This window comes from Mycobacterium sp. UM_11 (assembly GCF_001414075.1).
Lineage (GTDB): Bacteria > Actinomycetota > Actinomycetes > Mycobacteriales > Mycobacteriaceae > Mycobacterium.
Genome location: NZ_LATC01000034.1, coordinates 1 through 46,614, shown reverse-complemented (window position 1 = coordinate 46,614; position 46,614 = coordinate 1). Strand labels below are relative to the sequence as shown.

Annotated in this window: 42 protein-coding genes and 1 tRNA gene; 26 read left to right on the top strand and 17 right to left on the bottom strand. The window is 69.2% G+C overall.

Going from position 1 to position 46,614, the window contains the following annotated elements; translation table 11 throughout:
- The first annotated feature begins 88 nt into the window (after nucleotides 1-88).
- The 6 genes from WU80_RS11300 (at nucleotide 89) to WU80_RS11275 (ending at nucleotide 5,598) form a co-directional block, all read left to right on the top strand.
- On the top strand, nucleotides 89-997 hold the full coding sequence (locus WU80_RS11300) for a UTP--glucose-1-phosphate uridylyltransferase (RefSeq protein ID WP_055402608.1): 909 nt from the start codon (nucleotides 89-91) through the stop codon (nucleotides 995-997).
- Between the two features lie 51 nt (nucleotides 998-1,048).
- Complete coding sequence (gene glp, locus WU80_RS11295; protein ID WP_055402609.1) at nucleotides 1,049-2,338, top strand: gephyrin-like molybdotransferase Glp; 1,290 nt, start codon at nucleotides 1,049-1,051, stop codon at nucleotides 2,336-2,338.
- 21 nt (nucleotides 2,339-2,359) lie between these two features.
- Entirely contained in the window at nucleotides 2,360-3,013 is a 654-nt protein-coding gene (locus tag WU80_RS11290) for a GNAT family N-acetyltransferase (RefSeq protein WP_197281203.1), read from the top strand.
- A 162-nt stretch (nucleotides 3,014-3,175) separates the two neighbouring features.
- The gene (gene glpR, locus WU80_RS11285; protein ID WP_055402611.1) at nucleotides 3,176-4,198 is read left to right on the top strand and encodes a gephyrin-like molybdotransferase receptor GlpR; all 1,023 of its coding nucleotides are present in this window, start codon (nucleotides 3,176-3,178) and stop codon (nucleotides 4,196-4,198) included.
- 51 nt (nucleotides 4,199-4,249) lie between these two features.
- Nucleotides 4,250-4,322: transfer RNA gene (locus WU80_RS11280), tRNA-Ala, on the top strand.
- Between the two features lie 691 nt (nucleotides 4,323-5,013).
- The gene (locus WU80_RS11275) at nucleotides 5,014-5,598 is read left to right on the top strand and encodes a hypothetical protein (RefSeq protein ID WP_055402613.1); all 585 of its coding nucleotides are present in this window, start codon (nucleotides 5,014-5,016) and stop codon (nucleotides 5,596-5,598) included.
- On the opposite strand, the gene usfY is transcribed toward WU80_RS11275, so the two are convergent.
- The 3 genes from usfY to WU80_RS11260 form a co-directional block, all read right to left on the bottom strand.
- Nucleotides 5,599-5,958, bottom strand: a complete 360-nt coding sequence (gene usfY / locus WU80_RS11270) for a protein UsfY (protein ID WP_231633803.1) — start codon at nucleotides 5,956-5,958, stop codon at nucleotides 5,599-5,601. It abuts the gene before it with no gap.
- A 300-nt stretch (nucleotides 5,959-6,258) separates the two neighbouring features.
- Nucleotides 6,259-7,083, bottom strand: a complete 825-nt coding sequence (locus tag WU80_RS11265) for a hypothetical protein (protein ID WP_055402614.1) — start codon at nucleotides 7,081-7,083, stop codon at nucleotides 6,259-6,261.
- Nucleotides 7,080-7,667: a TetR/AcrR family transcriptional regulator gene (locus WU80_RS11260; RefSeq protein WP_055402616.1), complete on the bottom strand. Its 588-nt coding sequence runs from the start codon at nucleotides 7,665-7,667 to the stop codon at nucleotides 7,080-7,082. The genes WU80_RS11265 and WU80_RS11260 overlap by 4 nt, the downstream gene beginning before the upstream one ends.
- Before the next feature lie 171 nt (nucleotides 7,668-7,838).
- Between WU80_RS11260 and WU80_RS11255 the strand changes: the two genes are divergently transcribed.
- A complete protein-coding gene (locus tag WU80_RS11255) occupies nucleotides 7,839-8,984 on the top strand; it encodes a peptidase M42 (protein WP_055402618.1) in 1,146 nt (381 codons plus the stop codon).
- Nucleotides 8,985-9,069: 85 nt separating this feature from the next.
- Entirely contained in the window at nucleotides 9,070-9,321 is a 252-nt protein-coding gene (locus WU80_RS11250; RefSeq protein ID WP_055402620.1) for a hypothetical protein, read from the top strand.
- Between the two features lie 5 nt (nucleotides 9,322-9,326).
- Here WU80_RS11250 and WU80_RS11245 read toward each other — a convergent pair whose 3' ends face one another.
- Nucleotides 9,327-10,067, bottom strand: a complete 741-nt coding sequence (locus WU80_RS11245) for a class I SAM-dependent methyltransferase (protein WP_055402622.1) — start codon at nucleotides 10,065-10,067, stop codon at nucleotides 9,327-9,329.
- Nucleotides 10,068-10,236: 169 nt separating this feature from the next.
- On the opposite strand from WU80_RS11245, the gene WU80_RS11240 reads away from it, so the two are divergent.
- From WU80_RS11240 to WU80_RS11230, 3 genes are read left to right on the top strand one after another with little or no spacing between them, the layout of a single operon-like run.
- Nucleotides 10,237-11,268: a GHMP kinase gene (locus WU80_RS11240; RefSeq protein WP_055402624.1), complete on the top strand. Its 1,032-nt coding sequence runs from the start codon at nucleotides 10,237-10,239 to the stop codon at nucleotides 11,266-11,268.
- On the top strand, nucleotides 11,256-11,873 hold the full coding sequence (locus tag WU80_RS11235; RefSeq protein WP_197281201.1) for an SIS domain-containing protein: 618 nt from the start codon (nucleotides 11,256-11,258) through the stop codon (nucleotides 11,871-11,873). Before WU80_RS11240 ends, WU80_RS11235 begins: the two co-directional genes overlap by 13 nt.
- A gap of 14 nt (nucleotides 11,874-11,887) precedes the next feature.
- Complete coding sequence (locus WU80_RS11230) at nucleotides 11,888-12,442, top strand: HAD-IIIA family hydrolase (protein WP_055402628.1); 555 nt, start codon at nucleotides 11,888-11,890, stop codon at nucleotides 12,440-12,442.
- Here the strand turns inward: WU80_RS11230 and WU80_RS11225 are convergent.
- The gene (locus tag WU80_RS11225; protein WP_231633802.1) at nucleotides 12,429-13,223 is read right to left on the bottom strand and encodes a WecB/TagA/CpsF family glycosyltransferase; all 795 of its coding nucleotides are present in this window, start codon (nucleotides 13,221-13,223) and stop codon (nucleotides 12,429-12,431) included. The genes WU80_RS11230 and WU80_RS11225 overlap by 14 nt on opposite strands.
- 261 nt (nucleotides 13,224-13,484) lie before the next feature.
- Between WU80_RS11225 and WU80_RS11220 the strand changes: the two genes are divergently transcribed.
- From WU80_RS11220 to WU80_RS11210, 3 genes are read left to right on the top strand one after another with little or no spacing between them, the layout of a single operon-like run.
- Nucleotides 13,485-14,435, top strand: a complete 951-nt coding sequence (locus WU80_RS11220; RefSeq protein ID WP_055402677.1) for a GNAT family N-acetyltransferase — start codon at nucleotides 13,485-13,487, stop codon at nucleotides 14,433-14,435.
- Nucleotides 14,432-15,124 (top strand): DUF5642 family protein, encoded by a 693-nt coding sequence (locus WU80_RS11215; protein ID WP_055402629.1) that lies wholly within the window; start codon nucleotides 14,432-14,434, stop codon nucleotides 15,122-15,124. Before WU80_RS11220 ends, WU80_RS11215 begins: the two co-directional genes overlap by 4 nt.
- Before the next feature lie 28 nt (nucleotides 15,125-15,152).
- Nucleotides 15,153-15,806 (top strand): DUF5642 family protein, encoded by a 654-nt coding sequence (locus WU80_RS11210; protein ID WP_055402632.1) that lies wholly within the window; start codon nucleotides 15,153-15,155, stop codon nucleotides 15,804-15,806.
- A gap of 4 nt (nucleotides 15,807-15,810) precedes the next feature.
- Here WU80_RS11210 and WU80_RS11205 read toward each other — a convergent pair whose 3' ends face one another.
- On the bottom strand, nucleotides 15,811-16,407 hold the full coding sequence (locus WU80_RS11205) for an alpha-ketoglutarate-dependent dioxygenase AlkB (protein ID WP_197281202.1): 597 nt from the start codon (nucleotides 16,405-16,407) through the stop codon (nucleotides 15,811-15,813).
- Between the two features lie 88 nt (nucleotides 16,408-16,495).
- Here WU80_RS11205 and arcA point away from each other — a divergent pair, with 88 nt between their 5' ends.
- Entirely contained in the window at nucleotides 16,496-17,710 is a 1,215-nt protein-coding gene (gene arcA / locus WU80_RS11200) for an arginine deiminase (RefSeq protein WP_055402635.1), read from the top strand.
- Nucleotides 17,711-17,728: 18 nt separating this feature from the next.
- Here arcA and WU80_RS11195 read toward each other — a convergent pair whose 3' ends face one another.
- Nucleotides 17,729-19,300, bottom strand: coding sequence for a dolichyl-phosphate-mannose--protein mannosyltransferase (locus tag WU80_RS11195; RefSeq protein ID WP_055402636.1), 1,572 nt, complete (start codon nucleotides 19,298-19,300; stop codon nucleotides 17,729-17,731).
- A 25-nt stretch (nucleotides 19,301-19,325) separates the two neighbouring features.
- Between WU80_RS11195 and rsmI the strand changes: the two genes are divergently transcribed.
- Nucleotides 19,326-20,162, top strand: a complete 837-nt coding sequence (gene rsmI, locus WU80_RS11190) for a 16S rRNA (cytidine(1402)-2'-O)-methyltransferase (protein ID WP_055402638.1) — start codon at nucleotides 19,326-19,328, stop codon at nucleotides 20,160-20,162.
- Nucleotides 20,163-20,165: 3 nt separating this feature from the next.
- Here the strand turns inward: rsmI and WU80_RS11185 are convergent, their stop codons facing one another.
- The 3 genes from WU80_RS11185 to WU80_RS11175 are packed head-to-tail and all read right to left on the bottom strand — an operon-like array spanning nucleotide 20,166 to nucleotide 23,549.
- Nucleotides 20,166-21,419 carry an aminodeoxychorismate synthase component I gene (locus WU80_RS11185; RefSeq protein WP_055402641.1) on the bottom strand — a complete coding sequence of 418 codons (1,254 nt, stop codon included), beginning with the start codon at nucleotides 21,417-21,419 and terminating at the stop codon, nucleotides 20,166-20,168.
- 40 nt (nucleotides 21,420-21,459) lie between these two features.
- Nucleotides 21,460-22,371, bottom strand: a complete 912-nt coding sequence (locus tag WU80_RS11180; protein WP_055402643.1) for an RNA polymerase sigma-70 factor — start codon at nucleotides 22,369-22,371, stop codon at nucleotides 21,460-21,462.
- The gene (locus tag WU80_RS11175) at nucleotides 22,368-23,549 is read right to left on the bottom strand and encodes an NAD(P)/FAD-dependent oxidoreductase (RefSeq protein ID WP_055402644.1); all 1,182 of its coding nucleotides are present in this window, start codon (nucleotides 23,547-23,549) and stop codon (nucleotides 22,368-22,370) included. Before WU80_RS11175 ends, WU80_RS11180 begins: the two co-directional genes overlap by 4 nt.
- A 291-nt stretch (nucleotides 23,550-23,840) precedes the next feature.
- Here WU80_RS11175 and WU80_RS11170 point away from each other — a divergent pair, with 291 nt between their 5' ends.
- From WU80_RS11170 to WU80_RS11135, 8 genes are all read left to right on the top strand, one after another.
- Nucleotides 23,841-25,454 carry a hypothetical protein gene (locus WU80_RS11170; protein ID WP_055402679.1) on the top strand — a complete coding sequence of 538 codons (1,614 nt, stop codon included), beginning with the start codon at nucleotides 23,841-23,843 and terminating at the stop codon, nucleotides 25,452-25,454.
- A 245-nt stretch (nucleotides 25,455-25,699) separates the two neighbouring features.
- On the top strand, nucleotides 25,700-27,559 hold the full coding sequence (locus WU80_RS11165) for a bifunctional diguanylate cyclase/phosphodiesterase (RefSeq protein WP_055402646.1): 1,860 nt from the start codon (nucleotides 25,700-25,702) through the stop codon (nucleotides 27,557-27,559).
- A gap of 10 nt (nucleotides 27,560-27,569) precedes the next feature.
- Nucleotides 27,570-29,246: a hypothetical protein gene (locus WU80_RS11160; protein WP_055402648.1), complete on the top strand. Its 1,677-nt coding sequence runs from the start codon at nucleotides 27,570-27,572 to the stop codon at nucleotides 29,244-29,246.
- A 162-nt stretch (nucleotides 29,247-29,408) separates the two neighbouring features.
- The gene (locus tag WU80_RS11155) at nucleotides 29,409-30,866 is read left to right on the top strand and encodes a polysaccharide biosynthesis tyrosine autokinase (RefSeq protein WP_055402650.1); all 1,458 of its coding nucleotides are present in this window, start codon (nucleotides 29,409-29,411) and stop codon (nucleotides 30,864-30,866) included.
- A complete protein-coding gene (locus WU80_RS11150; protein WP_055402652.1) occupies nucleotides 30,863-32,341 on the top strand; it encodes an O-antigen ligase family protein in 1,479 nt (492 codons plus the stop codon). The genes WU80_RS11155 and WU80_RS11150 overlap by 4 nt, the downstream gene beginning before the upstream one ends.
- Nucleotides 32,338-33,351 carry a glycosyltransferase family 4 protein gene (locus tag WU80_RS11145; protein WP_055402654.1) on the top strand — a complete coding sequence of 338 codons (1,014 nt, stop codon included), beginning with the start codon at nucleotides 32,338-32,340 and terminating at the stop codon, nucleotides 33,349-33,351. Before WU80_RS11150 ends, WU80_RS11145 begins: the two co-directional genes overlap by 4 nt.
- Nucleotides 33,352-33,367: 16 nt before the next feature.
- On the top strand, nucleotides 33,368-34,294 hold the full coding sequence (locus WU80_RS11140) for an aldo/keto reductase family protein (protein WP_055402681.1): 927 nt from the start codon (nucleotides 33,368-33,370) through the stop codon (nucleotides 34,292-34,294).
- The gene (locus WU80_RS11135) at nucleotides 34,291-35,994 is read left to right on the top strand and encodes an FAD-dependent oxidoreductase (RefSeq protein WP_055402656.1); all 1,704 of its coding nucleotides are present in this window, start codon (nucleotides 34,291-34,293) and stop codon (nucleotides 35,992-35,994) included. Before WU80_RS11140 ends, WU80_RS11135 begins: the two co-directional genes overlap by 4 nt.
- Before the next feature lie 6 nt (nucleotides 35,995-36,000).
- Here WU80_RS11135 and WU80_RS11130 read toward each other — a convergent pair whose 3' ends face one another.
- Entirely contained in the window at nucleotides 36,001-37,044 is a 1,044-nt protein-coding gene (locus WU80_RS11130) for a glycosyltransferase family 4 protein (protein WP_197281204.1), read from the bottom strand.
- Between the two features lie 22 nt (nucleotides 37,045-37,066).
- Nucleotides 37,067-37,885, bottom strand: a complete 819-nt coding sequence (locus WU80_RS11125; RefSeq protein WP_055402660.1) for a class I SAM-dependent methyltransferase — start codon at nucleotides 37,883-37,885, stop codon at nucleotides 37,067-37,069.
- Nucleotides 37,886-38,062: 177 nt separating this feature from the next.
- On the opposite strand from WU80_RS11125, the gene WU80_RS11120 reads away from it, so the two are divergent.
- On the top strand, nucleotides 38,063-38,932 hold the full coding sequence (locus tag WU80_RS11120) for a hypothetical protein (protein WP_055402663.1): 870 nt from the start codon (nucleotides 38,063-38,065) through the stop codon (nucleotides 38,930-38,932).
- A gap of 41 nt (nucleotides 38,933-38,973) precedes the next feature.
- On the opposite strand, the gene WU80_RS11115 is transcribed toward WU80_RS11120, so the two are convergent.
- The 5 genes from WU80_RS11115 to WU80_RS11095 all read right to left on the bottom strand — a co-directional run bounded on the left by WU80_RS11115 (nucleotide 38,974) and on the right by WU80_RS11095 (nucleotide 45,722).
- Nucleotides 38,974-40,890 (bottom strand): glycosyltransferase, encoded by a 1,917-nt coding sequence (locus WU80_RS11115; protein WP_055402665.1) that lies wholly within the window; start codon nucleotides 40,888-40,890, stop codon nucleotides 38,974-38,976.
- On the bottom strand, nucleotides 40,887-42,350 hold the full coding sequence (locus tag WU80_RS11110) for an oligosaccharide flippase family protein (RefSeq protein WP_055402667.1): 1,464 nt from the start codon (nucleotides 42,348-42,350) through the stop codon (nucleotides 40,887-40,889). The genes WU80_RS11115 and WU80_RS11110 overlap by 4 nt, the downstream gene beginning before the upstream one ends.
- A gap of 6 nt (nucleotides 42,351-42,356) precedes the next feature.
- Complete coding sequence (locus WU80_RS11105; RefSeq protein ID WP_231633804.1) at nucleotides 42,357-43,859, bottom strand: sugar transferase; 1,503 nt, start codon at nucleotides 43,857-43,859, stop codon at nucleotides 42,357-42,359.
- A gap of 65 nt (nucleotides 43,860-43,924) precedes the next feature.
- A complete protein-coding gene (locus WU80_RS11100; RefSeq protein ID WP_055402669.1) occupies nucleotides 43,925-44,494 on the bottom strand; it encodes a dTDP-4-dehydrorhamnose 3,5-epimerase family protein in 570 nt (189 codons plus the stop codon).
- Between the two features lie 37 nt (nucleotides 44,495-44,531).
- Entirely contained in the window at nucleotides 44,532-45,722 is a 1,191-nt protein-coding gene (locus WU80_RS11095; RefSeq protein WP_055402671.1) for a PPE family protein, read from the bottom strand.
- Between the two features lie 648 nt (nucleotides 45,723-46,370).
- Between WU80_RS11095 and WU80_RS11090 the strand changes: the two genes are divergently transcribed.
- Nucleotides 46,371-46,614: helix-turn-helix domain-containing protein (locus WU80_RS11090; protein WP_156371788.1), on the top strand; the 244-nt coding region annotated here is incomplete at its 3' end.

Here is a 46,614-nt window from a genome sequence, read left to right as displayed (position 1 = left end):
GGAGATGTGTATAAGAGACAGATTGCAGCCCCGTCTTTGCCCGCGCCACATCGACTCGGCAAACGGCGTTCGGGTTATCGTGTGAACAATGTCAAGCCCAAACGTGGTGGTCCCACACACGGCGATTGTGCCCGCTGCCGGTCTTGGTACCCGCTTCCTGCCCGCGACGAAAACGGTGCCCAAGGAGCTGCTGCCGGTCGTGGACACGCCCGGCATCGAGCTGGTCGCCGCCGAGGCGGCCGAGGCGGGCGCCGACCGGCTGGTGATCATCACCTCCGAGGGCAAGGACGGCGTGGTCGCGCACTTCGTCGAGGACCTGGTGCTCGAGGGCACGCTGGAGGCCCGCGGCAAGAAGGCGATGCTCGACAAGGTGCGCCGGGCGCCGCAGCTGATCAAGGTCGAGTCCGTGGTTCAGGCCGAGCCGCTCGGGCTGGGGCACGCCATCAGTTGCGTCGAGCCCACGTTGACGCTCGACGACGACGCCGTGATGGTCCTGCTGCCCGACGACCTGGTGCTGCCGACCGGCGTCCTGGAGACGATGTCAAAGGTGCGCGCGGACTACGGCGGCTCGGTGCTGTGCGCCATCGAGGTGGCGCCCGAAGAGATCAGCGCCTACGGCGTTTTCGATGTCGAGCCGGTGCCCGGCGCCGACCCCGACGTGCTGAAGGTCAACGGTATGGTCGAGAAGCCCAAGCGCGAGGACGCCCCGTCGTTGTTCGCCGCGGCGGGCCGCTACGTGCTCGACCGGGCGATCTTCGACGCGCTGCGCCGCGTCGAGCATGGGGTGGGCGGCGAAGTGCAGCTCACCGACGCGATCGCGTTGCTGATTTCCGAGGGCCACCCGGTGCATGTCGTCGTGCATCGCGGATCTCGACACGACTTGGGAAATCCCGGCGGCTACCTCAAGGCTGCGGTTGACTTTGCATTGGATCGTGACGACTACGGCCCGGATTTGCGGCGATGGTTGGTGGCGCGGTTGGGCCTGGCCGAGAAGTAGCCGGCCGATACCCGGCCAAGCGGGCGCCCGTAGACGGCAGAGAGGCGCGCTGTGCGTTCTGTTGAGGAGCAGCAGGCCCGGATAACGGCCGCCGCGGTGGCTCCGCGGCCCATCAAGGTGGCCATCGCCGAGGCGCAGGGCCTGATGTGCGCCGAGGAAGTCGTCACCGAGCGCCCGATGCCCGGCTTCGATCAGGCCGCCATCGACGGGTACGCGGTGCGCAGCGTCGACGTGCTCGGCGTTGGGGAAGTGGGTGCCGAGAGCCTCGGCGAGCCGCCCGGCACCGAAATCGACGAAGACCGGCGTGAGGGCCTGGTGCTGCCGGTGATGGGCACCATCGAGGCCGGGGCGCGCACGCCCAGCCGGCTGCAGCCCCGCCAGGCCGCCCGCGTGCACACGGGCGCCCCGCTGCCGACGCTGGCCGACGCCGTGATCCCGTTGCGCTGGACCGACGGCGGCAGCACCCGGGTGCGGATCCTGCGGGGGGCGCCGTCGGGGGCGTACGTGCGCCGCACCGGCGACGACGTGCAGCCGGGCGACGTCGCGGTGCGCGCGGGCACGGTCATCGGGGCCGCCCAGGTCGGCCTGCTGGCGGCGGTCGGCCGCGAACGGGTGCTGGTTCATCCGCGGCCGCGGGTGGCGGTGCTGGCCGTCGGTGGCGAACTGGTCGACATCTCGCGCACCCCGGGCAACGGCCAGGTCTACGACGTCAACTCCTACGCCTTGGCGGCCGCGGCCCGGGATGCCGGCGCGGAGGTCAACCGCATCGGCATCGTCAGCAACGACGCCCGGGAATTCCGCGAGACCGTCGAGGGCCAGATCAACCGCGCCGAGGTTCTGGTGATCGCCGGCGGGGTCGGGGGCGCGGCGGCCGAGGCGGTGCGGTCGGTGCTGTCCGAGCTCGGGGAGATGGAAGTCGTTCGCGTCGCCATGCATCCGGGGTCCGTGCAGGGGTTCGGGCAGCTCGGTCGCGAAGGCGTCCCGACGTTCCTGCTGCCCGCGAACCCGGTCAGCGCCCTGGTGGTCTTCGAGGTGATGGTGCGGCCGCTGATCCGCCTGTCGCTGGGCAAGCGCCAGCCGATGCGCCGAATTGTCCAGGCGCGCACACTCTCACCGATCACCTCGGTCGCCGGGCGGAAGGGCTACCTGCGCGGCCAGCTGATGCGCGACCAGGAGACCGGGGAGTACCTGGTGCAGGCGCTGGGCGGGGCCCCCGGCGCGTCCTCGCACCTGCTGGCCACCCTCGCCGAGGCGAACTGCCTCGTGGTGGTGCCCAGCGGCGCCGAACAGATACGCACCGGCGAGATCGTCGACGTCGCCTTCCTGGCTCAGCGCGGTTAAGTGCAACGACTCCGCACGCTCGTGAACCTGTTGCGCACCAACGCCCGTCATCCGGGGTGGCCGCTGGACGTGGGGCCGCTGCGCGTTCCGGCCGGCGTCGTCCGGTTGCGCGCCGTGCGGATGCGCGACGGCGCCCAATGGAGCCGCATCCGGTTGGCCGACCGCGCGCACCTCGAGCCGTGGGAGCCCAGCGCCGAGACCGATTGGACGAGCCGGCACACGGTCGCGGCGTGGCCTGCGCTGTGTTCCGGTCTGCGCGCCGAGGCCCGCGCCGGCCGCATGCTGCCCTACGTCATCGAACTGGACGGCCAGTTCTGCGGCCAGTTGACCATCGGCAACGTCACCCATGGGGCGCTGCGGTCGGCCTGGATCGGTTACTGGGTGCCGCGGTCGGCGACCGGCGGCGGGGTGGCCACGGCCGCGCTGGCCCTGGGCCTGGACCACTGCTTCGGCCCGGTGATGCTGCACCGCGTCGAGGCCACCGTGCGGCCCGAGAACGCCGCCAGCCGGGCCGTGCTGGCGAAGGTGGGCTTCCGCCAAGAGGGGTTGTTGCAGCGCTACCTCGAGGTGGACAAGGCCTGGCGGGACCACCTGTTGATGGCCATCACGGCCGAAGAGGTGTCCGGATCGGTGGCATCGACCCTGGTTCGGGGCGGGCACGCCAGCTGGGCATGACCGCGCCGCCCCAGCAAGCGGGCCTATCTGTGGCTATCGCGACACGAGTGACTCGTGGTGCTTGTGAGAGCCAAATTACAGGTGTGTAATTGTGCTGGTCACTAAGACCCGGCCGCGCTGGCCAAGCCTCGCGGGGATCGGAACCGAAGAGAGCAGGTCGTCATGCCAAGCATCCCGCAGTCACTGTTGTGGATCTCGCTCGTAGTGCTTTGGCTGTTCGTCTTGGTGCCGATGCTCGTCAGCAAACGAGACGCCGTCCGGCGCACCAGTGACGTGGCCCTGGCGACCCGGGTCCTCAACGGGGGTGCGAATTCCCGCCTGCTGAAGCGCAATGGCCCCGCCGCCGGTCATCGCAGCGATCCGGACTGGAAGCCGGCGGAAGGGTCGGCGGAAAGCGAGGTCGACCTCGCCGAGGGCGAGGACGAGGACGAAGAGCACGACACCGAGGAGCTACAGGCCGCGCGTCCCGTCGTCATGAAGCTTGCGACGCCCGAGCGCACCGAGCCCGATTACCTCGACGTCGACGTCGTCGAGGATTCGCAGGCGCTGCCGGCCGGCGTCGCCGCGGCGGTCGAGGAGGAACCCGAAGCCGACGAGGACGACGAGGATTCCGACACCGACGTGGTCGCCCAGCACGGCGACGAAGACGACGAGGGCTACGAGTACGTCGAGGACTCCTCCGGTTTGGAGCCGGACGCCGAAGCCGACGACGAGGAGATGCCGGCGCCGATCCCGCGGAACGCCTCGCGCCGTCGCCGGTTCGACGCGAAGACCGCCGCCGCGGTGAGCGCGCGCAAGTACAAGTTTCGCAAGCGTGTGCTGATGGTCATGGCCGTCGTCCTGGTCGGCACGGCCACGGCCGCGTTCAAGATCTCGCCGACGGCGTGGTGGGCGTGCGGCGCCGCCACCGCCGTGACGCTGCTCTACCTGGCGTACCTGCGCCGCCAGACCCGCATCGAGGAGAAGGTGCGTCGCCGCCGCATGCAGCGGATGGCCCGGGCCCGCATGGGCGTGGAGAACGCCTACGACCGGGACTACGACGTGGTCCCGTCGCGGCTGCGGCGCCCGGGCGCGGTGGTGCTGGAGATCGACGACGAGGACCCGATCTTCGAGCACCTGGACTACGCGATGCCGATGCGCAACTACGGTTGGCCCCGCGACCTGCCGCGCGCCGTCGGCGAGTAGCGCCGGGGTGTTCGGCGGTTCGCGCCGCGGCTGGTAGCCTGCTAGCGATCAGGGGCTATGGCGCAGTTGGTAGCGCGACTCGTTCGCATCGAGTAGGTCAGGGGTTCGAATCCCCTTAGCTCCACCCAGTTTGAGCAGGTCAGGGTTTATGCAGCCGGTGCAGTCAGACGGGGCTTCCGTCGAGTGACCGCGTCTGTCCCAATTACTCGGCGGGGCCGGCAGCCGATGTCGCCGCGAGACCGCCGCCAGCAGCGCCTCCGCACGATGGATGCTATCCGTGGCGCGTCGAATCACGGTGCGTCCAGCTTCCAGCGAGGCCTCGGCTCGTCGCAGCGCCGCTTCTGCTTGCCGGAGGATGCTGCCCCCCTCCTGCACGTTGCCTCCTGCGAGCGGGAGAAACAGGAAACCATCGAATTGCCGACTTCTCGGTCACCTAAACCGCGCCATCGGCGAAGCCTTTGCCTCCCCGGCGGTGACCGGCGGGTAGCCAAGGCGGGGGTCGCTGGGGTTCCCGGCTTGTCCGGGCTGTTGGCCTGGCCGGCCGACCACCTGACTGAGGCGGCCGATTACTGGGAGACGGTCAGCGAGCGCAGTTATGGCGTCGCGCGTGGCGGGGCGTCGGATCTCACTGCGGCCCGCTCGCGTTTGCGTTACGCCGTAGACGGGTGCAGCGCGGGATTCGTTGTCGGTGAAGACCTTTCGGTTCGGGACCGCATGGTTGGCGGCTCGGGCGCGCAGCGGGCCAGCTGCCAGGTGTGCCCGCCGGCGAAAGCGCGCGCACATACCGTTGCCGGAGTGAGGAGAAGCTTCTACCAATGAGTCTTCATCCGGTCAGTCAGCTTTACGAATTCACGCCGGAGGTGCAGCCCGCGTCCTCGCGACGAAATCCACTCGTCTTTGTGGGGGCGTTGGATGAGGCCGAGTTCATCGATATGCGCCTGTCCCCGCAGCGTTCCCGCGTCGGCGTTCTGTGCGCCATTCAATGGTGCCGTGACTTCGCGGGCTCCAATGTGGCCCTTGTCGTGCTGAACGGCGTAGGAAGCGTCAGCTGGTCCAACGACGACCAGTCGCGTCAGCGGCCTTGGCACGCGCAATACGGCGATTGGGGGCCGAAGCGATCCGCCGGCGCGGCGTTTCCGGCATGGAGCGCCGGCAATGACGATTCGTGGGCGCTCGATGCGTCTTCGCCACCCGAGGCAGCCGGCGCGGCACCGGGCTACATGCTGCAATTCGGTCGGTTGTCCGTATCGGGTCTAGCCGCTCGAATTTATGTCGGGCATATCGAGGGATTGGGCGAGGCTCCGCCGGACATGGGGGAGCTTTCCGACGCCGAAATCATCGCGGGATTCCCGCAGTGGTCATCGGTCATGGAAGTCCGCGAGTATTACACGTATCCCTGATTACGCGTTGGAATCGCTGAATTCTCTTACCCGATCGCGGGTCAGCTCCGAGTCGGCGGCGCGCCGGCGCCCAGGCAGCCGGCGTCTGCGACCCACCCGCTCGTCAATGCGGGCCACGCGGCGACGCTCGGCGGCGCACCATAGCGCTCCGGCGAGGGTTCCGATGACGGCGACCAACACCGTCATCGCCAACCATTCGTAATGTCCGTAAGCCGCGACTGCTGCGGTGCTGATCATCCCGGCCACCCCGACGGCCAGTAGGCCGAGGCCTGGCCACAACAGGTTGTCCTTCATCGTCATGCCGGCGTGCAGTTGCGTGGTCCGGAAATGATCGGTCGGATCGTGATGCCTGTCTCCCATCATCCTCTCCCTCGGTCGTCGGACGAGATTGCGGCATGGTGTTACTCGTAGACACGATCGACGCCGCCGCGAGGTTCGGCTGCGTGGCGGAAACTCGGACTTGAGGGGAGGGGCTGAAAGGGGGAAACCTCGCGTAACAACCCTCTTCTTGAGCGGCACGGTCCGGTCTCGGGTTGTTCCTATGGGACTCGGTTCAGCCCCTCCTGCGTCGAGTGTGCCCCGCACAGTGGCCACCGGCTATAGACGGCGCCCCTGAACGTTCACTTCCCGTCGGGATTCTTCGCTTGACGGCTTACGCCGTTACGGGTGTGCGACGAGATACGTTTCGTTGTCCAGCCCGGCGGTGAGTTCCTCGACGTCGAAGGGCCGGTCGAGCCGGGCGCGCAACGCCTTCGGATCGAGCAGCAGGCTGATTTCGACCGTCTGGCGGGCGAACATCCGCCCGATGAGCGGGTAGAGGCGGCGCATGATCACCCGCTCTGGCGCGGTGCATCGGGATGCGCAGTAGCCGACGTGGCCGATCTCGTCGGTGAGGATCTCGCTGTACAGCAGTTCGATTCGCTCGGCGACCTCGGGTTCGTCGGCGAACAGCTCGATGCCGACACGGCGCAATTCGTCGAACATGACGCAGCCAGCCATCTCGCCGGCGCCGACGAACGCGAAGCTCAGCCGTTCGGGAAGGAACACACCGATTTTGACGAACTGCCGCATGACGAATGGCGGAGGGACGACTTGGAACGTCAGGTCGAAGATGTCGAGCGCGTAAGCGAGCAGGCGGGTGTGGTAGTGCTCTTCCAGTTCGAGGTAGACGTTTTCGGGCGGCAGATTCTGATCGCTGTTGCGCCCGTAGGTTTCGCCGAGCCCTACGCCGAACCGCTCCGCCTGGTTCAGCTTGGCGGTCGCCAACAGGAAGAGCATCTTGCGATCCAATCCGGCCTCGGGCCGCCTCCGGCGCAAGTTGCGCAGGAACGTCCGTTGGTCGATCGGGTGGGCCGACCGGACGAGGTTCGCTTGAATTTGACCGAAGAACTGCTCGCGCTTCGCCAATCGTCGGTTGAGGAGATCGGCCTCGCCGTCGCGCCTAGCCAGGAACTCGCGATACCCCTGGATGCTCGTGCTGTTCATCGTTTCTCCATTCCGTTGACACTCGTTGACACGTAACGACTTAACAGCGCAGGGTCGTGTGATCCGATGGCGAGCAGCGCAAAGAGGCCGGTGAGAAAGAACATCGCAAGTTCCGCGGCGTCCGCGTCGGACGGGACTTGTCCCGCATCTTGCGCACGGCCGATCGCGCCCGCCAGGAACTGTGCGATTGGGTGCTGCACCAGCTCTTCTTCAACGGGACGCGACGGCGAGAAATGCAGACCGAGCATGTCGCGGAAAACGGCTGCACCCAAACGATTTTCGGCGTCAAGTATCCGAGATACGACGTCCGACAGGATCGTAGCCAAATCGCCCTCGGCGTCGCCGAGTTCGTCGATGATCCGCCTCTCCTCGTTGCGCTCCAGTTCGGCGAGAACGTGCTCCTTGGTCGGGAAGTGGAAATAGAAGGTCCCCCGCACCACGCCGGCCGCGGCGGCGATCGCGCTCACGTCTGCCGCGGCCAGCCCGCGCTGCCCGATCTCGTCCAGCGCGGCGTCGAACAGGCGCGCCCGGGTTTCCAGGCGCCGAGCCTCCCGTACGCCGGACGGCGCCTGCAGTGACGGCATGGGGGGACCCTACGCCGATTTGCTGACGACCGTCAATGACGGGCGTCAGTCAAATCTGGGAGCGGGTTTCGCCTCGAACGCCTGGAGCTCGCCTACGGGTGGGCCGGCGATTGCCCGCCGCTTGACGCGGGTACTGATCCCTTCGGACGGGCCACGAAACGAAGGGATCGCATGGCGACGCGCGAGGACGACGGCTCCGACCGCCTGTTGCAAGAGCTGCTGTGGGCCTACGGGCCGTGCGGGCAGGAAGCCGAGGTGCGCGCCGTGTGCGCACGCGAGCTGCGGCCCGTCGTCGACGACATGTGGACCGACGACGCGGGCAATCTGATCGGGTACATCGCCGCCACGCTCCCGAGCGACGACGCTGGGCGCGGGTACCGCCATCGGGTGTCCTCGGCGGCCGAACCCGGCGTCGCGACTCGGGTGATGGCGCACATGGACGAGCTGTCCATGCTGGTCAAGCGGGTGGAATCGGACGGCACGCTGCACCTGACCCAGCTCGGGACGATGTACCCCGGCAACTTCGGCCTCGGGCCGGTCGCCGTCCTCGGCGAAAAGGAGACGCTGACCGCGGTGCTCACGCTCGGCTCCGAGCACACCACCCAGGAGAGCCAGCGGATCTGGCAGACCAAGCCCGACCAGGGCGATAAGGCGCTGGACTGGGATCACGTCTACGTCTTCACCGGCCGCAGCACCGACGAGTTGCAGGCCGCGGGCATCCGCCCGGGCACCCGGGTGTGCGTCGACCGCAGCAAGCGGACGCTGGTCGATTTCGGCGAGTACCTGGGCTGCTATTTCCTCGACGACCGCGCCGCGGTGACCGCCCTGCTGCGCGCCGCCCGCCTGCTGCGCGAGCGCGACCAGCGACCGGTCGACGACGTATATCTCGTGTTCAGCACCAACGAGGAGGTCGGCGGGGTGGGGGGCACTTATGCCAGCGGGTCCCTGCCGGGGACGCTCACCCTCGCCCTGGAGGTCGGTCCCACCGAGCAGGAGTACGGCACCACCGTCGGCGGCGGGCCGATCATCGGCTACAGCGACGCGTTGTGCGTCTACGACAAGGACGTCGCCGACCGGTTGATGAGCATCGCCACCGAGCAGGGCCTGTCGCCCCAGGGCGCCGTCCTGGGCGCCTTCGAATCCGACGCGTCGCACTCCAAGGCCAACGGGCTGACGCCGCGCGCGGGCCTGCTGTGCCTGCCGACGTTGAGCACCCACGGCTACGAAGTGATGCGCCGCAGCGCGATCGACGAAATGGCGTCGATCATCGCGGATTTCGTGCGGCAGCCCGGCGCGCATGCGCGCGGCGAAGACTAATACGGTCCCAAAATTTGCCTGAACATTGCCTAAGAGCCGCGTGGCGGGCCCGGGCGCGTCGAAATGCCGGGCCTACGGTCGACGGATGAACGTTGACTACTACCTGCAGAAGGTGCCGGTTGAGTCGGTGCGGCCCGGGTTTTCGCTTGCCGTTGAGGCCGGTGGGGACTATCGCCTGTTTCGGGTCGAATGCACGCAGATGACGCAGCGCAGCGGTCAGCCGGTCAGGTTCACGCTCACGTCCGAGCCCGTCGACGGCGGCGAACCGTGGGTCCTGGACTGCGAGGAGGGCACGCCGGTCGTTCGGGTTATCGGCGTGTGCAAGGCGGCGTCTTAGGCCCGTCAGGCGGGCTTCGCGGCGACGACGAACTGCAGCGCGCGCTGAGTCTGCTGCGCGATGTCGACCAGGCCGGCCGACGAGAACAGGTCGACGAAGGCGTGCCGGTCGAACATCGTGAGCCCGATGACGCCCGCGCCGGCCGTCATCGCCCGGCGCGCCGCGGCCAGGTCCGGGACGTAGCTGGTGAGGATCGCGATCCGCCCCCCGGGCTCGAGCACCCGCACCATTTCGCGCGCCACCCCGAACGGCTCGGGCATCAGATACAGCGCGCCGAAGCAGCACACCGCGTCGAACGTCGCGTCGGCGAACGGCAGCGCCCGGGCGTCGCCCCGGACGTAACAGGTCTGCGGCGTGCTGTTGTCGAGGACGGCGCGGGTCAGCATCGGCTCGGAGATGTCGAAGCCGACGGCCAAGCCGCCATCCGATAACTGCGCGGCCAGCGATCCGGTGAAATTGCCTGGGCCGCAAGCGACGTCGAGCAATCGCCGCGCGTTCGACAGCCGCAGTGCCGACGCCGCGCGGCGCTGTTCGGCGCGGGTGGTGACGCCGCTGGCGGCGTAGAAGGCGGCCGGGCGCCACAGCCGCTCGTAGACCGTCGCGACGAGCGGGCTGTTCATGGCGCGCTGCGCGAACGTCGGTGCCGGAGAACTCGTCGATTCGCCCAACACGTCGAGGAAACCGTGCCGCAGTGCGGCGGCCTCGGTGAGGAGACCGCGGGTCAATTCGACTGCATCCTGGCTCATTTCATCGCTTTCGTGAGGGGTGGGGCGCCTCGGCGCAATCCGCAGGTGAATCCCGATTTTTCCGTCGATCCGACTGCTACGCTAGGGCTCTTCGTCAGAGATCGATGCATTGGGGTTGGCACGTGGCGCACATTTCGCCGACGATCGCGCGCGTCGGCCGGCTGAGCGGATGACGTCTGCAGTGAATCCCCGGCCCCGAATCCGCGCCCGCGCGCCGCTGCGGATTTCGTTCGCGGGGGGCGGGACCGACGTGCCGCCGTTCCCCACCACCGAGGGTGGCTGCGTGCTGTCGGCGACCATCGACCGGTACGCCTACGGCTCGCTGACGCCGCGCACCGATCGCCGGGTGAGTATCGAGTCGGTGGACTTCAAGACCACCCACGAGATGACCCTCGACAGCGAGATCCTTTACGACGGCAGCCTCGACCTGATCAAGGCCGCCGTGCGGCGTTTCGGCCGCGACGGCACCGACGGCTACGACCTGGTGTTGCGGTCGAGCGCGCCGCCGGGTTCGGGGCTGGGCTCGTCCTCGACGATGATGGTCGCGCTCACCGGCCTGCTCGCCGAGCACTACCGGGCGCCGATGGGCGAGTACGAAACCGCCCAGCTGGCCTGCGCCATCGAACGCGAGGACCTCGGTATCGCCGGCGGCATGCAGGACATGTACGCGGCGACGTTCGGCGGATTCAACTTCATCGAGTTCACCGACCGGGTGATCGTCAATCCGCTGCGCGTGCGCGACCAGACCGCCTTCGAGCTCGAGCTCAGCCTGCTGCTGTGCTACACGGGCATCACGCGCGATTCCGGGCGCGTGATCGAGGACCAAACCCGCCGCGCCACAACGGGTGCCGACGACACGCTGGCCGGATTGCGGGCACAGAAGGAACTGGCGGTGGCCATGAAGGCCGCGCTGCTGACGGGCAAGCTCAACGACTTCGGAGCGCTGCTGGGTGAGGCGTGGATCCAGAAGAAACGCATGTCGCCCTACATCACCAACGAGCGCATCGACGAGCTCTACGACCTGGCGCTGCGCAACGGCGCACTCGGCGGCAAGATCACCGGCGCCGGCGGTGGCGGTTACATCCTGCTGTTCTGCGACTTCACCAAGAAGCACCGCCTCATCGAAAGCCTTGAGTCAGCCGGGGCGACCATCACCGAATTCGCTTTCGAGAGCAAGGGATTGACGACATGGCAGGCATGAGTAGCACCGACGTCGTCCCGCCAAGTGTCGAGCTGGTTCAGGAGCGACTGGCGGACACGATCGCGGTCAAGCAACAGATGCTGTCGGGCGCCATCGCGGCGCAGACCGTCGAGATCGCGCGGCTGATGATCGCGTCGCTGCGTTCCGGTGGAAAGGTGATCTTTTTCGGCAACGGCGGATCCGCACAAGACGCAGGCCATTTGGCCGCAGAGTTGATGGGACGCTTCGCATTTGACCGCCCGGGCCTCGCCGCGATCAGCTTGCCGGACGCCACTGCGGCGATGACGGCGATCGGCAACGACTACTCCTACGACGAGGTGTTCGCGCGCCAAGTGCTCGCCGCCGGCCGCGCGGGCGACGTGGTGGTCGGCCTCACCACGTCGGGCAACTCCCCGAATGTCGTCCGCGCGCTGGAGGCGGCCGCCGATGCCGGGATGGCGACCGTGGCGCTCACCGGCGCGCGCGGCGGCAAGGTGGCCGACGTGGCCGAGTTCTGCATCCGGGTCCCCAGCGACAACACGGGACGGGTGCAGGAGGCGTGCCTGCACCTCGGCCACTCGATCTGCGAGATGGTCGAAGCGGCCCTGTTTGCCCGACCCTCCTGAGGCCGTCCCGACCGATGCCCGAATTGCGGAACGTCCGCACCGTCTTCCTGGACCGGGACGGGACCATCAACGTCAAGGCGCCCGACGGCGAGTACATCAGGTCTCCCGACGAGCTGGTCCTGCTGCCCGGCGCGGCGCGGGCGGTGGCCGCCCTGAATGCGGCGGGCCTGCGCACGGTCCTGGTCACCAATCAGCGCTGGCTGTCCGAACCGGCCGCTGACACGGCGCGGTTCGCCGCCGTGCACCAGCGCCTCGAACAGCTGCTGGCCGACGACGGCGCCCGCATCGACGCCGCCTACCACTGCCCGCACGCCGCGGCCAGCTGCGACTGCCGCAAGCCCGAAGCGGGCATGCTGTTGCGCGCGGCGCGCGAGCACGGTTTCGCCCTGACCGAATCGGTGATGATCGGGGACAGCGATGCCGACGTGCAGGCGGGCCGGGCGGCCGGCGCGGCGACCGTCTTGCTGCGCGCCGGCGGTGGCACGGCGGCCGGCGCCGACGTCGTGGTCGACGACCTCGCCGCCGCGGTGCGCCTCATCCTGGGCGCCAGGGAGGCTAGTCCCGCCTAAACCGTTGCGCCGCAGAGCGAACCACCAACGCCAGCGCGAAGGGCAGGTCGTCGCGCAGGTACCTGCGGGCGAGTCGCCGCGGCTCGAGCGCCAGCCGGTGCACCCACTCGAACCCGAACCGCTGCAACACCGGGGACGCCCGCCGAACCACGCCGGCCGTCATCGCGATGCCGCCACCGCAGGCGAGGAACCACGCGTTGGGCAGTTCGGCGCGCAGCAGTTCGATGAGGCGTTCCTGGCGGGGAAAGCCCAGGCCCACGAAGACCAGATCGGGTGCGGCGGCCACGACGGCGGCGACCGCCCCCCGCGTCCCTTCCGCGGTGCTGTCGAAGCCGAATTCCGGCGAGCAGGTGCCGGCGACGCGCAGGTCGGCGGAGCGCGCCACCAGCGCCGCGGCCGCCCGCTCCGGTACCCCCTGCGCGCCGCCGAGGAGGTAGACCGACTTCCCGTCGGCCGCCGCGGCGGCGCTCAGCGGAAGGATCAACGACGAGCCGGCGACGCGCTCGGGCAGCCGGTCTCCCCGGGCCCGCGCCGCCCACACCAGGGGCATGCCGTCGGCGACGACGAGGGACGCCCGGCCGATCAGCTCGGCGAGTTCGGGGCCCTGGGCGGCCGCAAGGGCCACGTCGATGTTCACCGGGACGATCGAGCCGCCGCGGCCGGCGGCCCAGGCCGCGCGCACGATCTCGACGACCTGCCGTTCGGTCAGGGCGTCGAACCAGAGACCGCCCACCTGGACCTTGCGCGGTCCCACGCCCGTCAGCCTGCGGCCTGCGCTCACCCGATCATCATGCCCCGCGGCGTCGCCGACGGATGCCCTCGACGCGCCCTCCTTGCCGCGGCCGGAACCCAACCCATAACCTGGGCAACATCCGACCGCGTCCGGGGGTGTCGGGCCTGGCGCGGTAGACGACGGCAACGCAGGCGGGCAGGTCATGGCACAGCGGCGGTCACCGCGACGCGCAGACCCGGGCCGCGATGGTGTGAGCGGCGGGCTATCGCGGTGGCCTTGACCGGCGCGCGAGCGGACGAGCTGGCGGCGATGGACATCTTCGAGGGATGTCCGACCTCCGATCTGGTGCCGTTGGCCGCCGCGCTGCAACCGCTGCGCGCCACGGCCGGCCAGGTGCTGATGAGGCAGGGCGAGGAGGCCGTCTCGTTCTTGGTCATCTCGTCGGGCATCGTCGAGATCACCCACGTTGGCGACGACGGCGTGGTCATCGTCGAACACGCCTTCCCGGGCATGCTCATCGGGGAGATCGCCCTGCTGCGGCACATCCCGCGCACGGCGACGGTCACCACCGCCGGCCCGCTGACCGGGTGGATCGGCGACAACGACGCCTTCGCCCACATGCTCCACATTCCCGGCGTGATGGAGCGGCTGCTGCGCACGGTGCGCCAGCGTCTGGCCGCGTTCATCACCCCGATCCCGATCCGGGTGCGCGACGGAACACACCTCATGCTGCGGCCGGTGCTGCCCGGCGACAGCGAGCGGACCGTGCACGGGCACATCCAATTCTCCAGCGAGACGTTGTATCGGCGCTTCATGACGCCGCGGCTGCCCACCCCGGCGTTGATGCACTACCTGTCCGAGGTCGACTACGTCGACCACTTCGTCTGGGTGGTGATCGACGGCGACGACCCGGTGGCCGACGCGCGCTTCGTGCGTGACGAAAGCGATCGCAGCGTCGCCGAGATCGCCTTCACCGTCGCGGACGCCTATCAGGGCCGGGGGATCGGCACGTTTCTGGTGAATGCGCTGTCCATCGCGGCGCGGGTCGCCGGGGTCGAAAGATTCTCGGCGCGAATGCTTTCCGACAACCTGCCGATGCGCACGATCATGGACCACTACGGTGCGGTCTGGCAGCGCGAGGACGTCGGCGTCATCACCACCGTCATCGACGTGCCGCACCGGCCCGACCATGGCGTGCGGCGCGACGTGGCCGCCCAGATCGAGCACGTCGCCCGCCAGATGATCGAGGTGGTCGGCTGAGCCCCTTCCGGATCGGCCCGCTGACAACCCCCGCGCTCGCGCTGTTGGTGGCCGCGTGCGCCCACACGCCCGCACCCGCTCCGCCGCCCGGGCCTACGAAATCGCCGGCGCCCAAGGCGGTCAACCCGGCCAACATCAAGCGGTTGGTTCGCGAGCTGCCGCCCGGGTACGAGGCGACCACGGGCATCCCCAGTGGGGCGTCGCCGCGAGTGATCTGGAGCCTGGGCCCCGAGGCGTTGGACAGCGCGACGAGGCCGCCGCAATGCGCAACGCTCGCCGACCCCGGGAATGGACGCGATCAGTCGGCGCAGGGTGTGTCGGGGTCGGGCAGCGGGGGGATCGTCGACGCGGTGGTGGTGGCTTTGCCGGGCCCGGTTGACCTGCCCGGCGACGTCGTCACCGCATGCGAGCAGTGGACCATGACCGCCGGGCGTGCCACGGCAAGCGTGCGCCTCATCGAGGCCCCGCGCATCGATGGCGCCTCGACCGTCGGCATGGTCGCCGACGTCAAGTCGTCCGTCGAGTCGGGCACCGAGATAGATTCGCGCACATACACATACACGGCCTACCTGGGCAACTACTACGCGTTCACCACGCTGACCACCGAGCCGGGTTCGGTGGTGCCCGCGTTGGCACCGCAATTCGCCGCCGACCTGCTCGTCAAAACGGTGTCCACGTTGCGCAGCTGACGCAGCCGCCTTGGGTAGATTGGCCACGATGTTCAAGGAGGCGGTCGCAGTGGCGGCGGTGTGCGTGCTCGCCGGCTGCTCATCCGGGGCGACGACCTCGGCGAAGGTCGACATCAAGAAGGTCGCCGACGTGAAGTCGAGCTTCGGGCCGGACTTCAGGGTCACCGACATCGGTGAGCGCGGGATCGATCCCAAGGTGCTGGCCGGCCACAAGCTCCCGGAGGGGCTCACGTTCGACCCCGCCGGCTGCGCGAAGGCGGCGACCGGCCCGGACATGCCCCCGGACGTGCAGGGCAACATGGCCGCGGTCTCCGCCGAGGGCAAGGGCAACCGGTTCGTCGTCATCGCCATCGAAACGTCAAAAGCATTGCCGTTCAACGACCCTGGGAAGGAATGCGCCAAGATCGCGTTCTCCGGGCCGCAGCTGCGGGGCGGCATGGAGGTGGTCGACGCGCCGCAGATCGACGGGGCTCGCACCATGGGTGTGCACCGCGTGCTGCAGGCGCTGGTGGCGGGCGGGCCCCGCACCGGCGAGCTCTACGACTATTCGGCGCAATTCGGCGAGTACCAGGTGATCGTCACGGCCAATCCCCTGGTGATCCCCGGGCAGCCGGTCGCGCCGGTCGATACGCAACGCGCCCGCGACTTGCTCGTCAACGCGGTGAAGGCGGTCCGCAGCTAGCGCCTCAGCGCACGCCGCGCGGGCGGAACTGGATGCTGATGCGCGGGCCCACCGGCGCCGCCGTCTTGGGCACGGCGTGCTCCCAGGTGCGCTGACAGGATCCGCCCATCACCAGCAGGTCGCCGTGCGCCTGGGGCAGCCGCAACGACGGCCCGCCGCCGCGGCGGCGCATGGCGAACGTGCGGGTGGCGCCCAGGCTGATGATCGCCACCATGGTGTCCTCGGAGCTGCTGCGGCCGATGGTGTCGCCGTGCCAGGCCACGCTGTCGGACCCGTCTCGGTAGCAACACAATCCGACGGTGGTGAACGGTTCGCCGAGCTCGCCGGCATAGATGTCGTTGAGGCGGCGCCGCAGCCGGGCCAGCAGCGGGTGGGGCGGCTCGTCGACGGTGAGGTCGTGGAAGCTGACCAGCCGCGGCACGTCGACCACGCGGTCGTACATCTGCCGGCGTTCCTCCCGCCACGGGACCGCCGACAACAGGGCGTCGAGCAGGTCGTCCGCTTCGGCGAGCCAGCCGGCGCGGATTTCGATGAAGGCGCCGTCGCCGAGTTGTCGGCGCTCGGTGTGCTGGAACAGGGAGCCTTGTACCGCCATCTCCACGGCGCCCAGTCTATCGCACATCCGTTCGATGACCCGGGGCGCGCGGGGGGCGTGTGCCCGGACGGGCGGGTCGGGCGCGGTTACGGTTGTGGGTGTGGTCGACCTGGGCACCGATTCCGAGGTGGGAGCGCTGCGCGTCGTCATCCTGCACCGCCCCGGCGGCGAGTTGCGGCGGCTCAACCCGCGCAACATGGATCAGTTGCTGTTCGACGGGTTGCCCTGGGTGGCGCGCGCCCAAGACGAGCACGACCAGTTCGCCGAATTGCTGCGGTCCCGCGGCGTGCAGGTGCTGCTGTTATCGGACCTGCTGGCCGAGGCGCTGACCCACAGCGGGGCGGCGCGGATGCAGGGGGTGGCCGCGGCCGTCGACGCGCGTCGGCTGGGAGTTCCGCTGGCGCAATCTCTTTCGGCCTACTTGCGGGGGCTGGACCCGGGCCGGCTGGCCCAGGTGTTGATGGGCGGCATGACGTTCAACGAATTGCCGTCGGACATCCGGACCGACGTGTCGCTGGTGCTGCGCATGCACCAGGGGGCGGACTTTGTCATCGAGCCGCTGCCCAATCTGGTGTTCACCCGTGACTCGTCGATATGGATCGGCCCGCGGGTGGTGATCCCCACGCTGGCGCTGCGGGCCCGGGTGCGCGAGGCGTCGTTGACCGATCTGATCTACGCCCACCACCCGCGGTTCACCGGGGTGCGGCGCGCCTACGAGTCGCGCACCGCTCCCGTCGAGGGCGGCGACGTGCTGCTGCTCGCCCCCGGCGTGGTGGCGGTGGGCGTCGGTGAACGAACCACCCCGGCCGGCGCGGAAGCGTTGGCCCGCAGCCTCTTCGAGGACGGCCTGGCGAGCAAGGTGCTCGCCGTGCCGATCGCCCAGCGGCGCGCCCAGATGCACCTCGACACGGTGTGCACGCTGGTCGACACCGACACCGTGGTGATGTACGCCAACATCGTCGACACGCTGTCGGCGTTCACGATCGAGCGGACGCCGGAGGGCGTCGCGATCAGCGACGAGGCGCCGTTCCTGGAGGCCGCCGCCAAGGCGATGGAGATCGACCGGCTGCGCGTCATCGACACGGGACTGGACCCAGTCATCGCCGAACGCGAGCAGTGGGACGACGGCAACAACACCTTGGCGCTGGCCCCCGGCGTCGTCGTCGCCTACGAGCGCAACGCGCAGACCAACGCGCGGCTTGAGGACGCCGGCATCGAGGTGCTGACCATCGCGGGCTCCGAACTGGGCACCGGCCGCGGCGGGCCACGCTGCATGTCGTGTCCCGTCGCCCGCGACCCGGTGCGCTAGACGTCGACGCCGAAAACCTCAGCGCCAACTGGGCAGCCAGATCTCCATGTCCCAGGTCTGCTGCGAAATCGGCAGCCCGGTAAGCACCGGGAACAGCCAGGCGAAGTTGGTCACCACCAAAGCGACGTAACAGCACACCGCGATCAGCCCCAGCGTGCGCCGTTCGGAGCCCCCCATACCGCGGGCGCGGTTCGGCGGGTAGAGGATGTCCCCGCAGATCAGCGCGATCCCCATCACCAGGAACGGTGCCATCGTCGCCGCGTAGAAGAAGTACATCTGCCGGTCGATGTCGGCGAACCAGGGCAGCCACCCCGCGCAATAACCGGTCAGCACAACGGCATAACGCCAATCGCGGCGCACGAACGTGCGCCAGCACGCGTACAGCAGAACGGGCACCGCCAGCCACCACATCGCCGGCGTGCCCACAAGCATCTCCGCCTTGACGCACGACTGCGCACCGCACCCGGACACGTTCTGCTGATCGATCGCGTACAACACCGGCCGCAACGACATCGGCCAGCTCCACGGCTTGGACTCCCACGGGTGGTAGTTGCCGGCGGAGTTCGTCAGGCCCGCGTGGAATTGAAAAGCCTTGGCGCTGTAGTGCCATAGCGAGCGGATGGCGTCGGGCAGCGGTACCACCGAGTGCGGGCCGATCGACTGGCCCACCTCGTGGCGGTCGATCGCCGTCTCGGAGGCGAACCACGGCGCGTAGCTGGCCAGGTACACCGCGACCGGGATCAGGCCCAACGCATAACCGGTGGGCAGCAGATCGCGCCGCAACACCCCGAACCAGGGTCGTATCACCTGGTACTGGCGCCGCGCCGCCACGTCGAACGCCAACGACATCACGCCGAAGAACAGGACGAAATACAGGCCGGACCACTTTGTGCCGCAAGCCAATCCGAGCAGGACGCCGGCCAGGAAGCGCCACCACCGCACCCCCAACCGCGGACCCCACACCGTCGCGGTGGCCCGGCCCTCCAGCAGCGCGGCGTGCATGCGCTGGCGCACCTGATCGCGGTCGACGATTAGAGCGCCGAACGCGGCGACCACGAAGAACGTCAGGATGCCGTCGAGCAGGGCGGTCCGCGCGGCGACGAAGCTGACGCCGTCGCAGATCACCAGCACCCCGGCGATGGCGCCCACCAGCGTCGAGCGGCTGATCCGCCGCACGATCCGCGTCACCAGCACCACCAGCACGACGCCCAGCAGGGCGCCGGTGAACCGCCAGCCGACCCCGTCGTACCCGAAGATCCCCTCGCCGATCGCGATCAGCTGCTTGCCGACCGGCGGGTGGACCACCAGGCCGAACCCGGGGTTGTCCTCCACCCCGTGGTTGTGCAGCACCTGCCAGGCCTGCGGCGCGTAGTGCTTCTCGTCGAAAACGGGTGTGCCGGCATCGGTCGGCGACCCGAGATTGAGGAACCGGGTGATCGTCGCCAGCACGGCGATCACGCCCGTGACGACCCAGCCGCGGATGTGATCGGTCGGCCCGAAGTCGGCCACCGGAACCATCGGCCCCGGGCTGACGACGGGCACGACATGCTCGGGGCCGGCGACCAAGGATTCGCGGGGCGGGGCGGACATCGGTGTCGATCGTAGGCTGTCCGACATGACCACTGGCCGCCTGTTGCTGGCCGCGACCCCGTTGGGCCAGCCGTCGGACGCATCCCCCCGGCTCATCGACGCCCTCGCCCACGCCGACGTGGTGGCCGCCGAGGACACCCGGCGCGTCCGCACCCTGGCGAAAGCCCTGGACGTGACCATCGGCGGCCGCGTCATCAGCCTGTTCGACCGGGTCGAGGCGGCCCGGGTGGAATCGCTGATCGCCGCGCTGAAGGCCGGGGCGACGGTGTTGGTGGTCAGCGACGCCGGGATGCCGGTGATCAGCGACCCCGGCTTCCGGCTGGTCGCGGCCTGCGTGGACGCCGACCTGCCGCTGACCTGCCTGCCCGGCCCGTCGGCGGTGATGACGGCGTTGGCCCTGTCGGGCCTGCCGGCGGAGAAGTTCTGCTTCGAGGGGTTCGCGCCCCGCAAGAGGGCGGCGCGGCGGGCCTGGCTGGACTCGCTGGCCGACGAGCGGCGCACCTGCGTGTTCTTCGAATCGCCGCGCCGGCTGGCCGCGTGTCTGCGCGACGCCGTCGACCAGCTCGGCGGCGCCCGGCGCGCGGCCATCTGCCGGGAGCTGACCAAGGTGCACGAGGAGGTGGTGCGCGGGTCGCTGGACGAGCTGGCGGCGTGGGCGGACGACGGGGTCCTCGGCGAGATCACCGTCGTGCTGGCTGGCGCCACCCCGCGCGCCGACCTGCCGGCGCTGGTCGAGCGGGTCGAGGAGCTGGTGGCCGGGGGTGCGCGCGTCAAGGACGCGTGCGGCGAGGTGGCCGCCGCTCATCCGGGGGTGCGTTCGCGGCAGCTCTACGACGCGGTCCTGCAGTCGCGCCGCGGGTGAGGATCAGCCGGCCGAGAACGCGGCGGCGATGCGGGGCTGCCCGACGATCGGCGACGCCTTGTGCAGGCATTCGGCCCATTCGGCGTCGGGATCGGAATCGGCGGTGATCCCCCCGCCGACGCCCAGCACGGCCCCACCGGCGGCATCGAACTCGACGGTGCGGATGGCGACGTTCAATTCGCAACCCGCCACGGGGGAGGCCAAACCGACTGTCCCACAGTATATTCCGCGACGACGCGGTTCCCACTGCGAGAGCAGTTGGCGCGCGCGGTGTTTGGGCGTCCCGGTGACCGACGCCGGCGGGAACGCGGCGTCCAGCAACGCCGAGGTCGGCAGGTCGACGGGGACCCGCGCCGAGACCGTCGAAACCAGGTGCCACACCCCGGGGGCGCGGCGCACCACCAACAATTCGGGCACGGTGACGGTGCCGACGGTCGCCACCCGGCCGAGGTCGTTGCGCACCAGGTCGACGATCATGATGTTCTCGGCCACCTCTTTCGCCGACGCCCGCAGCGCCGACGGCCAGGCGTCCAGGGGCAGGGTGCCCTTGATCGGGCTGGACGTCACGAGGGTCCCGCGCCGCCGCAGGAAGAGCTCCGGGGATAGCGACGCCACCGCGCCCCACGGCCCGGCGACATAGGCCGCCCGCGCCGGGGAGGTGCGCGCGATGCCCTCGGCGAAGAAGTCCAGCGGGGCGCCGTCGACCCTCCCGATGAATTGGGTGCACACGCACGCCTGGTAGACCTCGCCGGCGCGGATGGCCTCCAGGCAGTTCTGCACGCCGTCGCGGTGGGCCACCCGGTCGGCGGGGCCCCAGTCGATCCGGCACTCGCGCGCCGGTGGCGGCGCCGTCGCCAGCGCGGCGGCCAGCCAGTCCGGCATCGCCGCGCCCGACAGGCTCTCGTACCACCACTGGCCGTCCCGGTCGCGGCGCAGGACGCAATCGGTCCAGCCGCCCGCGGCTTCGGGAATCCGGTGCGGCCCGCCGTCGGTGCCGGGATCGGGATAGGAGAGGTAGCCGATCCAGCCACCGCCCACCGCGGGGGAGTCGGCCGGCTGGGCGCCCAGCCGGACCGCGAAGGCCGCGTCGAGATCGACCGGCTGCGCGGAGACGCTCGGGGCGATCACCGCGAGCGCGCCGAACCAGTCGCCGGTCAGCGCGGCCGGCGGCGGCAGGCCGCACCGGGCCGTGGCGGCGCCGACGGCGCGCAGCACCTGGGGTACGGCGCCGAGGTCGCCGAGCCGGTCGATACGCACCGACCTAGCTTGACAGAAGTGCGGCCGTTCGCACCCCGGCCTACCCGCGGCTGACGTCGCGGGCCGTCGCCAGGGCCGTCAGCTTGTCCGGGTTGCGGGTCACGTAGAAGTTGGTGATCTTGTCGTTCGCGATCTCCAGCGTGATCACCCCTTCGAGCTGGTCGCCGAGGTAGAGCAGCACGGCCGGGGCGCTGTTGCAGGTGACCATGTCGACGCGGAAGCCCTCGATCGCCGTTGCCTTGCGGATCAGGCCGACGATGGCCCGGGCCACCCGCTCGGCGCCCACCACCGGCCGGCGGGCCGCGCTGACCTTGCCGCCGCTGTCCGCCGTCCACGTGGCCTCGGGGGCGAGCAGCGTCATCAGCGTCTGGACGTCACCGCTGGCGGCCGTCTGCAGGAATTGGGCGGTGATCTGCGCGTTGCGTTGCGGGTCGGTCGCGTCGAACCTCTTCCGCCGCGCCCGCACGTGTTCACGCGCCCGGTGGGCCACCTGCCGCACCGTCGGCGCCGGCCTGCCCACCGCCTCGGCGATCTCGGCATAGTCGAAGCCGAACACCTCGCGCAGCACGAACACCGCGCGCTCGTCGGGGCTCAGCGTTTCCAGTAAGACCAGCATCGCCATCGAAATCGATTCCGCCAGAACGACATCCGCGGAGGGGTCCTGCTCGTCGAGGAGCAGCGGCTCCGGCAGCCACGGGCCCACGTACTCCTCGCGTCGGCGCGCGTCGGCGCGCAGCGCGTTGAGCGCCTGGCGGGTGACCAGCTGGGCCAGGTAGGACTTGGTGTCGCGCACCGTCGACAGGTCGACCGCGGCCCACCGCAGATAGCTGTCCTGCAGCACATCGTCGGCCTCGGTCGCCGAGCCCAGCATCTCGTAGGCGATGGTGAACAGCAGCGGCCGCAGCATGGTGAACCGTGCCGCGTGCTCGCTGCCGTCCTGTGCGTGCGTCATCGGAGGGCGGTCTCCGCCGGCGCCTGCGCGGGCCTCTTGCCGCCCTTGATCCAGAGATACGAGCCGGGCTTGGCGACCTCGCGCCGAATCGCCCATAGCGTGCCCTTGCACACGGCCTCCTTGATGGACGCGGCCGTCCGGCCGCCCACCACCACGTTCACCGGGGTGTCGTCGGTACGCGCCAATTGCACCGTGCCGAAGGAGCGGCCCAGGCTGATGCACTGGCCGGCGAACGCCTGGCTCAGCGGCGCGGGCGCCTCCCCGGCGATGCGGCTGAGCACGGTGTTGGCGGCCTGCGCGCCCAGCGGCCCGGCCGCCTGGCAGCTCATCCGCAGCGGCTGCCCCGAGGGCGCGACCGCATCGCCGGCCGCGACGACGTACGGGTCGTCGATGCTGGTCAGCGTCTCGTCGGTGAGCAGCCGGCCCAGCGCGTCGGTGCTCAGGCCGCTGCGCGCCGCCAGGTCGGGCACCGTGAACCCGGCCGTCCAGATGGTCGCCGCGCTGGGCAGCGCGGCGCCGTCGCTGCACACCACCTCGTCCCAGCGCACCTCGGCCACCGCCACGAATTCCAGCACGTTGACACCGAAACCGCGCAGCCGCTTGGCCACCGAGCGACGCCCCCGCTTGCTCAGCGACGGGCCGAGGGTGCCGCCGCAGACCAGGGTCACCCGCCGGCCCTGTTCGGCCAGCTCCGCGGCCGTCTCGATTCCGGTCAGGCCACCGCCGACGACGGTGACGGGCGCGGACAGCGGCAGGTCGGCCAGCGCGTAACGCAATCGCTGCGCGCTCTCCAAGTCGGCCACCGAATGGGCGAAGTCCACCAACCCGGGCACGGTCGACGGCGCCGCCCCCGTGCTGCCGACGGCGTAGATCAGGTAGTCGTAGTCGAGTTCGGCGCCCGAGCCCAGCAGGACCCGCCGCGCGGCGGCGTCGATGCGGTCGACGGTGTCGACGACCAGCTCGATACCGTCGGCCAGCAGCGTCGCGTAGTCCGCGGTCGCGGCGCCGGTGTCGGCGACCAACTGGTGCAAGCGGATTCGCTCCACGAAGACGGGGCGGGGGTTCACCAGGGTGACGTCGACGTCCGGACGCTGCCGCAGGTGATTCGCGGCTAGGGTTCCGGCGTATCCGCCTCCGACCACGACGACATGAGTTTTCTGTGCGGCCACCTCGGTCATTGCTGTCTCCTGTTCTTACGGGCCTGATGCCCTTGAGACACCGCGGGCTCCCCGAGCGTGACAGGGTCGCCCACATTGTGACCCGTCTCACTGACGCCGCTTCGCGGGGCGGGGCCGGCCGCGCGGTGCGTGTTACGCTGCGCTACGCCAATTCGTGACCTGCCCCGCGTCGGATACACGCACCAGATAACCCAGGTAGTAGGGGGCCATTTCGAGGTCCATCGGTGTGTGTTGGGAGAAGCAACCGTGAAGACGAGGAAGAGCGCGCTGGTCGCTGCCGTGTGCACGGCCATGGTGCTGAGCGGGTGCGGCGACAAGAGCGATCCCGGGCCGCTGTCGGCGATGGTCAGTCCGGCCATCCCGCCGAGCGCTCAAGAGATTCCCAACCCGTTGCGCGGCCAGTACGAAGAAGGCTTGAATCCGCTTTTCCCGCAAGGCAATTCCGCTCAGCAGCGGTACGCCGCCTGGCCGGCGTCGTACGACGCCAGCCTGCGGGTGTCGTGGCGGCAGTTGCAGCCCGTCGACCCGCGCACGCTGCCCCCCGACGCTCCCGATGACCGCAAGTTCGACTTCAGCGCGATCGACGACGCGCTGGCGAAGGTCGGCAGCCGCAACATGCGGCTGACCCTCGGCGTGTACGCGTACAAATCCTGTTGCAACGATTCCTATCCGGGCAACACCAATATCGCGATTCCGGACTGGCTGCGCCCGGCGGCCACCAGCTATCCCTCGCCGCCCAACAGTCCGGCCCCGGGTGTCACGCAGGTCGTGCCGAACTGGAACGACCCCGACTACCTGAACAACTTCGGGCAGTTGCTGGCCGCGCTCGGCCGGCGCTACGACGGCGATGAGCGCCTGAGCGTGTTCGAGTTCTCCGGATACGGCGACTTCGGCAAGACCAGCCTCGCCTACCTGCGCGACGCGCTCGGCGCGCCGGGGCCCGGCCCGGACGACAGCCTGCCGAAGTTGGGCTACTACAGCCAGTTTCGCGATCAGAGCATCACCAAGGCGGCCATCGGGCAGTTGGTCGCGGCCAACGTCGGCGCGTTCGGCCACACCCAACTGGTGGTCGCCGCCGAGAATCCGGAGATCACCCGCGAATTGTTCGCCGACGACGTGACGAAAAAACTGTCCGCGCCGGTCGGCATCCGCGCGGATTGCCTTGGCGTGCAGTCGCCCCTGCCGGAATGGGCCGAGTCCAGCGACTCGCACTACGTGCGGTTCAACGACGCGGCCGTCGCCGCGATCAAACAACGGCTCACCTCGGCGCTGGTGATCAGCCAGTGGTGCCGGTTGCCCAACGGAACCGACCCGCGGTCCTACTACGAGAAGGCCCTGCACGACGTCGTCAAGTACCACGTCTCGATGACGTCGAGCGCCAACTTCCCGGACCGGGACGCGACGTCGGCGATGGACCCCAAGCTGTACCTGCTCTGGGCAAAGGCGAACACCTCCGCCGGCTACCGCTACTCGGTGGAGGCCAAGCCGGGGTCGCAGTCGATCCAGGGCAAGGTCGCGTCCATCTCCGTGGTCTGGACCAACTACGGCTCCGCGGCGGCCACCGAGCGGTGGGCGCCCGGTTACAAGCTGGTCGACTTCTCCGGCGCCGTGGTCCGCACCATCCCGGCGGCGGTCAATCTCAAGACGCTGGTCCACGACGACTCCAGCCAGTCCCGCGAGGAGGCGGTGCCGGAGTCGACGGCCGAGTCGGTGCGCGTCGACGTGACGGGGCTCGCGCCCGGCCACTACACGCTGCGCGCGTCGGTGGAATGGCAGCAGCACAAGCCGGGCGCCGCGCACGTGGTGAACTACGCGCCGATGGCGCTGGCCCGCGACGGGCGCGACGGATCCGGTCTGTACCCGATCGCGACGCTCGACATAGCTAACGACGCCGCGTCGGCCTGACCGGTCTTTCGTGGCGTCCACCAGCGTCGACCGGACCGGGCCGAAAGTTCTTCGTTAGCCCAGTTGGGGCGGGTCGTGCGTGATACGTTCTGCTGACCAAAACGGATCGTTGGCCCGCCCGGTCCAAATACGCCCGACAGACAGCCAAGCGAACCCAAAGGGCCCGCCGATGCGCATCGACGCGCAGTTGACGGGAATTCGCCATCGCGACCGCTCCTGGATGTTTGCCCTTACCGGAGGAGACCGTGCCGCGCAGCCTGGACCTAGTCGTCACCTCCGTTGCCACACAGCTGATGGAGGCAACGGCGACCACGGCCGCCCAGGTGAGCGCCAAGGTACTCGAGCAGCTCGTCGAGCAGTTCGATGTCGACGCCAGCTTCCTGCGCCACCTCGACCCCCACACCGGGACCTCGGCGCTGGTCGCCGAGTGGCCGCCGCGAACGGACGCCGGGGAACCGGATCCGACGGCGTTCGCCCAGCTGGACATCGCCGAGTCGGTGCTGGCGCAGTGCCGGGAGGCGCGCAAACCCGTGGTGGTCCGGCCGGCGCAGTCCAAACGCTATTTCCGGCGCAGGCTGGGCGCCAAGGTACAGGCCTCGCCCTCGGTGGCCGCCGCGCCGCTGGTGTCGGGTGAGACGACCACCGGCTTGCTCGGCTTCGTCAAGTTCGGCGCCCGCAAGTGGCTGCAAGAGGAGATCAACACGCTCGAGGCCGTCGCCGCGTTGTTCGCGCAGCTGCAGGCGCGCATCGCGGCCGAGGAGAAGCTCCGCTATCTGGCCGAGCACGACGACCTGACCGGCCTCTATAACCGCCGCGCCCTGGTCGCGCACCTGTCCGAGCGGCTCCTGACGGGACGCCCGGGGCCCGTCGCGGTCCTGTACCTCGACCTCGACCGGCTCAAGCCGATCAACGACTACCTCGGCCACACCGCCGGCGACTGGTTCATCCGAGTCTTCGCGCAGCGCATCCGGATCTGCGCGCCGAACAGCACGATCGCCCGGTTGGGCGGCGACGAGTTCGTCGTCGTCCCCGACGAGCCGATGTCGCCGGAGGACGCGGAATCGTTCGCCCAGCGCCTGTCGACCATGCTGTGCGAGCGCCTGGCCATCGGCGGTCACGTGATCAGCCGCACGGTCAGCATCGGGCTGGCGGTGGGCACCCCGGGCCGCGACAACTGCACCGACCTGCTCCGTCGCGCCGACGAGGCGGTGCTGACGGCCAAACGCGCGGGCGGCAACCAGATCGCGATGTCCACCGACGACATGTCCCTCAAACGCGCGTTCCGCAACGACATCGAGCTGCATCTGCAAGGCGACATCGGCAGCGAAGCGCTGTTGCTGCACTACCTTCCGGAGGTCGACCTGTCGACGGGCGCCGTCGTGGGGGCCGAGGCGCTGGTGCGTTGGCGGCACCCGATCTGGGGGCTGCTGTTGCCGGACTCGTTCATCGGGATCGCGGAATCGACCAACCTGGCGGGGGAGTTGGGCCGCTGGGTGATGCGCACCGCGTGCGCCGACTTCAGTCGCTGGCAGGCCAACGGCGTCGGCCGGGGAACCGTCATGCGGATCAATGTGTCGCCCATCCAGCTCATCACCGCCGGGTTCGTGCGCGACGTCGCCAACACCATCGACGAGTTCGGCCTCGAACCCGGCTCGGTGTGCCTGGAGATCACCGAGCGCGCCGTGGTGCACGACATCGACACCACGCGAAAGACGTTGGCGGAGCTCAAGGAGATCGGGGTCCAGCTGGCCATCGACGACTTCGGCACCGGCTATGCGGTGTTGTCGCACCTGAAGTCCCTGCCGGTCGACATGCTCAAGATCGACACGGGGTTCGTGCGCGACCTGGGCAACAACGCCGGTGATCTGGCGATCGTGCGCGCCATCATCGGGCTGGCCGAGGCGTTCGGTCTGGACGTGGTCGCCGAGGGAGTTGAAACACCCGTCGCAGCAACGACTTTGGTGCAACACGGGTGCCGCCGGGCGCAGGGCTTCCTGTTGTCGCGGCCCGTCCCCGGCGATGCGATGGAAGCCCTACTGGCCGCGCGCTGGCTGTCGCTGCCGTTTTTGGCCGACCGCAAGGCGTTGCCGACGGGCACCATCTAGCATCGCAGCGATGGCCCGAACAATCAGAAGACGCGTGGCGGCGATTGTCGCGTGCGCGGCCTTGGTGCTGAGCGGATGCGGCGGCCACAGCGACCCCGATCCGTTGTCCGCGGTGATCAGTCCGGCCATCCCGCTGAACGTGCAGGAGGTCTCGAATCCCCTGCGCGGTCAGTACGAAGACCTCCTGATGCCGCTTTTCCCGCAAGGCAATTCCGCTCAGAAGCGGTATCCGGCGTGGCCGGCCTCCTACGACGCCAGCTTGCGCGTCTCGTGGCGCCAGCTGCAGCCCGTCGACCCGGGCACGCTGCCCGCCGACGCCCCCGACGACAAGAAGTTCGACTTCAGCGTGATCGACGACGCGCTGGCCAAAGTGGCGAGCCGGAACATGCGGCTCACCCTTCGCGTGTTCGCCTACAGCTCCTGTTGCGACACCACCTACCCGAACAACACGAACATCGCGATTCCGGACTGGATGCGTCCCGCGTCCACCAGCTATACGGGGCCGCAACGATACTGGTGGACGCCCGGGGTGGCCCAGGTGGTGCCGAACTGGAACGATTCGGCCTACCTCAACGCCTTCGGTCAGCTGCTCGCCGCGCTCGGCCGCCGCTACGACCGCGACGAGCGGCTCAGCGTCTTCGAGTTCTCCGGCTACGGGGACTTCAGCGAGAACCACATCGCCTACCTGCGCGACACGCTGGGTGCGCCCGGCCCCTTACCCGAAGAGAGCATCGCAAAGCTGGGCTACTACAGCCAGTTTCGTGACCAGAGCATCACCAAGGCGGCCATCGGCCAGCTCGTCGCGGCGAACGTGAATGCCTTCCCGCACACGCAGTTGGTGACCACCGCGCTGAACCCGGAGATCGTCCGCGAGTTGCTCGCCGACGACGTCACCAAGCGGGTCTCCGCGCCGGTGGGCATCCGCTCGGATTGCCTGGGCGTCTATGCGCCGTTGCCGGTCTGGGCCGAATCCGACGGCTCCTACTACGTGCACACGAAGGATCCGCTCGTCACCCAGCTGAAGGACCGGCTGGCCTCGGCGTTGGTGATCACCGAGTGGTGCCAGCTGCCCGAGGGCACCAGCCCGCGGTCCTACTACGAGAAGGGCCTGCGCGACGTCGTCAAGTATCACGTGTCGATGACCTCGAGTTTCAACTTTCCGGCGGTGGATTCGACCACCCCGATGGACCCGGCGTTGTACCTGCTGTGGGCGCAGGCCAACGTCGCGGCGGGCTATCGATACTCCGCGGAGGCTCGGCAGGGATCGCAATCGGTCCGCGACGGGGTGGCGAGCATATCGGTGGCGTGGACCAATTACGGGTCGGCGGGGGCGATCGAGAATTGGGTGCCCAGCTACCGGTTGGTGGATTTCTCCGGGGCGGTGGTCCGCACGCTGCCGACGGGGGTGGCCTTGAAGAAGCTGGTGGGGTCCGGCGACAACGCCGGAAATCAGCCGGCCCCGGCGTCGTTCACCGAAACGGTGACCGTCGACATGGCGGGGTTGGCGCCGGGGCATTACACGCTGCGCGCTTCCGTGGATTGGCAACAGCACAAGCCCGACGCGTCGCACGTGGTGAACTATCCGCCGATGCGGCTGGCGCGCTACGGGCGTGACGAAACCGGCGGGTATCCGCTGGCGACGCTCGACTTGCCGCGCGATGCGCTGACATCCGGCCCGCCCCAATGATGCTGGCCGCCAGCAAATGCGTCGACCGCGCGGACGACAAGGCTTTGCGATTAGGTCGATGCTGCATGGCCGTTGCTGCATAATGTGCACTGGGCTTTGCGCGGCTGGCGCAAAGCAAATCGAATTCGACGCCGGGTGGCGTCGGCCCAGAAAGGTTAGTGGATGGATTTCCGCACCTTTGTCCGGACGCTGCTCACGCATTGGAAACTCGCCCTCGGTGCCTTGCTGGCATGCACGATCGGTGCCGCGGCCGTCACGGCGTTGCAGACCAAGCACTATCAGTCGACTGCCACCATCCTCATTTCGTTCCCCGGTGCCACGGACCTCACCGAGCTGTACAACGGAACGCTGACCGCGCAGGAGCGGTTGTCGTCCTACGCGCAGATCGCCGGCGGACGGACGGTCGCCGAGCGCGCGGTCAACCAGCTCCAGGTCCCGATCAGCCCCGACGTCCTGGTGACGCAGACCCAGGTGAAATACACCGCGAAATCCATGCTTTTCACGATCACCGTGAAGGACACCGACCCGAACCGGTCCGCGGCGCTGGCCGGAGCGATGGCCGATCAGTTCGCCGCGCTGGTCCCCACGCTCGGCGCGACCACGGGCCCCAACAGTCGTCCCGCGCCGGTGACCCCCGGGGTGCGGCCCGACAACGGTGAGCCGAATCCGCCCGCGCCCCAACCGTCGGAGACACCCGGACAACCTGCGGCCAAGCCGCTGCCGGTGGCCCGGGCAAGGGTGGTGGAGGCGCCGCGGGTGCCCGATCATCCGGTCACGCCGGTGCCGGTGCGCAACATGGCGATGGGATTCGTCGCCGGGATACTTCTGGCCATCGCGGTGGCGGTGGCCCGTGAGGCCAACGATCGCACGGTGCGCTCGCGGGAGAAGCTCGAACAACTTTCGGGCCTGCCGACTTTGGCCGAGCTGCCCGGCCGGCGCGGCAACACCCCGCGGTTCGGCGTCGACTCCGCCCTCGACGATGCCGTGCGGGGCCTGCGCGCCCGGCTGCTCAGGGCGATGGGGTCCGACGCCCGCCGCGTGTTGGTGGCGGCGGCGTTCGGCGGGGAGGGGACCACCACCACGGCGCTCAACCTGTCGCTGGCGCTGGCCGAGATCGGTGAAGACGTGTTGCTCGTCGAGGGCGACACGCGCCGGCACGTGATCGCCGGATTGCTGCGCGTCGAGTCGGGGGAGGGCCTGGCCAACGCCCTGGCCAATCCCGAAATAGCGGGCGAAGCGGTGAAACCCACGCCGATCGCCAAGCTGTTCATCCTCGCGTCCCGATCCGCGCGCCGCGAGACCCCGCCGTCCAGCGCGTTTCTGCCGGAAGTCATCGACAGGGTGCTGCTGGACCTGTCGTCACGCTTCGACCGCATCGTGGTCGACGGCCCCCCGGTGCTGGCGACCGCCGACAGCGGCCTGCTGGCCGGCGCGGTGTCGGCCACCGTGTTGGTGGTGCGGGCGCGCCGGACCACCGTCGACGAGCTCAATGACGCGCTCACCGCCCTGCGCTCGGCGGGCGCGCACGTTGTCGGCACCGTGTTGACCGACGCCAGGCCGTCCCTGCACATCCGGGCCGCGACCAAGACCTACCGGACGAAGGTCAGCGGGCCAGCGTGATTCCCTACCTGCCCGGTCGCCCCCGCCTGGCAGTAGACGGCGTCCTGCTGACGGTATTCCTGTTCGGCTGCTTCATCTTTGGTGTGCTCTCCGTCCGCCGGACCACCGAGGGGGCGTTGCTGATCGCCGCGACGTTCTGCCTGGTGGTCTACTGGGTGAAGCGCGAGGGGCTGGCGGGGGTGACGCTGTTCTTGGCCTTCGCCGCGCTGCCGGAGGGCTTGCACATCGGCAAAGTCATTGGCCCGCTGGCGATTTACGCGTACCAGGTGGCCGCAGTGCTTGCGATCTGCTACCTGCTGCCGATCGTGAAACCGCGTGCCAAGGAATTCCTGCTGCCCGCGATGTTCGCGCTGACCGTCGTGTACTTCACCGTGGTCGGGTTGCAGATGGGACACGATCCGACGATGGTGCTGCACGAGTCGACGACCCTGATCGAAATGGTCGTCGGGTTCGTGCTGGCGCTGTTGATCGTGTACGGCGGATACCTCAAATTCTGCATCCGGGTGATGGTCGTGACGCTGTGGTTTTCGGCCGGCATGGCGATCATCAGCTCGTTGCATGCGATCCGGCTCGCGGGGCGGGCGGAGAGCCTGGAGGGGGCGACGGGCGCCGGTCAGGCCCTGCGGATCGTGCTGTCCACCCAGACCCCGGCCACCGCCGCGTTGACCGCCCTGGTCGCCGCGTCGATCATCGGCCGGGTCAGGCCCGCAATGTATTTCGCCTTCGGACCGCCCGCGCTGATCATTTCGCTGCTGGCGTTCTCCCGGAACACGCTGATCGCCGTCGCGGTGGGCGCGGCCGTCGCCTTCCTGACCACCTTCGGCTGGCCGGCCCTGCGCCGCTCGGCCATGGTCGCCGCCGTCAGCGCGGGTGTCTTCGCGCTGACCGTGCCGGGATCGCTGTTCCTGCTTCAGCATTCGGAGGCGGGGTCCTGGCTCAGCGATCAGTTCACGGCGTTCAATCAGCGGGTGCTGGGCGGTGTTTCGGCGAGTGCGCTCGCCACCGACGAATCGACGCTGGACCGGTTGCGCGAAGTCGCCCGCCTCAACGCCGCGATCGCGCAGGCCCCGGTGTTCGGCCATGGCCTGGGTTACGCCTACCAACTGCCCTCCGGGAACGATCCGAAGGCCTTCGCCTGGACTTTGGGGCCCACCTACTCGCACCTCTTCTACCAATGGTGGCTGGCCAAGGCCGGTGCCGTGGGCATGGCGGCGTTCGCGTGGTTCGCGTTGACGCCGGTGGTCAGGGCGGTGCGCTGCGCGACCGTTCCGGCGAAGATCAGCGCGGCGGTGTGCGCCGGTCTGCTGGCGATATCCGCCGTCTGGCCGCTGCCCGAAATGCCCATGGACGCACTGGCATTGGGCCTGGCGCTCGGGACGGCCACGGGGTTCGCCGGGCTGCCCCGCAGGAACCGGGAAGCGGACGGCGCCGACACCGACGGCGCGCCGGCGCTGGCCGGCGCCGGACGGCAATGATCGCGGTCACGCACGTCGGTCCCGACATGTACAGCTTCGGCGGGACGCAGTCGGTTATCCGGGTCATCCGCGACAACCGCATCGGCGCCGATGAGATCCGCGTGCTGTCGACCTGGAACGGGCGCCATCACGCCAGGAACCTGGTGCTCACCGCCCGCGCGGGCGCCGCGCTGGCGCGGTCACCGCGCGCCAGCATCGTGCACTTCCACATGTCGAACGGGGGCGCCTGGCTACGTGAGGGGCCGCTGATTCGACTCGCGAGAGCCCGGGGATTCCGGGTCATCGTCACTATCCACGGCTCCGACTTCCCCCAGTTCTCCCGGTCGCGCCCCCGCTTCGTGGGCAGCACGCTGAGCAAGGCGGACCATGTCATCGTCTTGTCGGAGGAGGCGCGCGCGGCCGTGAAATGGATTGCGCCCACGGTGAAGGTGTCGGTCGTGGCCAACCCGATCGTCATCGATTGGGACGCACCGGGGGCCGGCTCGACCCCGCCGGTGGTGCTTTTCGCGGGCACCATCGGCCGCCGCAAGGGCGTCGACACGCTGGTCGCGGCGTGGCGGCTGCTGCTGGCCGACGGCATCGAAGGGCATTGCCGCATCGTGGGTCTCGTCGACGACTACACGCCGCCGCCCACCGAGCGGCTGACGGTGGAGCCCCCGGTGCATCCGGACGACGTCCGCGATCTGCTCCGCTCGGTGCGGGTGGTGACGCTCCCGTCGTTCGCCGAGGGAATGCCGATGATCCTGACCGAGGCGCTGGCCGGCGCGCGACCCTTCGTGGCGACCCCGGTCGGCGGCACAGCCGAAATCGCCTCCGACCCCGGCATGCTCGTCCCCGTCGGTGATGCGCCCGCCCTGGCGGCGGCGATCGGCCGGTACCTGCGCGACCCGGAACTGGCCGAGCGGGACGGCCGGCGGGGTCAGGAACACATCGCGGCCACCCGGAGCCCGGAAATCATCGACGCGCAGCTTCGCCGGATCTATGAGGGTTGCGGTGTTGGGGCAGGTTGAGCTCGAGGGGCCGCGGCTGAGGGTGAGCGCGGTCGGCTTCGGATGCGGCGGCCTGATGCAGTCGCCGTCCCGCCGCGAACGGATGGCCGTTTTGGGCGCGGCTCTGGACAACGGCATGACCCACTTCGACACCGCACGGATGTATGGCCTGGGCATGGCGGAGGCGGAGCTGGGGGCGTTCCTGCGCACCGTTCCGCGTGACTCGGTAACCGTGGCAACGAAATTCGGCATCGATGTCGGCGGCATGGCGCGGCGGCTCGGCCGGTTCCAGGCCCCGGCGCGGGCACTGCTGCGCAAGGCGCCGGCCCTGCGGGGTGCGGTCAAGCGCCGGCAGGCGACACCCGAGAGTGCCCGGACCTACGACGCGGGAATCGCCGCCCGTAGCCTCGACGAGAGCCTCGCCGCCCTCGGTGTCGATCACGTCGACATCCTGTTCGTGCACGGCCCCCGCCCCGGCGACACCGTCGCCGGCGACGAACTTCGCCAATTCTTCGAAAGGGCCCATGGGCAGGGCAAGATTCGCGCCTGGGGTGTCTCCCAGGACGAGGGGCTCGAGGTGGATTTCGCCGAGGCATTCACGCCGGGGGGCGTGAGCCAGGTGCGCGCCGATCTGCTCCGTCCGCCGCCGCGGCCGGCGGATCTCGCGTTCGGCGTGCTGCAGCGGGCTTACGCGACGCTGAGCGAAGCCTTGCGGTCGGACGCGGACCTGGCGGGACGGTGGCGCGAGGCGCTTCAACTGGATCCGCTCGCCCCCGGGGCTTTGCCCAAGCTGATCCTCGGGTCGTCGGCGACCGCAATAGGTTGCCGGGCAATCCTTTACAGCACGACCGACCCGCGACGCGTCGCCGAGGCGGCCCGCGCCGTCGCGGCGCCGCCGGACGCCGAAACGGTGGCGCGCTTCCTCGAGCTGGCGGCCCAGCTGCGCGGGGGTGCCGCCGCGTGATCCGGGGCCCGCGGGAGTTCGCCCCCGGCACGACGATCCAGACCGACGTGGTGGTCGTCGGGGCCGGCGGGATCGGCATCGCGACGGCGCTGGAACTCGCGCGATCCGGCATCCAGGTGGCGCTGATCGAAAGCGGCCTGCAGCGCAATGACAAAGCGGCACAACAGTTGTCGGCGCTGGGTTCGGGGCAGGACGACGAGCTACATGCGCGCAGTGAGCTGATGATCCGCCGACAGGTGGGCGGGACGACGGCGCTCTGGGGCGGCCGCTGCGTCAAGTTCGACCCCATCGATTTCGAGGACCGCCCGCTCACCGCGCAGGCGCCCTGGCCGATCGGCTTCGAGGACATCGAACCGTACCTGCAGAGCGCCTGCGACTGGGCGGCGTGCGGGCGGGCGGCATTCAACGCGCGAGACATCCCGGAGCTCGCGCACCGCGACATGGTCGCCGGACTCCCCGACGGCGACGTGCGCACCACCGATCTCGAGCGCTGGGCGCTGCCAACGCGTTTCGGGAGCGAGTACCGGACCGCACTGCGCGACGCCCCCACTCTCACCGTGTGGACCGGCCTCACCTGCACCGAGATCGTGACGATGCCGGCCGGCGACGCCGTCGACCATCTGGTGGTCAAGGCGCTCGACGGCCGCCAGGGACGGGTGGTCGCCACCGACTACGTCATCGCGACCGGCGGATTGGAGGCGACCCGCCTGCTCCTGGCGTCGGACCGCCACCATCCGGCCGGGCTGGGGAATGCGGGCGGTCACCTCGGGCGCTGGTACATGTCCCACGTCGAGGGCCGGGTCGCGCGCGTGCAGTTCACCACCGATCAGGTCATCTATGCCTACGAGCGGGACGGCGACGGGGTGTATGTCCGCCGGCGCTTCACCCTCGATCCGCGCCTGCAGCGTGCCGCCGGGATGCCGAATGCCGCTGTGTGGCTGGTGAATCCGCCGATCAGCGACCCCGGCCACGGCAGCGGGATCCTGTCCGGCGTCTACCTCACGCTGATCTCCCCGGTCGGCCGGTTCCTGCTCGCCGAGGCCATCCGCGCCAAGCACACCGAGACCGACGGTCCGCCCCGCATCCTGGCCCACCTGCGCAACATCGTGCGAGACCTGTTTCCCTCCATCCGGTTCGCGCTGACGTTCTCCTATGCACGGTTCCTCCGCAGGGGCCGCAAGGCGCCCGGCTTCTTCGTCAAGAGCGCCGACAATCGGTACCTGCTGCACTACCACGGCGAGCATCTCCCGCATTGGGAGAGCCGGGTCGAGCTCACCGACGACCGCGACGCCCTGGGGATGCGCAGGCTCCGTACCCACATCCACTTCTCCGAGGCCGACTTCGAGAGCGTCCGCGCGGCCATCACCGCGGTCGACGAACACCTCCGCCGCCATGGCGCGGGGCGCGTGGAGTGGCTGACCGACGACGTCGAGGGGTCGGTCCGCGAGTTTCTCGGCGGGCATGCCGGCTACCACCAGGCGGGGACCACGCGGATGTCGCACACCGCCGTGGGCGGCGTCGTCGACCCCAACCTGCAGGTCCACGGCGTGCGCGGGTTGTATGTCGCGAGCACGTCGGTGCTGCCCACGTCGAGTCAGGCCAACCCGACCCTGGTGGGCATCGCGCTGGGCGTGCGGCTCGCCGAGCACCTCGCCAAGTCCCGAACCGATTGCCGGCCTTCGGATTCGGAGACGGCCTGAACCACGTCAGCGCCGATCGGCCAGCACCTCGGCGATGACTTCGAGGAAGCGCCGCGCGACGATGTCGACGTCGCAATGCCGCGCGTAGTGGCGCGCCGCCTCGGCGCCGCGCTGCACCGCGACGGACGGGTCGGCCAACAGGTCGAAGGCGGCGGCCAGCCCCGCGACGTCGTCGACGCCGACCGGGGGGCACCCCGGCGGTTGGTACTCGGGTAGACCACCGGCGGTGGACACGATCGGCATCACCCCCAGCTGCATGGAGAGCACCTGCACGCCGCTTTGTGACGCGCGCCGGTAATGGGAGACCGAACCCTTCGCCGCGGCCAGTGTCGGGATGACGTCGGCGTAGCGGTAACTGCCGTTGCGCCAGCGGGTGTGCTTGGGCAGGGCGCCGGCGTCCAGGTCCCCGCCACCGATCAGCACCAGGTTGTCCCCGCGCCAGCCGCCGCCGACGATGTGGCGCTGCCACGCCTCGAGCACCACGTCGACGTTCTTGTACGGGTTGAGCCGGCCGAACATGACGAAGTCGCGTCGGCCCTCGGGTCCCACGAACGGTGGAACCCGGTGCGGGTCAATGTCACTGGCGAGCGGCACGACATGCACGGGGGTACCGGCGGCGTCACGGCGCCCGGCGACGGCGGTGGCGACGTAGTTGCTGTAGGTGATGGTGGCCGCGGAGCGGGCGCCCCACCGGTCGAACACCGCGCGTTCGTAGGAGGGAACCTGCTCGCCGGGGTCGTGCGGGCGGTCGTCGTGCACCACCTGGATGCGGGGAACCCGTCCGGCCAGCGCGATCCAGCGCGGATCGCGGACGATCTCGGCGATCACCACGTCGGGCCGAAACTGCCGCACCCGGCGCCACGCCTTGGCGGTCGGCAGCCACGTCGCGGCGGTCTTGAACCGCGGATCGAGCACCAGCTCGTAGTCGCGGGCGGCATCCGACTCCGGGTGCCGGTCGGAGGTGACCAGTAAGACGTCGGCCCCGCGCCGCAGCAGCCCTTCGGCCTGCACGCGCACCGCCGGCCGCGTCCATGGCGAAAGCCAAAGCACCCGAGGCGATTTCATGGCGATTTCATGGCCCCTCGGCCCGCAGGAAGACATCGGCGTCGGTCCACATGCGGGTTTCCAGCGCGCGTCGCGGAAACCCCTCGAGCAGGCCGGTGATGCGCGGGGAGGCGAGCAGCCGCCACGCCACGGGATTGATCTTGGCCCGCGTCCAGATGTGCAGACCCATGCCACCGAGCTGCCACCACCGCGTTTTGGAGGTGTGGAACTGCAGGCCGAATTGCCGTCCGATGAACTCACAAGTCGATTTCTGATAAAAGGTGATGTGCTGGCCGGTGGCAAAGGCGTAATACATCCATTCCTCGGGCGGCGGGGGCCCGCCGTCAAAGATCTCGGTCGTGAAGACGATGGTGTCGGTGCCGGTGGTCTCCAGCAGTTCGGCGACGAATCCGACCGGGTCGGTCAGGTGCTCCAGCACCTCGAAGGCGGTGACGACCGTGTAGGGCGGTCCGGGGCCCGCGTCCGCCTCGAAGCCCTGCGCGGTCAAGTTGGGAGAGTGCTTGTCGGTCCAGTAATAGTCGAAGCCGATGTCGCGCATCAGCCGGGTGAAAACACCGTAGCCCCCGGCCGCGTCGAGAAACCGGCCGTGGCGATCGAAGAAGAAGTAGAGCAGCACCGACATCGCCCGGGCCAGATACTGATTGCGCCACAACATCGTGGTGTCCGCCGCGGCGATGGGGCTGGCATAAGCCTCGTCGAGCCAATACGGCTCTTCGGTCTGCAATGCACCGCAGTTGTCGCAGAAGTAATATTTGCAGTCGTATTTGGCAAGGACCTGGCGGGTGAAGGCCAGAGTGGTGCCCGAACTGCAGATGCGGCAAAGCACGCCTATCCAACCCTCCCGAGCTGTCCCGCGCGGGACAATGCAGAACCTACGGCACGGTCAACGCCCTCGGCAAGCAAATCGGCGCCGAATTTTGCGGCGCGGACCGCCGTTGTGCAGCAGCGCTATTCACCGAACGCGCGGAATGCTTGCCCATTGCCGTGATAGCTTTAGCTTCCAATGGCCAGAAGCGCTACACCGCCACCGAAAGAAACGCTCCGGCAGAAGATCCGGCGCATTCTTGGCGGCGAAACGCGGGACCAGCTCAAGGATCTGATCCTTTTCGACCATTCCCAGTCGCTCAAGGCCAACCACCCCAACCCGCTCAACCGCGCCGGGAAGCGATGCTTCTCGGCGACCGACGAGGACGGGATAACGCTGGAAATCTTGCGCCGGATCGGTCTGCTCGACGGCGGTGTGTTCGCCGAATTCGGTGTCGGCGACGGAACGCAGAACAACACGCTGATCCTTGCCGCCCTGGGCTGGAAGGGCTTCTGGGTCGGGGGACAGGAACTGGCCGTCGCCGTCGAGGACCACCCGCGGTTCAGCTATCAGCAGGCGTGGATCACCGCGGACAACATCCTTGCGCTGACCCGGACCGGTCTGGCCCGCATCGACGCCACCGGAGTCGACGTGATCTCCCTCGACCTGGACGGCAACGACATCTACCTCGTCGAGAAGCTGTTGGCCGACGGCCTGCGGCCCAAGCTGTTCATCGTCGAATACAACGGCAAGTTCCCGCCGCCGGTGAAGTTCCAGATCGACTACGACCCCGAGCATGAGTGGCAATCCGATGACTACTTCGGGGCATCACTGAGCAGTTTCGCCGCGCTGTTCGACCGCTTCGGCTACCGCCTCGTGTGCTGCAACTCCCACTCGGGTTCCGACGCGTTCTTCGTCGACGCCGCCCTGTCCGAACACTTCGGGGACGTGCCGACCGACATCGAGCGGCTCTACGCGGAGCCCAGGTACTTCCTGTACGGCGGGTTCGGGCAGCACAAGACGTCCCCCCGCACGGTGGCGAAGATCCTGCGCCGGCGCCCGGCCTAGCCCCCCTGCGTCCCGCGAAAGTCAGTTATCGGTAGGCGTTTTCACAACACCGCGGTGATCGCGTCGAGGTAGGCGTCGGTCATCGCCTCCACGGTGTAGTGCTTGCGCATCCGCTCGAATCCGCGCCGCCCGACCGCCGGCAGCGCGTCCGGGTCCGCCAGGATCCGCGCCAGGGTCTCCCGCCATCCCGACACCGATACGGGCTCGACCAGAAATCCCGCGGCGCCGAAGTCGAGCATCTCCGGCACCGCGCAGATCGCCGATGCCGCAACGGGAACCGCCCGTGCCATCGCCTCGAGGATCACCAGTGGAAACGCCTCGGACCGGCTCGGAACGCACAGCAGGTCCGCATCGGCGAGCGCGGGCCCGGGGCCGGCCGACCAGCCAAGCCACCGCACCCGATCGCGCAAGCCGGCGGGCGTGAGCGCCTCCAACCTCTCGCGGTCCGGGCCGTCGCCGAAAATCGATAGCCGCCAAGCCATGTCGGGCAGGCCGCCGAGCGCCTCGATCAACAGGTGCGGGTTCTTGTGCTCGACGATGCGCGAGAGCATGACCAAGTTCAACGCCTCGCCGGCGGCCCTGGTCCGGGGCGCCGGGTCGCCGGCCAGGGCGACGCCGTTGGGCGCCACGAACCGTCGCCCCCGGAGCCGATGCTGAGCGACCAGCATGTCCCAATGCCGTTGCGCGAGAACGATGAACCCATCGGCCCGGCGCATGGCGGCGGTCAGCGGTCGCGAATAGATGGGCCGGTCCTCCTCCGGGGGGACGTGCGGCGCGACCAACCAGCGCCGATCACGACCGGCCGCACGCCACAACGTGGCGAACCCCGCCTCGGTGTTGGTGTCGGCGGTGATGAGCACCGCCGGGCCCGCGGGCAGGTCGACGACGGGCGCCCACCATGGCTGGCGCACCACGCGCACGGTGTCCGGGATCTCGGAGATCATCGGGCCGAACCGTTGCACGCAGACGATGGTGACCGGGTAGCCGCGGCGATCCAATTCTGCTGCCAGCAAGGCCTTTTGCCGTTCGGCACCGCCGTAGACCAGGCGGTTGGTGGTGATCACGATCGCGGGCCGGCCGGTGCGGGCGGTCCGCCGCGAGCGGCCCCGCGGGCTGGTGGCCGCCAGGTACATGTCCGCGTGATGCACGCTGTGCTGGTGTTCGAGCAGCAGCGCGGTGTTGGCTCGCGCCAGGTCTTGCTCGCGGCGGCGCCGGGCGGCGCTGCTCCCGACGTCCTCGGGCCCCGCGCGGGCGACACCCAGTTCGTCGGCCAGCAGGATCCGCCAGCCCGCCGCGCGGGCCCGGGCCTGCCAGTCGGCGGCCGCCCCGAAGTCGGCGAATTCTTCGTCGAAGCCGCCGATGGCGTTCCACGCCGCACGGCTGATCGCCAGGCAGGTGGCGTCCAAATCCCCGTCGACACCTTGGGTTTCGGCCGGTTGGCGGGCGTAGCGGCCCGTGATCGGCGAACGGCGCCGCGCGCGCGAACGGCCCGCCGCCAGCTCGCGGACCAAGGTCCGCCGGCGGGTCGCGACGTCCCACGGCGCCCAGCCGGGCACGGTGTCGTCGCGCGCCATCGGCGAAACCGCGCCCACCCGCGGCCGGGCGAGCAGTTCCCGGGTGCGGGTCAACGGACCGAGCAGGCGGGCGCCGGCATCCAGCAACAGCAGGTCGGCGTCACCCGGGACGCGCGCCACCAGCGCGTTAAACGCCTCGGCGAAGCCGAGTTTCGGCGTTCCCGACACCCAGTGAACGTGGCGGGCCGGCGGCTCCGGACGGTCCGCGCGGTCGTAGACGTAGACCGCAAGCTCGGGTAGCTGTTCGGCGACGCCGGCCAGGCAGCTCTCGAGCAGGGCGCGGTCGTCGGCGACGATCAATACCGCGAGCGGACGCCCCGGCGGCAGTGCGGTTGCGTCGCCGGCCGGCGCCTGCAGATACTGCCGGTCCAATTCACGCTTCATGCCGCCAGCTGACTTCGGCGCAAGGAAGTCACGTCCGACCAGCGCAACGGGCCCACCGCCGCGCTGGTGACCAGGTAGACGACGGCGGCCAGCGCGAGAACGGGAATGACGTGATGCTCCCGCAGCAACAGGGCCACCGCGGCGCTCGCTCCCGTCGGTATCAGCACCCGCAGCAGGAACATCACCGGCGTACGGTAGCCGCAGTGCCGGCGCAGCCACCAGCTGCTGACGACCATGTTGAAGAACTCCGTGCACACCAGGGCGACGCCGGGGCCGACGGCGCCGAACCGGCCGGCGAGGGCGAGATTGAGCGCCACGTTGAGCACCAGGGTCGCGACCGTCAGCCACAACAGGATCCGCTGGTGATGGCTGGCGACCAAACCCTGGCCCAGGGTGCCGCTGACGAATCGCAGGGCGGCCGCGACGAACAACAGCGCCAGCGTCGGCGTCCCGCGCGCGATGAACGCCTTGTCACCGAACAACCCGATCAACGGCCCGGCCAGCAGCGCGCCGACCACCGCGACCGGGACCGCCACGAAGTACATCAGCTCCACGCTGCGGCGCAGGAAGCCGGCGAACGCGGCGACATCGCGCGCGAACAGCTCGGTGGCCGTCGACAGCGTCGACTTGAGGAAGACCAGGGAAACCACGATGGTGTTGAACGCGATCGTGAAGGCCAAGCCGTACACGCCCACCTCGGAGTGGGTGCTCAGCAGGGACAGGATCACGCCGTCGGCGCGGCAGTACAGCAGTCCCACGACAAGAAAACCCATCAGCGGCAGGCTTTCCCGCAACAGGTCGGCGGCCTCCCGCGGCGCGAAGACCGGGCGCACCGAGATGTGTCGCATCGCCGCGGCGCCCTGGATGATCAGCTGCACGGCGGGTGGGATGAGTTGCGCGACGGCGAACCAGATGACGTCCGCGCGTTGGGCGACCAGGAAGGCGACCATGCCCAGCGCGCCGAGCCGGCCGACGACGTCGGAGATGGCCACCGCGGAGAACCGGACGGTGGCAAGGAAAACCGGCTCGAACCGCGTCGTCATGGTTTGCATCAGCAGCGCCCCCGACAGGACCACGAGCATCACGCGCACGTCGGTGTCGCGATAGATGAGCAACCCGGATCCGGCGGCCAGCAACGCGAGCGGAACGCAATAGATCAGGGCCATGCCGCTGTTCACGCGCACCAGGCGCTCGAGGTCGCCCCGCCCGGAGGTCACCCGCCGCACGATCACGGTGGCGATGCCCAGATCGGCCAGGCTGGTCCACATGGCGATGAAGAGGACGGCGATGGATAGCAGGCCGTAGCGTCCAGGGCCCAGGTAGCGCGCGGTCATCGCCACGGAGACCACCGAGGCCAGCATGCCCAGGGCGCGGCAGATCAGCTGGATCGAGAACGCGTGAGCCATCCGCGAGAGCGGAACCGACGGGACGACCGCGCCAGGCGTCGTCGGCTCGGTCATGACTCCCTAGTATGCGCCGTGACTGGTGAGAACGGCCTTAACCGTCTTGGCGACGATCATCAGGTCACCCGACATCGACCAGTTGTCGACGTACGACAGGTCCAGCCGCACCGACTCTTCCCACGACAGGTCGGACCGGCCGCTGACTTGCCACAAACCGCTGACGCCCGGCTTCACCAACAGCCGCCGCTTGACGTCGCCGTCGTAGTTTTCGACTTCCCGCCGCAACGGCGGGCGGGGTCCGACCACGCTCATGTCACCCTTGAGCACGTTGATGAACTGGGGCAGTTCGTCGATGCTGAACCTGCGCAGAATCCTGCCGACTGGGGTGACCCGCGGGTCCTGGCGCATCTTGAACAGCATCCCGCCGGCGCCCTCGTTGTGCGCCAACAGCTGCTCAAGCTGGGTGTCGGCCCCGTCGGTCATGGTCCGGAACTTGAACATGGTGAAGGGCTTGCCGTCGATGCCGATTCGCTCGGCCGGGTAGAACACCGGGCCCTTGCTGGTGAGCTTGATGGCGATGGCGGCCGCGATGAGGATGGGCGCTGTGCCGATGAGGGCCGCCAGCGAGAACAGGAAGTCGAACACCTGCTTCTGGAAGCGTTGCGTCCCTTCGTATTGCGGCTTTTCGACGTGCAGCAGGGGCATTCCAGCGGTGGGGCGCAGGGTCAGCCGGGCTTCGGCGACGTCCATCACCCCGGGCGACACCACGACGTCGACGTCCATGGTCTCGAGCTGCCACATCAGCTCCCGGATCCCGTGCATCCCAAAGTGATCCGTCTGCGTGACCGCCACGGTGTCGGCGCCGCAGCGTTGGATCGCCGCCACCGCGTGGGTGACGTCACCGAGGATCGGCACCGCGCGGCCGCCGAGGGTGATGGTGTTGCCGCGCGGCGGGCCGTACCCCGGGATGCACACGCCCACCACGACGTAGCCGTCCAACGGGTTGCGGGCCAGTTCGTGGGCAAGGTGGGAGACGGCCTGCCGGTCCCCGATCGCCAGGACCGTGGTCTGGCAGTGGCCAAGCGTCCGCATGCGGGTGATGTGCTGGCGCCACAGACTGCGGCTGCCGAGCAGGCCGATGGTGCCGATGGGAAGCGCGATCGCGAGGTATCCGCGGGCCAGGTCGACCTTGGCCAGCAGCGTCACCATCGCGATGATTCCGAAGGTCCAGAACGACGCGCTGCCGATCCGCCGGTACTCGTCGATGCCGGCGCCGATGACCCGCGGTGAGCGCGTCTGGAAGGCCGCCAGCGACGACAGCCACAGCGCCGCGAACAGGAGGGACAGCAACGTCATGCTCAGGTCCGAGTAACCCGACGTGTTGGCGATTTCACCGAATCGGACGTGCTGCGCGAGCAGCACCGACGCGCACACGATCACGGTGTCGGTGATGCGCAGCCGGTGCGAATACCGGTGCTGCCAGCGCCGAACGGGATTCGCACCGGGGGCGGGCGCCGAAGGGGCGGTGACCGGCAACGCGGTGGTGCGGCGAGACAACGACGTCATGGCGGCCGGTTTCCGCTTCTGCGGCCCTGGTTCGACGTACATGACATCCACCAATTCCTGGGTCATCAACGGCTCAGACATGACGCTGCACTCTCGATCGACGGGTAATTGGTTGTTCGTGAGGGCCAACTGGCATCGCGTTCGGAGATCACCGTGACCGGCAACGGCCACACGATCCCGAATTCGGGTTCGCTCCAATGGAATCCCTGCTCGTCGAACGGCGCCGGCGGACCGCTGACCTGGTAGCTGACCTCGGTGTCGTCGACCAGGGTTTGGAAGCCGTGTGCCACGAACGGCGGCAGGAACAGCGCCCGGTAGTTCTCGGCGCTCAACTCGACCATCGTGTGGTCGCCGTAGCTCTTCGACCCGGGGCGAATGTCCACCGCGACGGCGGCGATGGCGCCGCGGGTGCAGCGGATCAGCTGGGTCTGGGCGTGCGGCCCCTGGTGGTGCAGACCCCGCACCGTGCCGCGGGTGTAGTTGAAGTAGATGTGCGTGTGGGTGACGTCGAAAGTCAGCCCACGACTGGCGAATTCGTCGGCGCAGTAGGAACGGGAAGAGAAGCCGCGATGGTCGCGCTGCGGTTCGAGGTCAATGATCGTCACGCCGGCGACCTGGGTGGGCGTGTACTTCACTTACCGCTCCTTAGCATCACGGGCAGTTCTGGCCGGATCATCCGTATCCGGCGGACGGCGGGCGGGTCATCACGGTGGGGATGACGCCGTAACGGGGTCCGAGGTTCTTGCCCGACGCGGCGGCCAGGCGCGGCAGCGAGCCCATGATGCTGGGGGGCGTGTTGGCGCCGGCGAGGTTGATGGCCGGCAGCGCGGACGCGGCGCTCTGCGCCGTCGGGATCACGCTGGTCCAACTCGCCGGCACCGCAAGCGGTCCCAGCGACGCGGCGCTGCCCAGGCTGCCGGCGACACCCGACCCGAGCGAGCCCAGCGATCCGAGCGCGCCGACGCCGGTGCTCGCCGCGCTGGCCGCCCCCGACGCCGCGGTGCTCGCGGCCGCCATCGCCCCGTTCGCCAAGCCTTGCGCGGTCTGCGCCATGCCGAGGATGGAGGACATGCCGTACAACGGCGTGGCCGCGGCCATGAAGTAGGTGGGCACGGAGCTGGGCAGGCTGGACACCAGGCTGTCCATCAGCGACGACGTGGCGGAGCCGGTGCCGCCGGTGGCCGCGGTGGTTCCGCTTGTCAGCGCGCTGACCGGTGAGGAAAGCCCCTGCAGGGTGTTCGGCACCGTGGAGACCACGTTCGAGAGCGTGGTGTGGGTCGCCGCCAACGTTCCGGCCTGGGCGACCGCGCTGCCCTGGCTGGCCACGCCGGCCGGGTTGGCGACGTCCGGCGGCGGGGTGAAGGGGGTCACCTCGCACGCGGCCGCCGAACCCGCGGCGTACTCGTACATCGCCGCGGCGTCCTGCGCCCACATCTCGCCGTACTCGGCCTCGGTCGCCGCGATCGCCGCGGCGTTCTGGCCGAAGAAGTTGGTGGCGATCAGGGTGGCGAGCTGGACCCGGTTGGCGGCGACGGCCGGCGGGGGAACCGTCATCGCGAACGCCGCCTCGTAGACCTCCACCGCGAGCCTGGCCTGACCGGCGGTTTCGGCGGCCCGCGCCGCCGCGCCGGCGGTCCATGCCATGTAGGGAGCGAAGGCGGACGCCATGGTCAGCGAGGAGGGACCCAACCAGCGGCCCGTCGTCAGGCCCGCGATCACCGTCCGGTAGAAGCTCGACGCCGAGTACAGCTCGGTGGCCAGGCTGTCCCAGGCCACCGAGGCGGCCACCAGCGAGAGCGGGCCCGGCCCGGCATACATCCGCGCGGAGTTGAACTCCGGGGGAAAAGCGCCGAAATCGATCACGTCAGACCCCGGCCCTACCGGACATGCCGTACCCCAACCCCTGGATTCCGCAACTATCCATACTTAAAGTATGGTTACTGGCATATGCGCCAGCGAAGAGTATTTGGCCTGCTACTGGGAAGGCACTAAGTCCCTTCCTGGGCCCCCTGCCTGCGGACTGCGCCAGCGCACGTGGCCTAGTGGTCACGACCGGCATGTGGTTCTCCCTTGCGTCCTACAGGTGGTCGGAAAGCGGGCGTCTTGGCTGCTCATTTGCCCGGATCCGGGGGTTTGAGAGATGGCCGTCCACAAACTGACTTTCTGATAATAGCATATAAAGCATACCAATAGTTTGTAAAGAGCGTGTGATCTAAACTACAAGTATTTACGGGAGCGTCAAGCCGCCGAGCCCGGCTGCTAACCTCAGACGTGGCCCACGTACTGCCCGGGGTGGCCGGTCGGTGTTGATTCGAACCGCACACGAACCGAGGTGTATGCCCTGCTCACCAACCTGATGGCGATTGACCAGGTCAGGGCCGCAAACCCCGACGAGGTCGCTCGCGTTATCCAATGCCGACGTGAGGGGCCCCGACAATCCCACCGGGTCCATGTTTCCGCGCGCGCGGCGTCGTGTATTCCGGGCGTACGAGAGCTGAGCTGGCAATACCGATGACGACCCATTCGACCGATGGACGCGCCGACGCGACGCGGCGGCAGATCCTGCGGGCCGCCTCGCATCAGTTCGCCCGCCGGCCGTACCACGACGTCGGCCTCGACGACATTCTCGCCGAGGCCCAGCTCACCAAGGGCGCGATGTATTTCCACTTCAAGTCCAAACACGCGTTGGCGGTGGAGCTCATCAACAAGCAGATCGCCGCGGCGACCGTCGCCGTGGGAGACCTGCTGACGAGGG

Excerpts from the sequence above, each read along its gene's own strand:
- WU80_RS11300 (WP_055402608.1), top strand. The coding sequence starts at position 89 with ATGTCAAGCCCAAACGTGGTGGTCCCACACACGGCGATTGTGCCCGCT.
- glpR (WP_055402611.1), top strand. The coding sequence starts at position 3,176 with ATGCCAAGCATCCCGCAGTCACTGTTGTGGATCTCGCTCGTAGTGCTT.
- WU80_RS11275 (WP_055402613.1), top strand. The coding sequence starts at position 5,014 with ATGAGTCTTCATCCGGTCAGTCAGCTTTACGAATTCACGCCGGAGGTG.
- usfY (WP_231633803.1), bottom strand. The coding sequence starts at position 5,958 with ATGGGAGACAGGCATCACGATCCGACCGATCATTTCCGGACCACGCAA.
- WU80_RS11265 (WP_055402614.1), bottom strand. The coding sequence starts at position 7,083 with ATGAACAGCACGAGCATCCAGGGGTATCGCGAGTTCCTGGCTAGGCGC.
- WU80_RS11260 (WP_055402616.1), bottom strand. The coding sequence starts at position 7,667 with ATGCCGTCACTGCAGGCGCCGTCCGGCGTACGGGAGGCTCGGCGCCTG.
- WU80_RS11255 (WP_055402618.1), top strand. The coding sequence starts at position 7,839 with ATGGCGACGCGCGAGGACGACGGCTCCGACCGCCTGTTGCAAGAGCTG.
- WU80_RS11250 (WP_055402620.1), top strand. The coding sequence starts at position 9,070 with ATGAACGTTGACTACTACCTGCAGAAGGTGCCGGTTGAGTCGGTGCGG.
- WU80_RS11245 (WP_055402622.1), bottom strand. The coding sequence starts at position 10,067 with ATGAGCCAGGATGCAGTCGAATTGACCCGCGGTCTCCTCACCGAGGCC.
- WU80_RS11240 (WP_055402624.1), top strand. The coding sequence starts at position 10,237 with ATGACGTCTGCAGTGAATCCCCGGCCCCGAATCCGCGCCCGCGCGCCG.
- WU80_RS11235 (WP_197281201.1), top strand. The coding sequence starts at position 11,256 with ATGGCAGGCATGAGTAGCACCGACGTCGTCCCGCCAAGTGTCGAGCTG.
- WU80_RS11230 (WP_055402628.1), top strand. The coding sequence starts at position 11,888 with ATGCCCGAATTGCGGAACGTCCGCACCGTCTTCCTGGACCGGGACGGG.
- WU80_RS11220 (WP_055402677.1), top strand. The coding sequence starts at position 13,485 with ATGGACATCTTCGAGGGATGTCCGACCTCCGATCTGGTGCCGTTGGCC.
- WU80_RS11210 (WP_055402632.1), top strand. The coding sequence starts at position 15,153 with ATGTTCAAGGAGGCGGTCGCAGTGGCGGCGGTGTGCGTGCTCGCCGGC.
- WU80_RS11195 (WP_055402636.1), bottom strand. The coding sequence starts at position 19,300 with ATGTCCGCCCCGCCCCGCGAATCCTTGGTCGCCGGCCCCGAGCATGTC.
- rsmI (WP_055402638.1), top strand. The coding sequence starts at position 19,326 with ATGACCACTGGCCGCCTGTTGCTGGCCGCGACCCCGTTGGGCCAGCCG.
- WU80_RS11180 (WP_055402643.1), bottom strand. The coding sequence starts at position 22,371 with ATGACGCACGCACAGGACGGCAGCGAGCACGCGGCACGGTTCACCATG.
- WU80_RS11175 (WP_055402644.1), bottom strand. The coding sequence starts at position 23,549 with ATGACCGAGGTGGCCGCACAGAAAACTCATGTCGTCGTGGTCGGAGGC.
- WU80_RS11170 (WP_055402679.1), top strand. The coding sequence starts at position 23,841 with ATGGTGCTGAGCGGGTGCGGCGACAAGAGCGATCCCGGGCCGCTGTCG.
- WU80_RS11160 (WP_055402648.1), top strand. The coding sequence starts at position 27,570 with ATGGCCCGAACAATCAGAAGACGCGTGGCGGCGATTGTCGCGTGCGCG.
- WU80_RS11155 (WP_055402650.1), top strand. The coding sequence starts at position 29,409 with ATGGATTTCCGCACCTTTGTCCGGACGCTGCTCACGCATTGGAAACTC.
- WU80_RS11145 (WP_055402654.1), top strand. The coding sequence starts at position 32,338 with ATGATCGCGGTCACGCACGTCGGTCCCGACATGTACAGCTTCGGCGGG.
- WU80_RS11120 (WP_055402663.1), top strand. The coding sequence starts at position 38,063 with ATGGCCAGAAGCGCTACACCGCCACCGAAAGAAACGCTCCGGCAGAAG.
- WU80_RS11115 (WP_055402665.1), bottom strand. The coding sequence starts at position 40,890 with ATGAAGCGTGAATTGGACCGGCAGTATCTGCAGGCGCCGGCCGGCGAC.
- WU80_RS11110 (WP_055402667.1), bottom strand. The coding sequence starts at position 42,350 with ATGACCGAGCCGACGACGCCTGGCGCGGTCGTCCCGTCGGTTCCGCTC.
- WU80_RS11105 (WP_231633804.1), bottom strand. The coding sequence starts at position 43,859 with ATGACGTCGTTGTCTCGCCGCACCACCGCGTTGCCGGTCACCGCCCCT.